We start from the raw sequence: 57,671 nt of genomic DNA, 5'->3' as shown, positions 1-57,671 counted from the left end.
GTCGCCGCCGGGCTGGAGGTGCGTGACGTCGTCGAGCCCGAGTGGCCGGCCGACAACACCGAGGTGTGGGGCGGCTGGGGTCCGGTGCGCGGCGCCTACCTGCCCGGGACCGTGATCTTCCGCACGCGCCTCCCGGGCTGACGCCGCGGGCTCAGTGACCCGCGTCGTGCCACGTCGCGCCGACGCCGACGGAGACGTCGAGCGGCACGTCGAGGTCCGCCGCCGCGCCCATCTGCGTGCGCAGCACCTCCTCGACCGCGTCGCGCTCGCCCGCTGCGACCTCGACCACGAGCTCGTCGTGCACCTGGAGGAGCAACCGGGACCGCAGCCCGCGCTCGTCGATCGCGCGCTGCACGTTGAGCATCGCGACCTTGATGATGTCGGCCGCGCTGCCCTGGATCGGCGCGTTGAGGGCCATGCGCTCCGCCATCTGGCGACGCTGACGGTTGTCGCTCGTGAGGTCGGGCAGGTACCGACGGCGCCCGAGGATGGTCGCCGTGTAGCCCGTGGCGCGCGCCTCGTCGACGACGCCCGTGAGGTAGTCACGCACGCCGCCGAAGCGCTCGAAGTAGTCGTCCATGAGCTTCTGCGCCTCGCCCACCTCGATGGTCAGCTGCTGCGACAGTCCGAACGCCGACAGCCCGTACGCCAGGCCGTACGACATCGCCTTGATCTTCGACCGCATCGCGGGCGTCACCTCGGCCGCCGGCACCTCGAAGACGCGCGACCCGACGTAGGAGTGCAGGTCCTCGCCCGAGCGGAACGCCTCGATGAGCCCCTCGTCACCGGAGAGGTGCGCCATGATGCGCATCTCGATCTGGCTGTAGTCGGCGGTCATGAGCGTCTCGTAGCCCTCGCCGACGACGAACGCGCGCCGGATGCGCCGGCCCGCCTCCGTGCGGATCGGGATGTTCTGCAGGTTCGGGTCGGTCGAGCTGAGCCGGCCCGTCGCCGCGATCGTCTGCTGGAACGTCGTGTGGATCCGCCCGTCGTCCGCGACGGACTTGAGCAGGCCCTCGACCGTCTGGCGCAGGCGCGAGGCGTCGCGGTGCGCGAGCAGGTGCTCGAGGAACGGGTGCTGCGTCTTGACGAACAGGTCCGCGAGCGCCGACGCGTCGGTCGTGTACCCGGTCTTGATCTTCTTCGTCTTGGGCATGCCGAGCTGGTCGAACAGGACCTCCTGGAGCTGCTTGGGCGAGCCCAGGTTCACCTCGCGCCCGATGACCGCGTAGGCCTCGGCCGCGGCCGTCGCGACGAGGTCGCCGAAGTGCTGCTCGAGCTCGCGCAGGTACTCGACGTCCGCCGCGATCCCGCGCTGCTCCATGCGGGCGAGCACCTGCGAGAGGGGCAGCTCGAGGTCGGTGAGGAGCGTGGCGGCCCCGCGGTCCTCGAGCTCGCCCACGAGGACGTCGCCGAGCTGGGCGACGGCGAGCGCGCGGACGGCGTCGCGCTCCTGCTCGCCGTTGCCGTCGAGCGAGAGGTCGAGCGCGCCCTGGGCGTCGTTGCCGGCCGCGGTGTCGGGACGCAGCTCGCGGTGCAGGTGCCGCACGACGAGGTCGCCGAGGTCGTAGCCGCGCTGGTCGGGGTGGCACAGGTAGGCCGCGAGCTCGGTGTCGAACGTGACGCCCGCGAGGTCGTAGCCGCGCGCCGCGAGCTCGTGCCACGCGGACTTGGCGCCGTGCACGACCTTGGGCCGCTCCGGGTCGGCGAGCCAGGCGGCCAGCGCCTCGTCGTCGGCGCCCGCCACGTCGGCGAGCTCGAGCGCGACGGCCGACCCGGCGTCGTCGGACACCGCGAGCGCCCAGGCGTCCCCGCCGCCCGGCACGGCCTTGCCGGCGACCTCGACGCCGAGCGGGCGCGCACCGTGCTCGGCCAGCCAGGCGCCAAGACCCCCCGGCAGGACGTCGGCGAGCTCGACGTCGAACCCCGCCTCGGTCTCGACCTCGCCCTCGGGGGCGATCGCGAAGAGCCGGTCGCGCAGGACGCGGAACTCGAGCGCGTCGAGGACGCGGTGCGCGGCCTCGCGGTCCCAGGGGCGCGTCACGAGGTCGTCCGGCCCGAGGGGCAGCTCGAGGTCGAGCAGGAGCGCGTTGAGCTGCCGGTTGAGGCGGACCTGGTCGAGGTGTGCGCGCAGGTTCTCCCCCGCCTTGCCCTTGATCTCGTCGGCGTGGTCCAGGAGGCCGTCGAGGTCGCCGTACGCCGTGATCCACTTGGCGGCGGTCTTGGGGCCGACACCCGGGATGCCCGGCAGGTTGTCCGACGTCTCGCCCACGAGCGCAGCGAGGTCCGGGTAGCGCTCGGGCGGCACGCCGTACTTCTCGACGACCGCGGCGCTGTCCATGCGTGCGAGCTCGGAGACGCCCTTCTTGGGGTAGAGCACCGTGACGTCGGGTCCGACGAGCTGGAAGGAGTCGCGGTCCCCCGAGCAGACGAGCACCTCCATCCCGGCGGCGGCGCCCTGCGTGGCGAGGGTCGCGAAGATGTCGTCCGCCTCGTACCCCTCGCGCTCGAGCGTCGGGATGTGCAGCGTCTCGAGGATCTCCTTGATGAGCGGGACCTGGCCGCGGAAGGGCTCGGGCGTCGACTCGCGCGTGCCCTTGTAGCTCGGGAGGATCTCGGTGCGGAACGACTGGCGACCCGCGTCGAACGCGACCGCGACGTGCGTCGGCTCCTCGTCGCGCAGGAGGTTGATGAGCATCGACGTGAACCCGTACACCGCGTTCGTGTGCTGCCCCGTGGTCGTCGAGAAGTTCTCCGCCGGGAGCGCGAAGAACGCGCGGTAGGCCATGGAGTGTCCGTCGATGAGCAGGAGGCGAGGTCGCGCGGAGGTCGTCACGGGTGCCAACCTACAGTCCATGACCGACACGCACGGCTCCGACCGGACGCCCGACGCCCCCCGCCACGCCTACGAGGCCATGGGCCTGCACACCGCCGGGACGCTCATCGAGCGCATGGGCATCGAGCTCGACGAGGTGAGCGCCGACCGCGTCACGGCGCGCATGCCGGTGGAGGGCAACACGCAGCCGGCCGGGCTGCTCCACGGGGGTGCGTCGGTCGTGCTCGCGGAGACGCTCGGGTCCATCGCCGCCCAGCTCCACGGCGGTCACGGCCGCGCGGCCGTGGGGATCGAGGTCAACGCGACGCACCACCGCGGGGTGCGTGACGGCTGGGTGCGCGGCGAGGCCGTCGCGGTGCACCGCGGGAGGACGACCGCGAGCTACGAGATCGTCGTGTCCGACGACGGGGGCCGGCGCGTGTGCACGGCGCGCCTCACGTGCATGATCCTCGACCTGGCCTGAGCGGGACGGGACCGCTCGGCCCGCCCGCCGGGAGCCTGCCCGGCTCAGCCGGGCAGGGTCTCGCGTGCCTCGAGCGGCGTCGTGACGACCCCGGTCCGGCTTCGGTACTCCGCCTGGAACTCGCGCAGGTCGACCGGACCGGACATCGTCTCGGTCCGGGCGCGACGGCGGCGCGCGATGAGGTCCTCGAGGGACCGGGTGCCCCGGCGGGTGGGCGTGAGATCGGCCGCGAGGCGGCGCTGGAGCACCGCCGTCGACACGACGCGGTGACCCGCGACCGGGCCGAAGCCGAGCCGCGCCAGGAAGCGCTGGACGCCGCGTGAGCCGGGGATCGGCACCGAGTAGACGTGCGTCGCACCCGAGGCGGCGGCGAGGTCGGCGGTGGCGCTGAGCAGCGCGTGGCCCACGCCGCGGCGGCGCGCCTCCTCGCCGACGTACACGGCCTCGACGTACAGGCTGGGCTCGTCGGCGAACAGGTGCGGGTCGAGCACGCGCGCCAGCACGAACCCGACGGGGCGACCGTCGTGCAGGGCGACGAGGACGTTGCCGCCGGGCAGCGTTAGCAGCACCGACAGGTGCCGGACCAGCCGGTCCTCGTCGGGCGCACAGATCTGGGCGCCGGACGCCGACTCGCGCCGGGCCTCCGAGCACAGCACAGCGATCCCCGGCAGGTCGTCACCGACCGCGGGCCTGACCTCCACTGCTGGGCGCACCGCGCTCCTCCTCGTTCGCACCATGGGACCGACGGCACCGAGGGACGTGGGGCGTGAGATGGTTCCACGTCGCTCGGACGGCGCCGTCGGCCGTCGACTGAGCACTACGTGGCGACCGCGTGTCCACCGCCCCGGGAACTACTGGACGCCAGTCCAAGACGATAGCCCGCCCGGGGCGCCGTGACAAAGGTCCTGCTCAGGAACCCGACCACGGCCGATCGGTCGCCGACAGGGCTCAGGCGCCGCCGACCTGCTCGATGACGGCGTCCGCGACCTCGCGCATGGTGAGGCGGCGGTCCATCGACGTCTTCTGGATCCAGCGGAACGACTCCGGCTCCGACAGACCCATCTTGGTCATGAGCAGACCCTTGGCGCGGTCCACGCGCTTGCGCGTCTCGAAGCGCTCCGCGAGGTCGGCCACCTCCGACTCGAGCGCCGTGATCTGCGAGTAGCGCGAGATCGCGATCTCGACCGCGGGCAGCAGGTCCGCCGGCGTGAACGGCTTGACGACGTAGGCCATGGCCCCCGCGTCACGCGCCCGCTCGACGAGCTCCGCCTGCGAGAACGCCGTCAGCAGGACGACGGGCGCGGCGTGCGCCTTGCCGATCTGCTCCGCGGCGGAGATGCCGTCGAGCTCGGGCATCTTCACGTCCATGACGACGACGTCGGGCTTGAGCTCGAGCGCCAGCTTCACCGCCGTGGCGCCGTCGCCGGCCTCGCCGACGACGTCGAACCCGGCGTCGCGCAGCGTCTCGACCACGTCGAGACGGATCAGGGCCTCGTCCTCGGCGACGACCGCGCGGCGCGCGGGGCGGCCCGACGGGGCGGGGGTCGCGGCGGGCTCGGGCTCGATCATCGGGGGCAGGTCGAGCGGCTGCTTGTCCTCGGGCTGCGCTGTCTGGTCACTCACGGGGTTCACTGTAGTGCGCCGTACCCCCTGCCGCCCCCGCGTTTCGCCCTCGGAGGAGTGTGATTCTCGTGAAGGCACGCACGTGTGGTTCGATGGTGCACGCGCTGCGGACCCGGTGACCGGCCCCGCCGCGCACCGCCCCGGTAGCCCAACCGGCAGAGGCGTTCGGCTCAAACCCGATCCAGTGTGGGTTCGAATCCCACCCGGGGCACCCTCTACCTCCTGACCTCGTCCCGGCGTCGTGACGCGCAGGAAACCGCAGGAAACACCCTCGACACACCTCGCTCGTACCGTCCCGAGCAGGGCACGTTCCTCGTGCCCGGGACGGAGGTGACGGTGCTCGAGCACGTGGACCCGTTCGTGGGGACGGGTGTGACCGATCTCCCGGCGCCGACCGGCCTCGCCGCGACGTGGTGGTCCCCCAAGCCGCTCGTCGGCAACACCCACCCCGGGGCCACCCATCCGCTCGGGATGGTCTCGGCGTGCGCCTACTCGGGCGCGTACCCGACGGGATACGGCCGGTACGACCTCGGCACCGAGGGCGTGCCTCCCATGCTGTTCGACCACCCGGTCGCGTCGGGCTTCACGCACTTCCAGCAGTCCGGCACGGGCGCGATCCGCAAGTACTACAACTACGTGCGCGTGACGCCCATGCTCGAGCCGCTCGACGCGCTCGGCCGGCGGTGGGACCTGCTCGACGAGGACGCCTCCCCCGGCTACTACGCCGCCACGCTCGGCAACGGGGTCCGGTGCGAGGTCACGGTCGGGCCCAAGAGCGCCGTCCACCGCTACACGTTCCCCGCGCACCCCGACGCGCGCATCGTCGTCGACCTCTCGCTCGGCGGCCTGGCGATCCCGTACGGCACGACCGTCCCGCTCCGCGCCCATCTCGCGACGCTCGGGCCGGGGACGGCCGCCGGCGAGATCGTCGTCGAGGGCGCGCCGCTCGCCGTCCACCTCGAGTGCGACGCGCACCCGTGGCGGCAGATGCTCTGGTACGACCGCCGCCTCATGCCGGGCAGCACCCGCCTGGACTTCGCGGACATCCGGCCGACGACGCTGCGCCCCTTCGGCCTCCTCTGGGCGGGCCCGACGACGGCCGGTCAGGTCGTCGAGGTCCGTCTCGGCTTCTCGCTGCGCGGGCCCGAGCAGGCGCGCGCGAACCTCCGCGCGGACTGCGGCCCCGGCACCGCGGCCTTCGCCGCCCGGCACGAGGGCACCACGACGACGTGGGCGCAGCACCTCGACCGGATCGAGGTCGGGTGCCCGGACCCGGCACGCCGCACGGTCCTCTCGACGGCCCTGTACCACGCGCTGCTCAAGCCCTGCCTCGCCCCGGACGAGAGCCCGTTCTGGCCCGGCGACACGCCGTTCGCCTTCGACGTGTCGACGATGTGGGACGTCTACAGGACCCAGCTCCCGCTCCTCACGACCTTCTGGCCCGACCGCGCCGTCGAGCTCGCCACCGCGCTCCTGCACGTCTGCGAGGAGGAAGGGAACTTCCCGATCGGGTACCGGATGGCCCGTGGGGCCGACCGGTTCTCACGCCAGGCGAGCGCGCTCGCGCACACGTTCCTCGCCGACCTGTGCGCCCTCGACGTCCCCGGCATCGACTGGGACTGGGCGCTCGTGCACCTGAACGCCGACCTGCGCCGGACCTACGGCGAGGACTACCTCCTGCACGGCGTCGCGCACCCGATCAGCCACACGCTCGACCTCGCGTTCGGCTACTGGTGCACCGCGCGCGTGGCGCGCCGCGTCGGAGACCGCGCGCTCGCCGAGGAGCTCGCGCTGCGCGCGCACGGCTGGACCGCGGCGTTCGACCCCGCCACCGGGCTCCTGCGCGACTCCACCTTCTACGAGGGCGGCCGGTGGAACTACTCCTTCCGCCTGGTGCACGACATGGCGGCCAGGATCGCGCTCGCAGGCGGCGACGACGCGTTCGTCGCGCTGCTCGACCGCTTCTTCGGGTTCGGCGCCCCGCCCGTCGCCCAGCCCGGGAAACGGCCGGGCGCCGCCGAGATGGCCGCCGGGTACGCGCTGAACCGGTTCGAGGGCCTCAACAACGAGCCCGACATGGAAGCCCCGTGGGCGTACCACTACGCGGGACGCCCGGACCGCACCGCCGAGGTGGTGCACGCCGCGGTCCACCAGCGCTTCGGCACGGGCCCCGGTGGCCTCCCGGGCAACGACGACTCGGGCGCGCTGAGCTCGTGGTACGTGTGGGCCTCGCTCGGACTCTTCCCCGTCGCCGGGCAGGGCATCTTCCTCGTGAACGCGCCGTCGTTCGCCGAGTCCCGCCTCCGCCTCCCGGGCGGCGTGCTGACCGTCGAGACGACCGGATTCGTCGAGCCCGGGCCGACCACCGAGCCGCAGTACGTGCGCGCAGCGTGGCTCGACGGGCAGCCGCTCGACCGCACCTGGCTCCCCGCGACGCGCGTGCGCCGCGGCGGGCGGCTCCTGCTCGAGCTCGGGCCCGCGCCCGCCGGGTGGGGCACCGCGCCCGAGCATCGACCGCCGTCGTACCCCGACGGCGTCCCCGCGACCCACCCGACCGACCAGACCCCGGAGACGTCATGACCAGCACACCGCGCCAGACGCCCACCCGCCGCCTCGTCGTCGTGGTGCGCGCCGACCCCGTGATCTGCGGCCACTCGGGCGAGGCCCGCAACCTCGCCGAGGCCGCCCTGCTCCGCGGGTTCACCGAGGTGCGCATCGTCACCTGGCCCGTCGAGCGCCTCGAGGCGGCCGGGCTCCCGCTCAAGCCGCTCGGCTCCGTCCTGCCGTACAGCGCGGGCATCACGGTCGAGCGACCGGAGCCCGTCGGGGACTACAAGGTGCCCGACGGCCGGTACCTCGCCGGGCTCACGGGGCGCCTCGTCGAGCTCTTCACCGACGGCGTCCCCACCGTCTGCCTGTCGCTCTACCTCAGCCCGCACACCACCGCCGTGACCGACGCCGTGCGCGTGGCGCGCAGCACCGGGCTCCCCGTCGAGGTCGCCACGATCGCCGAGGCGGTCGGCTCCGACGTGACGAACGTGGTCCGCTCGTGCGTCGAGGACGGCCGCTTCGGTGCCGCCGCGCACGTCCTGTCCGGGTACCTGGCGAGCGACCTCTGCGTCGCCGTCTCCCGGTACACGCGCGACCTCGTCGTGGCCTGCGCCCAGGAGATCGACGACCGGCACGGGACGTTCTTCGCCGAGCAGTGCGCCGAGCGCGTGCAGGTCTCCTACCCGGCCATCGCCACGAGCGCCTACACCGACCTCGACGCCACCGTCACCCGTGACGTGCTCGCGCACCGTGGCCTCGCCGACCGCCCGTACGTGCTCTTCCTGTCCCGCCTCGCGGCGGCGAAGGGCGTCGACGACCTGATCGACGGCTTCGCGCTGTCCGCCCGGGCATCGGGCGCGCGCCTCGTCGTCGCCGGACGCGGTCCGGCGGAGGCCGACCTGCGGGCCCGGGCCGCGCAGAGCACGGCCGCCGACCGGATCGTCTTCCTGGACGACGTCGACGACGCGACCAAGCCGCACCTCATGGCCGGCAGCGCCGCGTTCGTCCTGCCGAGCAAGCCGCGCCCCGAGTTCGTCGAGACGTTCGGCATCGCGCTCGCCGAGGCGATGCTCGCCGGCGGAGGGCCCGTCATCACCACGGACACGGGCGGCATCGGCGAGGCCGTCGGGCCGCACGCGACGATCGTCCCGACCCGCTCCCCCGTGTCGATCGCGGCGGCGCTCGACGACGCCCTCGCCCTCGACGCCGACGCCCGGCACGCCAGGGCCCAGGCTGCCCGGGCGTACGCGCTGCAGTTCGACCGGGCCACCGTGCTCGACGCGATGCTCGCCCGCCTCGCGACGTCGCCCACCGCCCCGCGCCGGGTCAGCGACCTGCGGCCGGTGCGGGTCTGAGAGCTCCAGGCCCAGGGGTGACAGGGGCGGCGTCCGACGGACCGTACCGCGCGACGAGGACCCGGAAGGACGCGGCGGCGACCGCTCGCGCCGTCGCACGGTCGCCGTCACGCCGGTCCGCCGCCGAGGACGCGAGGGCCAGCTCGTCGGACACGAACCGCACGAGCGGTGCGGGCACAGCGCCCGCGCCCATCTCGCGGGAGACCGCCTTGAGCGCGACGAGGTCCGACGCCGCACGCACCACGTCGTCCGGCGCCGCACCGTCCACGAGGAGGGTCGCGAGGTCCATCGGCGGCACGGCCGCGTCCGGTCGCACCCGCAGCCACCGGAGCGTCGCGGCGGGCCGGACGGTGTAGAACACCTTCTTCAGCGGCACCTCCGGGACAGCCCACCACCGGTCCCGCTGCCCGAGCGCGACGTGGAGGTAGTGCCGCCGCAGCGCGTCACGGTCGACGACGTGCGCCGCGAGCGCCAGCAGCTCCGCCCGGAACTCGGCGTCCCCCCGGTACACGATCGGCGACCGCAGCCACTCCAGCAGCGTCGCGTTCCCCCGCACGAGCAGACGCACGGCCTTGAGCAGGTCCCACCCGTTCACGTCGAGCACCGCGTCCAGCGGCGTCTCGACGACGTCGCGCCGCGGCCACGGGTCCAGGTAGTCCCCCTGCGACCGCACGTACACGAACCGGCAGTCGTAGTCCGAGTCCGGCGACGGGAACCCCCACGCCCGGCTCCCGCTCTCCACCGCGAGCGGGATCGCGACCCGCTCGTCGCGCACGACGGCGTCCAGCCGCGCGTCGACCCGACGCACGACCGCAGGGTCCAGGGAGTCCGGCACGGCACGCATCCGACGACGGTAGGGCCGCCACGACCTCGGTGTCGTGCGAATTCGGTGCCCGGCGACGCACCCGAGACGACGACCCGGGCCGTGCTCGTCGGAGCGCCCCACGAGGGCGACCACACGACGCGGCACGACCCAGCAGACGACCGACGGCGGCGCCCCCCGGGAAGGGGGACGCCGCCGTCGGGCTCTGCGCGACGACGCGCCCTCGTGGGCGCGATCGCGTCAGGCGCGCGTGTCGGAGTGGTCGCCGATCTTGTGCACGAGGATCGAGTTCGTCGTGCCCGGCTGGCCCACGGGGGCGCCGGAGACGACGACCACGAGGTCGCCGACCTCGGCGAGGCCGTTGGCCTGGAGGGTCGTGTCGACCTGGCCGACCATCGCGTCGGTGTTCTCCACCTCGGGCACCTGGTACGTCTGGGTGCCCCACGTGAGCGACAGGACGTTGCGCACGTGCTCGCGCGGCGTGAAGGCGAGCAGCGGGATGGACGAGCGCAGGCGCGACATGCGGCGCGCGGAGTCGCCCGACTGCGTGAACGTCGCGAGGTACTTCGCGCCGAGGATCTCGCCGATCTCGGCGGCGGCGCGCGTGATGGCGCCACCGCGCGTGTGCGGGGTCGAGCCCAGCGGCGCGATGCGCTCGCGGCCGGCCTCCTCCGTCGCCTCGATGATGCGGGCCATGGTCTGGACCGTGAGGATCGGGTACTCACCCACGCTGGTCTCGCCCGAGAGCATGACCGCGTCGGCGCCGTCGAGGACGGCGTTGGCGCAGTCGGACGCCTCGGCGCGCGTCGGGCGCGGCGAGTTCGTCATGGACTCGAGCACCTGCGTCGCGACGATGACGGGCTTGGCGTTGCGGCGCGCGAGCTCGACGATGCGCTTCTGGACGAGCGGGACCTGCTCGAGCGGGAGCTCGACCGCGAGGTCGCCGCGCGCGACCATGACGCCGTCGAACGCGTCGACGATCTCGGCGAGGTTGTCGACGGCCTGCGGCTTCTCGATCTTGGCGACGACGGGGACCGTACGGCCCTCCTCGTCCATGATCCGCTTGACGTCCTCGAAGTCCTTCGCGGACCGCACGAAGGACAGCGCGATGATGTCCGCACCGAGCTTGAGCGCCCAGCGCAGGTCGTCCTGGTCCTTCTCGGACAGCGCCGGCACGGAGACGGCGACGCCCGGGAGGTTCAGGCCCTTGTTGTTCGACACCGGGCCGGCGACCTCGACGCGCGTCACGACGCGCGGGCCCTCGACGGCGGTGACGCGGACGAGCACCTTGCCGTCGTCGATGAGGATCGGGTCGCCGACGCGCGCGTCGCCGGGCAGGCCCTTGTGCGTCGTGGAGACGAGCTCCTTGGTGCCGACGACGTCCTCGGTCGTGATCGTGAAGGTGTCACCCTCCTCGAGCCAGTGCTTCTCGTCGCCGCCGAAGCGGCCCAGACGGATCTTCGGCCCCTGGAGGTCGACGAGCACCGCCACGGACCGGCCCGACTCGGCGGCGGCCTCGCGCACGCCGTGGTAGACGGCCGCGTGCTCCTCGGCGCTGCCGTGGCTGCGGTTGATCCGCGCCACGTCCATCCCGGCGTCGACGAGCGCGCGGAGCTGCTCCTTCGACTCGGTCGCGGGTCCGATGGTGCAGACGATCTTTGCTCTGCGCATATCTCCAGCCTCTAGTCTTCCGACCGGCCGGGAGCCGGTCGTCGCGGGGTGCCCCTCCCTAGGATGCCCCGCTCATCGTCCCGGCGCCGGACACCCGACGTCGGGGTGCACGTCAAGCGCGCAAGGACACGGTGTTCGCGCGCACGGGCGCGGGCAGCTCGGTCCCTCCCTGAAGGTAGGCGTCGACGGAAGCCGCCGCCGCCCGACCCTCGGCGATCGCCCACACGATCAGCGACTGCCCACGACCCGCGTCGCCGGCCACGAAGACCCCCGGCAGCGACGACGCGAAGTCGTCGCCGCGCGCCACGAGGCCGCGGCTCGTGAGGTCCGTGCCGGCCTGGGTCGTGATGGTCGCCGTCTCCGGCCCGGTGAAGCCCATCGCGACGAGCACGAGGTCCGCGGGGATCTCGCGCTCGGTGCCCTCCTTGGGCACGCGACGGCCGTCGGGCAGGTACTCGGTCTCCGCGACGCGCAGCGCGCGCACGGCCCCGTTCTCGTCGCCCAGGAACTCGACGGTCGACGCGAGGAACTCGCGCTCGCCGCCCTCCTCGTGGGACGAGGACACCTCGAACAGGATCGGGTCCGTCGGCCACGGCTGGGTCGCGGACCGCTCGAGCGGCGGCTGCTTGCCGATCGCGAGCGTCGTCACGCTCGCCGCGCCCTGGCGCAGCGAGGTGCCGAGGCAGTCCGACCCGGTGTCGCCGCCACCGATGACGATGACGTGCTTGCCCGTGGCCGTGATCTGGTCGGGGACCTCACGACCGGCCACCACCGCGTTCGCCTGGTGCAGGAAGTCCATGGCGAAGTGGATGCCGTCGAGCTCGCGACCGGGGATCGACAGGTCGCGCGGGACGGTCGCGCCCGTGGCGACCACGACGGCGTCGTACCGCGCGCGCAGGTCGTCCCACGTGATGTCGACGCCGATCTCGACGCCCGGGCGGAAGCGCGTGCCCTCGGCCTCCATCTGCGCCACGCGGCGGTCGATGTGGAGCTTCTCGAGCTTGAAGTCGGGGATGCCGTAGCGCAGCAGCCCGCCGATCGCGTCGTCCCGCTCGTACACGGCGACCGTGTGACCGGCGCGCGTGAGCTGCTGCGCGGCCGCGAGGCCGGCAGGACCCGAACCCACGACGGCGACGGTCGAGCCCGTGAGGCGCTGCGGCACCTGCGGCGTGACGTAGCCGCGCGCGAACGCCTCGTCGATGATCGAGACCTCGACGTTCTTGATCGTCACGGCCGGCTGGTTGATGCCGAGCACGCAGCTCGACTCGCACGGCGCCGGGCACACGCGACCGGTGAACTCCGGGAAGTTGTTCGTCTCGTGCAGGCGGTCGATCGCGTCGGCCCACTGGTCACGGTAGACGAGGTCGTTCCACTCCGGGATGAGGTTGCCGAGCGGGCACCCCTGGTGGCAGAACGGGATGCCGCAGTCCATGCAGCGTCCCGCCTGCTCCTTGAGGAAGACCTGGCCCTCCTCGAGGTGCGCGTGCACGTCCTTCCAGTCCCGCAGGCGCACGGCCACCGGGCGGTTGGGCGGGAGCTCACGCTCCCGCACCTTCAGGAATCCGCGGGGGTCAGCCACGGGCCACCTCCAAGATCTGGTCCCACACACCCGGGGCCGCGGGGTCGAGCCCGGCCGACTCGGCCTTCTCGAGCGCCGAGCGCATGCGGGCGAAGTCGGTCGGCAGCACGCGCGTGAAGCGCTGGACGGCCGCGGAGAAGTCCTCGAGGAGCTCGGCCGCGAGCGGCGACCCGGTCTCCTCGTGGTGACGACGCACGAGCTGCTCGACGAGCGCGACCTCGGCGTCCTCGAGCGGGCTCAGGCCCAGCTCACCGGTCGCGAGGGCGCTCGTGTTGACGTTGCCCTCGCGGAGGTCGAGCACGTACGCGGTGCCGCCGGACATACCGGCGCCGAAGTTGCGGCCCGTCGGGCCGAGCACGAGGACGGTGCCGCCCGTCATGTACTCGCACCCGTGGTCGCCCACGCCCTCGACGACGAGCGTCGCACCCGAGTTGCGGACGCCGAAGCGCTCCCCGACACGACCGCGCAGGAAGATCTCGCCCGACGTCGCGCCGTAGCCGATGACGTTGCCCGCCACGACGTTGCTCGACCCGGTGAGGACCGCGTTGCGGTCCGGGCGCACGACGATCCGCCCGCCCGACAGGCCCTTGCCGACGTAGTCGTTCGCGTCGCCGAACAGGCGCAGCGTGACGCCGCGCGGGAGGAACGCGCCGAGCGACTGACCGGCGGACCCGGTGAGGGTCACGTCGATCGTGTCGTCGGGCAGGCCCTCGCCGCGGAACCGCTTGGTCACCTCGTGGCCGAGCATCGTGCCCACGGTCCGGTTCACGTTGCGCACCGACAGCGAGATCCGCACCGGCTCGCGACGCTCGAGCGCGTCCTCGGCCAGCGCGACGAGCTGGTTGTCGAGCGCCTTGTCGAGGCCGTGGTCCTGCGTCGTGGTGTTGCGCAGCGACGCACCCTCGACCGGCACGGGCCGCTCGAGCACGGGCCCGAGGTCGAGGCCCTGGGCCTTCCAGTGGTCGACCGCCTTGCGCGTGTCGAGCAGCTCGACGCGGCCGATGGCCTCCTCGACGGTCCGGAAGCCGAGGCGCGCCAGGTACTCGCGCACCTCCTCGGCGATGAACTCGAAGAAGTTCACGACGAACTCCGGCTTGCCCGTGAACCGGGCGCGCAGCTCGGGGTTCTGCGTCGCGACGCCGACCGGGCACGTGTCCAGGTGGCACACGCGCATCATGACGCAGCCCGAGACGACCATGGGCGCGGTGGCGAAACCGAACTCCTCGGCACCGAGCAGCGCCGCCACGACGACGTCGCGGCCCGTCTTCATCTGGCCGTCGACCTGGACGACGATGCGGTCGCGCAGGTTGTTGAGCACGAGGGTCTGCTGGGTCTCGGCGAGGCCGATCTCCCAGGGCGTGCCCGCGTGCTTGAGCGACGTCAGCGGGCTCGCGCCCGTGCCGCCGTCGTGCCCCGAGATGAGGACGACGTCCGCGTGCGCCTTGGACACGCCCGTCGCGACCGTCCCGACGCCGAACTCGGAGACGAGCTTGACGTGGATGCGCGCCGCCGGGTTCGCGTTCTTCGCGTCGTGGATGAGCTGCGCGAGGTCCTCGATCGAGTAGATGTCGTGGTGCGGCGGCGGCGAGATGAGCCCGACGCCCGGCGTCGAGTGCCGGGTCTTGGCGACCCACGGGTACACCTTGTGGCCCGGGAGCTGGCCGCCCTCGCCGGGCTTGGCACCCTGGGCGAGCTTGATCTGGATGTCGTCCGCATTCGTCAGGTACTCGCTCGTGACGCCGAAGCGCCCCGACGCGATCTGCTTGACCTTGGAGCGGCGCTCCGGGTCGTAGAGGCGCTCCGGGTCCTCGCCGCCCTCGCCGGTGTTCGACCGGCCGCCCAGGCGGTTCATCGCGACCGCGAGGGTCTCGTGCGCCTCCGCGGAGATCGACCCGTAGGACATGGCGCCGGTGTTGAAGCGCTTGACGATCTCGCTCACGGGCTCGACCTCGTCGAGCGGGACCGCGGGGCGCTCGCCTTCGCGCAGCGCGAGGAGGCCGCGCAGCGTCATGAGGCGCGAGGACTGCTCGTCCACGCGGTGCGTGTACTGGCGGAAGATGTCGAACCGGCGCTCGCGCGTGGCGTGCTGGAGGCGGAAGACCGTCTCCGGGTCGAACAGGTGCTCCTCGCTGTCGCGGCGCCACTGGTACTCGCCGCCCGTCGTGAGGCGCACGTGCGGGCGGTGGTTGCCGGACTTGGGGTACGCGTCGACGTGGCGCGCCGCGACCTCGGCCGCGACGACGTCGAGCCCGATGCCGCTGAGGCGCGACGTCGTTCCCGTGAAGAACGCCTGCACGAGGTCGTGGGACAGGCCGACCGCCTCGAACACCTGGGCGCCGCGGTACGAGGAGATGGTCGAGATGCCCATCTTGCTCATGACCTTGAGCACGCCCTTGCCGAGCCCCTTGATGAGGTTCGCGACGGCCTTCGCCGGGTCGACCGTGAGGTAGCCGCGGCGCGCGAGGTCCTCGACCGTCTCCATGGCGAGGTACGGGTTGACCGCGGCGGCGCCGTAGCCGATGAGCAGCGCGACGTGGTGCACCTCGCGCACGTCGCCGGCCTCGACGACGAGCGACACCTGGGTCCGCGTGTGCCGACGTAGCAGGTGGTGGTGCACGGCGCTCGACAGGAGCAGCGACGGGATCGGGGCGTGCTCGGCGTCCGAGTCGCGGTCCGACAGCACGATGAAGCTCGCGCCCGCGGCGACGTGCTCGTCGACCTCGGCGAAGATCTCCTCGAGCCGTGCGAGCAGCGACTCGCCGCCGCCCGCGACGCGGTACAGGCCCTTGATCGTCACCGCGCGGAAGATGCCGGCGAGCTTCGGGTCCTTGTCGACGCGGATGATCTTCGCGAGCTGGTCGTTGTCGAGCACGGGGAACGGCAGCATGAGCTTGCGCGCGTGCTCGGGCGTGTCCACGAGGAGGTTCGGCTCCGGGCCGATCGCGCCGCCGATGGACGTGACGAGCTCCTCGCGGATCGCGTCGAGCGGCGGGTTCGTCACCTGCGCGAACATCTGCGTGAAGTAGTCGAAGAGCAGGCGCGGGCGCTTCGCGAGGACGGCGATGGGGGTGTCCGTGCCCATCGCGCCCAGCGGCTCCGCCCCCGTGTTGGCCATCGGGGTGAGGATGACCTTGAGCTCCTCCTGCGTGTACCCGAAGGCGCGCTGGCGGCGCTCGACGGACGCGGGGCTGTGCGCGACGTGCTCGCGCTCGGGGAGCTGGTCGAGGTAGACCGCGTTCTCCGCGACCCACTGCGCGTACGGGCGCTGCGCGGCGAGCTGGGACTTGATCTCCTCGTCCTCGATGATCCGGCCCTGGCCGGTGTCGACGAGGAACATGCGACCCGGCTCGAGGCGGCCCTTGCGGACGATCGTCGCGGGGTCGAGGTCGAGCACGCCCGCCTCGCTCGCGAGCACGACGAGGCCGTCCTCGGTCACCCAGTAGCGCCCCGGGCGCAGGCCGTTGCGGTCCAGGACCGCGCCGATCAGCGTCCCGTCGGTGAAGTTCAGGCACGCCGGCCCGTCCCACGGCTCCATGAGCGTCGAGTGGTACTCGTAGAACGCGCGCAGGTCCGGGTCCATGTCGGCGTGGTTCTCCCACGCCTCCGGGATCATCATGAGCACGGCGTGCGGCAGCGAGCGGCCCGACAGGTGCAGGAGCTCGAGCACCTCGTCGAAGCTGGCGGAGTCGCTCGACCCCTCCGAGCACACCGGCAGGAGCGGCGCGAGGTCGCCGACGGCGTCGCTCGCGAGGGTGCCCTCGCGCGCCGCCATCCAGTTGCGGTTGCCGCGCACCGTGTTGATCTCGCCGTTGTGCGCGATCATCCGGAACGGCTGCGCGAGCGGCCACGACGGGAACGTGTTCGTCGAGAACCGCGAGTGCACGAGCGCGATCTCGCTCGCGTACCGCGGGTCGGACAGGTCGGGGAAGAACGGCTCGAGCTGCGCCGTCGTGAGCATGCCCTTGTACGTGAGGGTGCGTGCCGAGAGCGAGGCGAAGAACAGGCCGAGCTCGTTCTCCGCCCGCTTGCGCAGGCGGTACGTGCGACGGTCGAGCTCGACGCCGGACAGCTCGCGCGCGGGGTCCGCGACGACGACCTGGCGGAACAGCGGCATGGACGCGCGGGCGCTCGGGCCGACGAGGTCCGCGGTCACGGGCACGTCGCGCCACGCGAGGACCTCGAGCTTCTCCTCGGCCGCGATCGCCTCGACGCCGCGGGCCGCCTCCGCGGCCGCGCCGGCGTCCTGCGGGAGGAAGGCCATGCCGATGGCGTAGTGCCCGGCGGGCGGGAGCTCCGCGTCGACCACGTCGCGTACGAACGCGTCGGGGATCTGCGTGAGGATCCCGGCGCCGTCGCCGCTGTTCTCCTCGGCGCCGACGGCGCCGCGGTGGTCGAGGTTGAGCAGGGCCGTCAGGCCCGCGTCAACGATGTCGCGTCCGGGCGTGCCGCGGAGCGTCGCCACGAAGGCGACGCCGCACGCGTCGTGCTCGGCGGCGGGGTCGTACAGACCGGATGCCGTGGGAGGGGCGGACAGGGCAGGTGCCCGGTGCGCGTCCCGATACTGCGGCGTGGTCATCAACACCGTCCTCACAGGCGCCCGACCGAGACGGCCGGGCTGGTTCCAGCTGGGGGATTCGGGACGTCGTCGGCCCTATGGACATGACAGAACCCACCGGGCGGTCGCCCGGCGGATTCGCCTATGAATGACGGATGCTCAGCGACCGGGGTCTGGTCGCGCGGCATCTGCCTGCTCGGACTCCTCCGAGTCGTCGGAGTCCTCGGTCGTCGAGGGGTCCTCGTCGTCGGTCGACTCCTCGACCGGCTCCTCGGACCCCGTGGTGGGCGCCTCGTCCGGAGCGTCGAGGGACACCGTCTCCTCGCGCCCGGGGTGGCGACGCCCGACAACGATAAACGCAATCAACGCACCGACGCCGACCAGGATCGAGGTCCAGACGTTCAGCCGGAGGCCGAGGACGAGCTCGGCCTCGTCGATGCGCAGCATCTCGATCCACACCCGACCGAGCGTGTAGACGAAGACGTAGAGCCAGAATACCCGACCATGACCCAGCCGGAACCGACGGTCCAGGTAGATCAGGAGCAGGGCAGCACCGATGTTCCAGACCATCTCGTACAGGAACGTCGGGTGGAACAGGGTGCCCGGCGGATAGCCCGCCGCGGCGGCCACGGAGTCGTCGACGCGCAGCCCCCAGGGCAGCGTCGTGGGCCCGCCGAAGAGCTCCTGGTTGAACCAGTTGCCGAGGCGACCGACGGCCTGCGCGAGCAGCAGCCCGGGCGCGAGGGCGTCGGCGAACGCGGGGAAGCTCACGCGCTGGCGGCGGCACCCGATGTACGCGCCGACCGCGCCGAGCGCGACCGCGCCCCAGATGCCGAGGCCGCCCTCCCACACGTAGAGCGCGCGGACGGGGTCGCCGTTCGGGCCCCAGTACGGGTCCGGCGTCGAGAACACGTGGTACAGACGTCCGCCGATGATCCCGAACGGGACCGCCCAGAAGGCGATCTCCAGGACGTCGTCCGCCTCTCCCCCGCGCTCCACCCAGCGGCGCCGCGTGAGCCAGAGGGCCACGGCGATGCCCGCGAGGATCGCGAGCGCGTACGCCCGGATCGGGAACGGCCCGACGTACCACGTGTGCTGCGGGGGGCTCGGGATCGCGGCGGGCAGGGCACCCGCGGCCTCCACGAGCTGCCCGACGGCGAGCGCGGCGCTCATACGACCACCTCTCCGGACGTCGTCGCGGCGGCCGGGACGTCGTCGCCGGCCCCTTCCCTGCCCGTACGGACGCCCGCGGCGAGCGCGGCGGCGACCTGCTTGAGCGCGGCGATCCGCTCGTCCCACGGGGCGTCGGCCAGCAGGGGGCGCACGAAGGCGGAGCCGACGATGACGCCGTCGGCGTAGCGACCCACCTCGGCGGCCTGCTCGGCCGTGGAGACGCCCAGGCCGACGCAGACGAGGTCGGCGCCCGCTCCGCGCGTGTCGGCGACCAGGCGCGCCGCCTGCGGCCCGACCGCGGCGCGCACGCCCGTCACGCCCATCGTCGAGGCGGCGTAGACGAACCCGCGCGATGCCCGGGCGGTGAGCCGCAGGCGCTCGGCGGTCGAGCTGGGCGCGACGAGGAAGACGCGGTCGAGGCCGTACGCCTCCGACGCGTCCAGCCAGGTGCGGCCCTCGTCGGGGATGAGGTCCGGCGTGATGAGCCCGGCGCCCCCGGCGGCGGCGAGGTCGCGCGCGAACGCGTCGACGCCGTAGCGCAGGACCGGGTTCCAGTACGTCATGACGAGGACGGGGACCCGCCCGCCCGTGCGCTCCGTGACGGCCGCGACGACGCGGAACACGTCCGCGACGCGGACGCCCGCGTCGAGCGCGGTCTGCGCGGCGGCCTGGATGACCGGGCCGTCCATCACCGGGTCGGTGTACGGGATGCCGAGCTCCAGCACGTCCACGCCCGACTCGACGAGCGCTAGCGCCGCCTCGATCGAGCTGTCCACGGTCGGGAAACCGACCGGCAGGTAGCCCACGAGCCCTGCGCGGCCCTCCGCGCGGAGCTCGAGCAGGCGACGCGCCGTGACCGACGCCGTCCCCGTGGTCGGCGCCCCGGGGGCGTCCTTGGTCTGCGCCGCGCTCACAGCTGTCCCTCCGTGCCCGTCGCCGTCTCGGCGATCGCGTCGTCGTCCACGAGGTCGAACCACCGGGCGGCGGTCGCGACGTCCTTGTCCCCGCGCCCGGAGAGGTTCACCAGGATCACGTGGTCGGTGCGGCCGGCGGCGGCAGCCTCGCGGCCTATCCGCAGGGCCCCGGCGAGCGCGTGCGCCGACTCGATCGCGGGGATGATGCCCTCCGTGCGGCACAGCAGCCGGAACGCCTCCATCGCCTCGGAGTCGGTCACCGGCTGGTAGGTCGCGCGCCCGAGGTCGTGGAGCCACGAGTGCGCCGGGCCGACGCTCGGGTAGTCCAGCCCGGCGGAGACGGAGTGGCTCGGGAGCGTCTGGCCGTCGTCGTCCTGGAGCAGGTAGGAGCGTGCACCGTGCAGGACGCCCGGGGCGCCGCCGCTGAAGCGGGCCGCGTGCCGACCGGTCTCCACGCCCTCGCCCCCGGCCTCGAAGCCGTAGAGCTCGACCGCGTCGTCGTCGAGGAACGCGTTGAACAGGCCGAGCGCGTTGGACCCGCCGCCGACGCACGCCGCGAGCGCGTCCGGCAGCCGCCCGATGCGGTCGAGGATCTGCGTGCGCGCCTCCTCGCCGATGACGCGGTGGAACTCGCGCACCATCTCGGGGAAGGGGTGGGGGCCGGTCACGGTGCCCAGGAGGTAGTGGGTCGTGTCGACGTTCGCGACCCAGTCGCGCAGCGCCTCGTTGATCGCGTCCTTGAGCGTGCGTTGCCCGATCGTCACGGGGACGACCTCCGCACCGAGCAGGCGCATGCGGGCCACGTTGAGCGCCTGGCGCTGCGTGTCCTCCTCGCCCATGTACACGACGCACTCGAGGTCGAGCAGGGCCGCGGCCGTCGCCGTCGCGACCCCGTGCTGGCCCGCCCCGGTCTCGGCGATCACGCGGGTCTTGCCCATGCGCTTCACGAGCAGCGCCTGGCCGAGGACGTTGTTGATCTTGTGCGAGCCGGTGTGGTTGAGGTCCTCACGCTTGAGGAACACGCGCGAGCCGCCCGCGTGCTGGGCGAAGCGCGGCACCTCGGTGAGCGGGCTGGGGCGCCCGGTGTACTCGCGCTGGAGGCGCGCGAGCTCGTTCACGAACGCGGGGTCGTCGAGCGCCTTGCGGTACTCGGTCTCCAGCTCGTCGAGCGCGGCGATGAGCGCCTCGGGGACGAAGCGTCCGCCGAACTCGCCGAAGTAGGGACCCTCCTGGGTCGCGAGGGAGCGCGTCAGGTCGGCGCGCACGGAGTGCTCGGCACTCCGGGGGGTGGTCGAAGACGTCGAGTCGGGCACGGGGCCGGTCCTCCTGCGTGGTCGGGTGTGCTGGGCCGGGGCGCGGCGCCTGGGGCGTGACGGACGGGGCCGTCGTGCCTCAGGGCCGCACGGACCACAGCGACGGGTGCGACCCGGCCGCGACGAGGTCCGCGACGGACGCGCGCGGGGCGTCGTCGGTCACGAGCGCCTCGCCGACGAGCACCGCGTGCGCACCGGAACGGGCGTAGTCCATGACGTCGTGCGGACCGCGGACGCCGGACTCGGCGATGCGGACGACCTCGTCCGGGATGGCCGGTGCCAGGCGCGCGAAGGTCGTGCGGTCGACGTCGAGCGTCTTGAGGTCGCGCGAGTTCACGCCCACGACGCGTGCCCCTGCGTCGAGCGCGCGCGACACCTCGTCGATCGTGTGCACCTCGACGAGCGCGGTCATGCCGAGCGAGTGGACGCGCTCGACGAGCGACGTGAGCACGGTCTGCTCGAGCGCGGCGACGATGAGGAGCACGATGTCCGCACCGTGGGCGCGGGCCTCCCACACCTGGTACGGCGTCACGACGAAGTCCTTGCGGAGCACCGGGACGTCGACCCGGGCGCGCACCGCGTCGAGGTCGGCGAGGCTCCCGTTGAAGCGGCGCTGCTCGGTGAGCACGGAGATCGCGGCCGCGCCGCCCTTCTCGTACTCCCCCGCGAGCTCGGCCGGGTCGGAGATCGCCGCCAGCGCACCCTTGCTCGGGCTCGAGCGCTTCACCTCGGCGATGACCGCGACGGCGTCGTCCGCCTTGAGGCGGCTCACGACCTCGAGCGCCCCGGGGACACGGGCGGCACGTTCCTTCAGCTCGTCGAGCGAGGTCGTCGCCTGACGCGTCGCGAGGTCCTCGCGCACGCCCGCGACGATGTCGTCCAGAACCGTCATCGTCCCACCACTCCCCGTGTCGTCCCGCCCCCCGGCCGGGCCGGTCGGCCGTCGTGCACCCACAGGTTCGGCCGACCCGTTGACAGGGAGGTACCTGCCATCGTAGAGCCGACCCCGAGTGACGATGACCACGGCCCAGCCCCCGAGACGACAGTCGCGGGGCTGACGGACCGTCTCAGGCCGCCACCGGGCCGAGCCACGGGACGAGGGCGGGCACGTTCCGCAGGACGCCGAAGAGCACGAGGACACCCAGCGAGGCCCACGCGAGCCAGGCCGGGAGGCGGGGAGCCGGGCGCCGCCGCCAGGCCCGCACGAGCCACGTGGCCCACAGCACCACGAGCAACGGCGCGACGAGGACCCACAGGGGGTTCATCGACCAGGCGGCGGCGAGGTCGAGGTGCACGAGGTCGTGCGTGGCGCGCAGACCGCCGCACCCCGGGCATGCGAGGCCGGTCAGCGCGAGGAGGGGGCACGTGACGTAGTGCCCCGGTCGGTTCGGGTCGACGGCGCCGACGTAGGCCGTCGCCGCGGCGACCAGGACGCCCACCACGAGCGGGGCCTGCACCGCTCGCGGGACCCGTCGACGTCGGACGGCCTCGGACGTCACGTGCGCACCCGTCAGTACTGGTCCGGGATCGTGCCGACCCAGGCGAAGAAGGCAGGGAAGAAGAGGAGGGCGACGAGGACACCGACGACCGACAGCCCGATCGCGACCCAGCCGAGGATGATCCCCGCCGTCGCCATGCCGTCGTTGTCCGCCTGTCCCTCGGCGACCGCGCGCTTCGCGGCGTTGCCGACGATCACCGCCGGGATGCCCGTGACGAAGCCGCAGCTCAGCACGAACGCGGCGATCCCCAGCACGAGCGACCAGATGGCCAGACTGTTCTTGGGGTAGTACGGCGGCGCACCATAGGCGCCCGCCGGGTACTGCTGGCCGGGGTACTGCTGGCCGGGGTACGGCGCGGCGGGGTACTGCGGCTGCGCCGCATAGGGCGCCCCCGCGGGGTCGCCCGCCGGGGGCTGCGGGCCGCCGGGCGCCGACGAGCCGTACGGCGCCTGCGACCCGTCCTGCGGGCCTGCGGGGTCGTACGGGCCGGGTCCCGGCGGCTGCGTCACCGCGTGGCCTGCTTCTGGCCGTAGCCCGCGTTCCGCAGCACGAGCCCGCCGATCAGCGCGACGGCCACGACACCCATGCCGACCCAGAACAGCCAGACGGCGGCGATGACCACCCCGATCGCGGCCACGAGGGACCCGACCATGATGCCGATCATCGTGAACCACGCGGCGACGGTGTGGCCGTGGTTCGTGGGCGGTGCCGCGGGCGGCAGGTAGGCGATCTCGGTGGTCTGCTGGTTCTCGGCCATGAGGGTCGTGCCTTTCGTCAAGATGTGGTCAGAGCCTATCGGACCGGGCCGGTGCCCGTCCCCGCACGGCCGCCGCTCATGTCGGCGCGAGGGGGTGTCCGCGCTGCTCAGCGGTCCGTGGGGTCCTCGCCGCGGGACAGCGCGTCCCACGCGTCGTGGTCGGTGAGGTCGTCGGGCGAGGCTGGCTCCGTGGCCCCGGACGGGTCCGGCCGTCCTTCGGGCGCCGTCGTCGTCGTCCCCGCTGCCGCCGAGGGGGTGGGCGGCGTCGCACCGGCCGCACGCTCGTGCCGCGTCGACGCGCCGACCCACGACCGCGAGCCGACGGCGACCCACACCACGGCGAGCACCGTGAGGACGCCGAGCGCCGCCGCGAGCCAGGGCGCGACGGTCAGGTCGACCGGGGCCGTGAGCTCCGTGACCCCGGTCGCGTCCGCGACGGCCGAGCGCGCGCTCGGCTCCGGGTCGAGCGCGACACCGAGCGCGGAGACGGTCGTGACGACGCCGCTCGCCGCAGCGACGGCGAGCACGACCCATCGGCCCACGCGGCCCACGAGCCCCAGCGCGAGCGCGGCGGCGACGAGCACGAGCGCCGACGCGCTCACCCCGGGCGCGGCCGACGTCCCGGCGACGGTCACCTCGACCTCCGGGTCGAGCGCCGTCGCGCCGGTCGTGCTCAGCCAGGTCGGCACGGCCGTCGCGAGGGTCGCGCCCCCGAGCAGGAGCAGGACCCAGATCGCGGTGCGCCGGCTCGGCCCGGCCGGCCGGCTCACGCGAGCCCCCGCAGCCGCGCGGCGACCTGGACGGCCCGGACCGCGGCGGCCGCCTTGTTGCGCGACTCCGCGTACTCCAGCGCCGGCACCGAGTCGGCGACGATACCGCCGCCGGCCTGGACACTCGCCCGACCGTCGCGGATCAGCGCCGTCCGGATCGCGATGGCCATGTCCATGTTCCCGTCGAAGTCGAAGTACCCCGCGGTCCCACCGTAGATCCCGCGCGACGCGGGCTCGAGCTCGTCGATGAGGGCGATCGCACGGGGCTTGGGCGCGCCCGAGAGCGTGCCGGCCGGGAACGTCGCGCGGAACGCGTCGAGCGCGGTCGCGCCGTCGCGCAGCGTCCCGACGACCGTCGAGCACAGGTGCATGATGTGGCTGAACCGCTTGGTCGCCATGAACTCCACGACCTCGACCGACGTCGGCTCGCACACCTTCACGAGGTCGTTGCGCGACAGGTCCACGAGCATGATGTGCTCGGCGAGCTCCTTCGGGTCCTGGAGGAGCTCCTCCCCGAGCGCCACGTCCTCCTCCGGCGTCGCGCCGCGCGGCCGCGAGCCGGCGATCGGGAACGTCGTGACGCGGCCGTCCTCGACCTTCACGAGGGTCTCCGGGCTGGACCCGACGACCGCGAAGTCCCGCCCGTCCGCGTCCGTGAGCTGGAAGTAGTACATGTACGGGCTCGGGTTGATCGTCCGCAGCGCGCGGTAGACGTCGAGCGGGTCCGCCGGGCAGTCGAGGTCCAGGCGCTGGGACAGCACCACCTGGAACACCTCGCCCTCACGGATCGCGTCCTTGCCCGCGACGACCGACGCCTCGAACTCGTCGCGCGTCGAGCGGAACTCGAGCGCCGGCTCGGTGACGTCCCGCGCGACGACCGACGCGACGTGCGCGCCGCCGGCCATCAGGCGCGCCTGCATCGCGTCCAGGCGTGCGACGGCGTCCGCGTAGGCCTCGTCGACGCGCTCGTCCGTGTCGTCGAAGTTGATCGCGTTGGCGACGAGCCACACGCTGCCCTCCGCGTGGTCGACGACCGCGAGGTCCGTCGCGAGGCACAGCGTGAGCTCGGGCACGCCCAGCTCGTCGGGCGCGTCCGACGGCAGGGTCGGCTCCCAGTGCCTGATCACGTCCCAGCCGATCGCGCCCGCCAGGCCACCCGTGAGCGGCGGCAGCCCTTCGACGGCCGGCGTGCGCAGCACGTCGAGCGTCGCCTCGAGCACCTCCACGACGTCCCCCTCGAGCGGGACGCCCGCGGGCACGTCGCCGGACCAGACCGCCCGGCCGTCGCGCGCCGTGAGCGTCGCGCGGGACGCGACGCCGACGAACGAGTACCGGGCCCAGCGGCCGTCCGACTCCGCGGACTCCAGGACGAAGGTGCCCGGCCGGCCCTGCGCCAACGTGCGGTACAGCCCGACGGGCGTGACGTCGTCGGCCAGCAGGCGCCGCACGACGGGAACCACCCGGCGCGAGGTGGCCAGCGCGCGGAAGCCGTCGAGCACGGGCCACGTCGCGCCCCACGCGGGACCGCCCGCGGGGACGGTGGTGGTCTCGGCCGGGTCGACGGTCGCGCTCACTGGTTCTCCTCCTCAGGATCGGGGTCGGGCGTGGTCGAGGGGTCGCCGGCGGGCAGGTCGCCGACGACGGCGCCCAGGTCTCCGCCGGCCTCGAAGCACGTGCGGGTGCCGGTGTGGCACGCGGCCCCCACCTGGTGGACACGCACGAGCAGCGCGTCCCCGTCGCAGTCGAGGGCGACCGAGCGCACGACCTGCACGTGGCCGGACGTGTCGCCCTTGCGCCAGTACTCCTGCCGGGAGCGGCTCCAGAACGTCACGCGCCCGGTCGTCAGCGTCCGGTGCAACGCCTCGTCGTCCATCCAGCCGAGCATGAGCACGTCGCCCGTGTCGTGCTGCTGGACGATCGCGGCGACCAGGCCGTGCTCGTCGCGCTTGAGGCGCGCGGCGATCTCGGGGTCGAGCGCGGTGTCGGTCGTGGGTCCGGTCGTGGAGTCGGGCACCCGAGAATCCTGCCAGACGCCGGGGCGACCTCGGTCCCCGTCTCGCCCTCGTCCCGCCCCGTCGCGAGTCGTCGCACCAGGTCGGCACACGGCTCAGCGGGTCTGGGAGACCCAGGCGTCGTGCATGCGGGCGTAGACGCCGCCGGCGCGCGCGAGGTCGTCGTGGTGTCCGACCTCGACGACGTGGCCCGCGTCCACCACCACGACGAGGTCGGCCGCCTCGGCGGTGGAGAGGCGGTGCGCGATGGTCAGGGTGGAGCGACCCGCGGTGAGGGATGCGAGGGCGCGGGCGATGCGGACCTCGGTCGCGGGGTCGACGGCGGACGTCGCCTCGTCGAGGACGAGCAGGTCGGCCTCGGCGAGGTAGGCCCGCACCAGGGCGACGAGCTGCCGCTCCCCGGCGGAGAGCGACTCGCCGCGCTGCCCGACCGGCGAGTCGAGCCCGTCGGGCAGGTCCGCGACCCAGTCGGTGAGCCCGAGCCGCTCGACGGCGGCCTCGATCCGGACGCGACGAGCGGCGTCGGGCTCCTGCTCGGCGTCGCCGCGCAGGCCGTAGGCCACGTTGTCCGCGAGCGTGCCGTCGAACAGGAAGCCCTCCTGGGGCACGAGCACGACGCGCTCGCGCAGGGAGTCGACCGCGAGGTCGCGCAGGTCGGCGCCGTCGAGCAGCACGCGTCCGGCCGTCGGATCCATGAGCCGGGTGACGAGCTTGGCGATCGTCGTCTTGCCCGAGCCGGTCGCGCCGACGACGGCGACGGACGCGCGCGCCGGGAGGTCGAGGTCGACGCCGTGCAGCACCTCCGGGCCGTCGGGGTAGGCGAACCGGACGCCCTCGAGCCGCACGTGGGCGGGGCCACGCGGGCTGCGCTCCCCCGCGTCACCCTTGTCGACCACCTCGACGGGCGTCTCCAGGACCGCGAGGACCCGTCGCCACCCGGCGACGGCGTTCTGGAGCTCGTTGAGGATCTCGGTCGCCATCTGCACGGGGCCCGTGAAGAGCTGGACGAGGAAGAGGAACGCGAGGAGCTGACCGACCGAGATGTCACCGGCCACCCCGAGGTACGACCCGACCACGACGACCACGGCGAGCACGAGGTTCGCGACGAGCACGCCGCTCGAGAAGACGACGGCGACGAGCTTCTGCGCCCGGACCATGGCGCGCCGGGTCGCGTCGACCGCGGCGTCGATGCGCCGCGCGGTGCGGGCGCCCGCGCCGTACGCGCGGATGGTCTCGGCCCCGACGATCGACTCGGAGATCGCGCCGAGCATCCCCCCGACGCGCGCCCTGACCTGCGTGTACGCGTCGTTGACGCGCGCCTGCGCGGGCCGCAGGACGAGGAACAGCGGGACGAAGCACGCCCAGACCACGAGCGTGAGCTGCCACGAGTAGACGGCCATGAGGACCGTCGCGACGCCGATCTGGAGCACCGAGACGAGCAGCATGATGCCGCCCCACTGGACGAAGAGCGAGATGGTGTCGACGTCGCTCGTGACGCGCGAGACGAGCGACCCGCGCCGCTCGGTGTTCTGCGTGAGCACGGACAGGTCGTGCACGTGCCGGAACGCCCGCACGCGCAGGCCGGCGAGGCCCGCCTCGGTCGAACGGAACAGGCGGACGTTGACGAATGCCGAGCAGAGGCCCGCGAGGACGATGACGACCGCGGCCACGCCGACGAGCACCGCGACGCGAGTCGTGTCCGGCCCGCCGTCGGCGAGCACGCCGGTGTCGACGGTCTGCTGGACGGTCACCGGGACGACGACGCGACCCAGCGCGGCCGCGACCGCGAGCCCGAGCGTGATCCAGATCCCGTCGAGTATCTGCGGCGACACCTGGACGCCTCGGCGCAGGGTGGCGAGGACGCCCAGCGAGCTCGCCGAGGCGATGCGGGCGTCGGCGGCGCGGCCGGGTGCGTCGGGAGCGGGCGCCGCGCTCCGGGCGTCGGTGCGCTCGCTCTGCGTGGTGGTCCGGCTCATTCCTCCAGCGCCCCCGTCTCGACGTGCCGCACGACGTCGTCCTCCTCGGTCTCTTCCTGCCGCTCGAGGTCGTCGCTCCGGCGGTCCCCGTCCTGTCCGTCCCGGCCGTCCTCGGCCGCCTCGCGCGCCGTGTCGTCCGTGGCGTCGGCACGTTCCTGCTCGCGCCGTTCCGCCTCGCGCGCGTACGCGGTCGCGAGCTCGCGGTACCCGGCGTCGCGCGCGAGCAGCTCGTCGTGCGTCCCGACGTCGACCACGCGGCCGGACTCCACGTGCACGACGACGTCCGCGAGCGCGACGCTCGACATGCGGTACGCCACCATGACGACGGTCGGCCGGTCGGCCCCCTCGCGCGCGAGGCCCGCGAGGATCTGCTGCTCGACGCGCGGGTCCACGGCGGACGTCGCGTCGTCGAGCACGAGCAGGCGCGGGCGACGCACGAGGGCCCGGGCGATCGCGAGCCGTTGCCGCTGGCCGCCCGACAGGTTCGCCCCGCGCTCCCCCAGCGGCGCGTCGAGACCCTCCGGGAGCTGGTCGACGACGTCGTCGACCCGCGCGAGGCGCAACGCCTCCCAGACCTGGTCGTCGTCGGGACCCGGGTCGCCGTCGTCCACGAGCGTGACGTTGGCGCGGACGGTGTCCTCGAAGACGAACGCCTGCTGCGCGACGAGCGCGACCTGGGCGGTGAGGTCGGCCTCGCGCACGTCGCGCACGTCGGTGCCGTCGAGCAGCACGCGGCCGCGCGTCGGGTCCGAGAGCCGAGCGAGGAGCGACACGAGCGTCGTCTTGCCCGCACCCGTCGGGCCGACGACGGCGACCGTGGTGCCCGGCGCGACGGTGAGGTCGATGCCGTCGAGCAGCGTGATCTCGCGGCCGCCCGCCCGGACGTCGACGCCGACGCCGTCGAGGCGCACCCGCATCCCGGACCCGGCTCCGGGGAGCCCGCCCGTGCCCGGACGCAGGACCCCGCCCGAGTCGACGACGCGGCTGATGCGCTCGTACCCGACGAGGGCGCGCGGGAGCTCGCCGAGCACCCACCCGAACGCCCGGACGGGGACGGCCATGACGGTGAGGAGGTAGGCGGCGGTGACGATGTCGCCCGCCGCGACGCCGCCCGAGGTGAGCCGGACGGTCCCGACGGCCAGGACGAGGAGGGTGCCGAGCGACGGCAGGAGCTCGATGACCGGGTCGAAGAACGCCCGGACGACGCCGACGCGCACGTTCGCGGCGCGCAGCTCGTCGGTGCGCTCGGCGAAGCGCCGCTCCTCGCGGTCCGCGGTGCCGAGCGACGTGACGAGCAGGGCGGCCTCGAAGCTCTCGTGCGCGACGTCCGAGACCTCGGCCCGGAGCTGCTGCGCGCGTGTGATCGCGGGCGACATGTAGCGCTGGAAGACGATGTTCACCGCGATCGCGACCGGGATCACGACGAGCGCGGCGCACGCGAGCCAGACGTCCACGCGGAAGAGCATCACCGCGGCGACGCCGATCATGACGACGACACCGAGCGCGAACGGGAGCGGGTTGAACACTCCCGTCGCTGCCTCGACGTCGGAGTTCGCGTTCGACAGCAGCTGGCCCGCCGGGTGCGAGCGGTGCCACGACATGGGGAGGCGCAGGTACTGGCGCGTCACCGCCGTGCGGTGCCGTGCCTGGAGCGCGGCGTACCCGTTGCCCGCGAAGATGCGGCGCGCGGCCACGCTCGCCGCGAGCGAGACCGCGATGCCTGCGAGGACGAGTCCCGCTACCCAGATACGGCCGCGCGCGGCCTCGTCGCCGGCGAGCGCGGGGACGACGACCTCGTCCGTCGCGGTGCCGATCGCGCTGCTCACGGCGACGGTGAGCGCCCCGAAGAGCGCGGAGGACCCGATGGCCAGCGCGTACGTGCGCGGCTCGTCGCGGATGCCGCGGCCCATGAGGGCGAGCGACCGGCGCACGCGCGACCCGGTCAGGGCGTGCGGCCGCCGGACGGTCGGCTCGTCGAGGAGCTGGTCCGGGGGCGGGTCGGGCCGGTCCGTCGGGGCCGGCAGATCGGTCGGGGCGGGCTGGGCGTCGGCGCCGGTGGGGCGCGTCCTGCTGCCGGGCACGGGACGGTCCTCGTCTTTCGTTCAGGGGGTTGCACGATCTTCTCATGCACCCCTGACGGGCCCCGACGGAATTCGACGGCGCACCTCGTCGACCCCGCAGGGTCGGGCGCGCTCAGCGCACCTCGACGCCCTGCGCGCGCATCGAGTCCTTGACCTGGGCGACCGTCAGGGCGCCGAAGTGGAAGACGCTCGCCGCGAGCACGGCGTCGGCCCCGGCGCGGGCAGCGGCCACGAAGTGCTCGGGCGTCCCGGCGCCCCCGCTCGCGACGAGCGGGACCCGGACCTCGGCGCGCACCGCGGCGAGCATCTCGAGGTCGAAGCCAGCCGTCGTGCCGTCGGCGTCCATGGAGTTGAGGAGGATCTCGCCCGCCCCGAGCTCCGCGGCACGCGCCGCCCACTCCACCGCGTCGATGCCCGTCCCGCGGCGGCCGCCGTGGGTCGTGACCTCGTACCCGGACTGCGTGCGCACGTCGCCCGTCGTACGCCGCGCGTCGACCGACAGGACGAGCACCTGGCTGCCGAAGCGGTCGGCGATCTCGGCGATGAGCTCGGGGCGGGCGATCGCCGCCGTGTTCACCCCGACCTTGTCCGCGCCGGCGCGCAGGAGGCGGTCCACGTCCTGGGCCGAGCGCACTCCGCCGCCGACGGTGAGCGGCACGAAGACCTGCTCGGCCGTGCGCCGCACGACGTCGTACGTCGTCTCCCGGTTGCCCGAGGACGCCGAGACGTCGAGGAACGTCAGCTCGTCCGCACCCTCGGCGTCGTAGCGGGAGGCGAGCTCGACGGGGTCGCCCGCGTCGCGCAGGTTCTCGAAGTTCACGCCCTTGACGACGCGACCCGCGTCGACGTCGAGGCACGGGATCACGCGGATCGCGACGGTCATGAGGACTCTCCTTGGTCGGCCGGCGCGTCGCCGGTCGTGTCGGTGCCGGTGCCGTCGGCGCCGTCCTCGGCGGCCTCCTCCGCGGTCACCGGGAACTGGGCGTCGAGGATGTCCACGACGTAGACGAGGGTCTCGCCCGCGAGCGGGTTGGCCGTCTCGCCGTACGCGAGGTCGGGCGGGACGACGAGCAGCACCTGGCTGCCGACCGACTGCTCGAGGAGGCCCTGCTCCCAGCCGTCGATGACCTCGCCGATGCCGATCATGATCGAGAGGGGCGCGGCGTCCTTGCCCCAGGTCGAGTCGAAGACCTCACCGTCGGACCAGCGCACGCCCGTGTACCGGACCGTGACGACCTGGCCCACCTCGACCTGGCGTCCGTCGCCCCGGATCAGCGGCTGCACCACGAGCCCCGCGGGCGCGGCCGTCTCGGGCGGCACCGTGATGCTCGGGGCCCCGTCCTCGGCGAGCGTCACCGTCGGCAGGCCCTCCACGGGGGCGACCGCCTCGCCCGACGCTCGCGTCGGCAGCACGTCCACGACCAGCGCGACCGGGACGCCGTCGTCCTCCTCGAGCCGCAGGAGGCGGGCGCCCACGCGCTGGCCGCGCAGGAGGTCGCGCAGGTCGCGCCCGATCGACTCGTCCGTCAACGCGCGCCAGCGCGGCGCGTCGGTGTACGTGTTCTGCAGGACCGTCCCGTCGCGCACGTCCTCGGCGTAGATGTTGAGCAGGAGCGGCCCGCCGTCGACGAGCTCGGCGCCGGCGCCGGGCCACACGACCTCCGAGGTCGCCTCGGGGACGTCGAGCGGGGCGCGGTACTGCAGCTCGGGCGGCGCGCCCGACGAGCCGATCACCGTGAGGTCGGTGTTCAGCGGTGTCGGGGTCGCGTCCTCCGGCTCGGTGCACGCGGCGAGGACCAGGGTCGCGACGAGCGCCACGAGCAGCGCGAACGCCGCGCGGACCGCGGGCGCACGACGACGGACAGACCGGGCGCCCCGCACGGGACGCCCGGCCGCGAAGGCCAGGTTCGTCACATCACGTCCTGCGTCACATCGACTCGATGAGGCGTTCCACGCGCTCGTCGACGTTCCGGAACGGGTCCTTGCACAGGACCGTGCGCTGCGCCTGGTCGTTGAGCTTCAGGTGCACCCAGTCGACCGTGTAGTCCCGGCGCGCCTCCTGCGCGGCGCGCACGAAGTCGCCGCGGAGCTTCGCACGCGTCGTCTGCGGCGGGACCGCCGTCGACTCGAACACCTCGAGGTCCGTCGTGACGCGCTCGACCATCCCGCGTGCGGCGAGGAGGTTGTACAGCCCTTCGGTGCGCGAGATGTCGTGGTAGGCGAGGTCGAGGCGCGCGATCCGGGGGTCGTCGAGCTCGAGGCCGTGCTTGGCCTGGTACCGCTGGATCAGCCGGTACTTGATGACCCAGTCGAGCTCGCGGTCGACGAGCGAGAGGTCGCCCGTCTCGAGCGCGCGCAGCCCCCGCTCCCACAGGTCGAGGACCTGCTTGACGACCGGCGTCGGCGAGACGTCCTGCTCGACGAACTCCTTGACGCGCTGGAGATACTCGCCCTGGAGGTCGATCGCGGTGACCGTGCGCCCGCTCGCGAGCTGGACGGGCTGCTTGCCGGTCATGTCGTGGCTGATCTCGCGGATCGACCGGATCGGGTTCTCGAGCGCCAGGTCGCGCATGGGGACGCCCGCCTCGACCATGCGCAGGATGAGATCGGTCGAGCCGACCTTGAGCATCGTCGTCGTCTCCGCCATGGACGAGTCGCCGACGATGACGTGCAGGCGTCGGTAGCTCTCCGCGTCGGCGTGCGGCTCGTCGCGCGTGTTGATGATCGGGCGGGACCGCGTCGTCGCGCTGGAGACGGCCTCCCAGATGTGGTCGGCGCGCTGCGACAGGCAGTACACGGCGCCGCGCGGCGTCGCGAGGACCTTCCCCGCGCCCGTGAGCACCTGCCGCGTGATGAGGAACGGCACGAGCACGTCGGACAGCCGCGCGAAGTCGCCCTGGCGCCGTACGAGGTAGTTCTCGTGGCAGCCGTACGAGTTGCCCGCCGAGTCGGTGTTGTTCTTGAAGAGGTGGATCCTCCCGGGCAGGCCCTCGTGCTCGAGGCGCTGCTGCGCGTCCGCGACGAGGCCCTCGAGGATCCGTTCACCGCCGCGGTCGTACGCCACGAGCTGGTGCACGTCGTCGCACTCGGCCGTCGCGTACTCGGGGTGCGAGCCGACGTCGAGGTACAGGCGCGACCCGTTGCGCAGGAACACGTTGGACGAGCGCCCCCACGCGACCACCTTGCGGAACAGGTAGCGCGCGACCTCGTCCGCCGAGAGCCCACGACCGTCGTCGGACGCGCACGTCACGCCGTACTCGGTCTCCAGCCCGAAGATCCTGCGGTCCATCGCGGTCCTACCCCTCGTCCGTCGCGGGGCCGGAGCCCGTCGCGTCGCCCGCTTCGTCGGTCGCGGCGTCGTCGGTCGCCGTCGGGACGTCGCCGTCCGCGAGGAGGTCCTCGAGGGAGCTCCCCGAGATCCGGCGGAACGCACGCCGCGGGCGGGTGCGGTCCAGGACGGCGACCTCGAGCTGTGCGGCCGGGATGGTCCGTGCCTCCTCCCCGTCGCCGCCTGCACCGAGCGCGCGCACGGCGAGACGCAGCACCTCGGCCAGGCCGAGCCCGGGCTGCCAGGCGTCCTGGAGCACGCGACCGAGCTGGTCGGCTCGCCCGCCCATGACGACGACGCCCTGCTCGTCGGCGACGGAGCCGTCGTAGGAGATCCGGTAGAGCTGGTCCTGCGCCGAGGTGAGCCCGACCTCCGCGACGACGAGCTCGACCTCGAGCGGCTTGGACTCCGTGGTGAACACCGTGCCGAGCGTCTGGGCGTACGCGTTCGCGAGCCCGCGCGCGTTGACGTCGGTGCGGTCGTAGGAGTACCCGCGCAGGTCCGCGTAGCGCACGCCCGCGACCCGCAGGTTCTCGAACTCGTTGTACTTACCCACCGCGGCGAACGCGATGCGGTCGTAGATCTCCGAGATCTTGTGCAGCGCGCGCGAGGGGTTCTCCGTCGCGAACGCGATCCCGTCCTCGTACGCGAGGACCACGACGGACCGGCCGCGGGCGATGCCCTTGCGCGCGAAGTCCGCCCGGTCCTTCATGAGCTGCTCGGGCGAGACGTAGAAGGGCATGTTCACTCGGCGTCACCTCCCGACGCGGGACCCTGCGACAGGTCGTGCGGCTGGTCGTGCGGGACCGCCTCGGCGTTCGTCGCGGCGGGCCGGCGACGCGGGACGCCCGTCCCGGAGCGCTCGGCCACGATCTGCTCGACGACGGCGGCGAGCTCGTCGTCGGGGACGCGCTCGTACCCGGCCTGCGTCACGACCGCGACGACGGGCCAGATACGACGCACCGGGTCCGGACCGCCCGTGGCGGAGTCGTCGTCGGCGGCGTCGTACAAGGCCTCGACCGCGACGCGCACGGACGTGTCCCGGTCGAGCCCGGTGCGCCACAGCTTCTTCAGCGAGCTCCGCGCGAACACCGACCCGGAACCCACCGAGTGGTAGGCCCGCTCCTCGTACCGGCCGCCGGTCACGTCGTAGGAGAAGATGCGGCCGCCGCCGCGGTCGAGGTCGAACCCGGCGAACAGCGGGACCACCGCGAGCCCCTGCATCGCGAGGCCGAGGTTCTGCCGGATCATCGTCGACAGGCGGTTCGCCTTGCCGTCCAGCGAGAGCAGCGAGCCCTCGATCTTCTCGTAGTGCTCGAGCTCGAGCTGGAACAGGCGCACGAGCTCGACCGCGATGCCCGCAGTCCCCGCGATCCCGACCGCCGAGAACTCGTCGGCCGGGAAGACCTTCTCGATCTCGCGGTTCGCGATCATCGAACCCATCGTCGCGCGGCGGTCCCCCGCCATGACGACACCGCCCGCGACGCCCTCGGCGCCGAACGTCAGCGCCACGATCGTCGTCGCGTGCGGCGCGTCGGGCGCGACGCCCGCGGACGTGTGCCCGACGGCGCGGTGCGACGGCAGCAGGTCCGGGGCGTGCCCGGACAGGAAGTCCAGGAAGGACGACGACCCGGGGGTCGTGAACGCGTCGGGCAGGCGCCCTGGCTGGTCCGTGCTCATCGGGTTGCCGTCACCCTTCCTACTCGCCGCCCTTCTGGACGAAGCCCCGGACGAAGGACTCCGCGTTCGTCTCGAGCACCTCGTCGATCTCCTCGAGGAGCGCGTCGACCTCCGCGTCGCGCGACTGCGCCTGCGGCGCGACCGGGACCTCGGGGCCCTCGGGCTCGTCGTCGGGACGCCGGTCCTCGTGCGACGCGTGGGTGCGTTCGGTACCCGCCATGGCTGCCTCCTCGTCCGTCGGCACGGTGCTGCGCCGACGCTCTGTCCGTTCCAACCCGGTCGGGGCTCGCGCCCTTCCCGGCCCTGCTCGCACGCGGCGCCCGTTCCGCGAGGGGCGGGGCGCCGTCGTACGTCCAGCCTAGTCGCCGCGACTCACGACGGGCCCGCCAGACCCGCCAGGAGCGCCGCCGCGTCCGGGCTCGCGTCGAGCAGCGCACCGATGTGCGCCCGCGTCCCCCGCAGCGGGTCCATCATCGGGACCCGCTGGAGCGACGGCGCGCCCGGCACGTCGAAGATCACGGAGTCCCAGCTCGCCGCCGAGACCTGGTCGCCGTAGCGCGCCATCACCTCGCCGCGGAAGAACGCGCGCGTGTCCTCCGGGGCATGGTGGACGGCGGCGCCCACCTCGCGCTCGGTGACGACGCGGTCGACCGCGCCCGCCGCGAGGAGCCGGTGGTAGATGCCGCGCTCCGGGCGGACGTCGGACCACTGGAGGTCCATGGCCGCGAGCCGCGGGTGGCCCCACTCGAGGCCGTCGCGCTCGCGCAGCCGGTCGAGGAGCCGCAGCTTCGCGACCCACTCGACGTCGCGCGCGCACGCGTCGCGGTCCGTCCCGAGGCGTTCGAGCACGGAGGCCCACCGGGCGAGGACGTCGCGCGTGGGCGCGTCGACGCCGTCGGTGCCGGCGAGCAGCTCCGACGCCTCCGCGGCCACCGCGAGGTACTCGCGCTGGACCTCCAGCGCGGTCAGCTCGCGCCCGTCGGCGAGGGTGAGCCGACGCGTGAGGTCCAGGTCGCGGCTGACCCGCTGCACGTCCGTGACCGGGTCCGCCAGCCGCAGGGCGGCCAGGCGCGCCCGCGCCTGCGGCCCCAGCTCCTCGAGGTGCTCGACGACGAACAGCACGAGCGACGTCGTGCCCGTCTTGAGGTACGTCGCGGTCTCGAGCATGTTCGCGTCGCCGATGATGAGGTGCAGCCGGCGCCAGCGCTGCCGGTCGGCGTGGGGCTCGTCCCGCGTGTTGACGATCGGTCGGCGCAGCGTGGTCTCCAGCCCCACCTCGGCCTCCACGTAGTCCGCCCGCTGCGAGATCTGGAAGCCGTGCTCCTCGCCCGTCGGGCCGAGGCCGACGCGCCCCGAGCCGGCGAACACCTGCCGGGTCACGAGGAACGGCGTGAGCATCTCCACGAGCACCCCGAACGGGACGTCCCGGTCCACGAGGAAGTTCTCGTGCGTGCCGTAGCTCGCGCCCTTGCCGTCGACGTTGTTCTTGTAGAGCACGACGGACCCGCCCGGCACCTGGTCCAGCTCGCGCGACGCCGCGAGCATCACGCGCTCCCCCGCCACGTCCCAGCACACGACGTCGTGCGGCACCGTGACCTCGGGCGACGAGTACTCCGGGTGCGCGTGGTCGACGTACAGCCGGGCACCGTTCGTGAGGATCACGTTCGCCGCGCTCGGGTCGTCGTACTCCTCGGTCGTCGGGCGCGCGACCTCCTGGAGCGAGCCCTCGGACGTCGCTCCCCCGGAGGGCTCCGCCACCGGCCCCGACGGCGCGGGCCGGGTCGGGTCGTCGGTGAGCAGCGACGGGTGGGCCGACGCCCGCGGGACGTGGAAGCCTCGCGCGTCCTGGAGCGGGTCCTCGTCGTCGTAGTCCCAGCGCGCCCGGCCCCGGGCACCGTCGCTGCGCGCGGCGAGCGCCCGGTAGGTGGTGACGACCTGGCTCGACATGAGCATCGGGTTCGCCATCGGCTTCCCCGGCTGCAGGACGCCGTACTCGGTCTCGATCCCCATGACCCGTCGAACGCTCACGCGCTCACCCTATGTCGGTCCGCCGACGGCGCGCGGTCCGTGTCCACCGACGACGGCACACCCTCCCACGGAGCGACGAGACCCCGCCGGTGCGGCGCCCCGCGAGTGCGGGTCGCCGTCCGGACGGGGTCTCGGGGCGCCGGTCGGATGGTCCTACAGGTACTGACCGGTGTTGGTGACGGTGTCGATGGTGCGCGGGGAGCCGCCCTCGCCCTTCTTCTGGACGATCGTGCGGATGAAGACGATGCGCTCGCCCTTCTTGCCGCTGATGCGCGCCCAGTCGTCCGGGTTGGTGGTGTTGGGCAGGTCCTCGTTCTCCTTGAACTCGTCCACGCACGCCGAGAGGAGGTGGTCGACCCGGATGCCGCGCTGGCCGGTGGCGAGGAAGTCCTTGATCGCGGACTTCTTGGCCCGGTCGACGACGTTCTGGATCATCGCGCCCGAGTTGAAGTCCTTGAAGTACAGGACCTCCTTGTCACCGCTCGCGTAGGTGACCTCGAGGAACTGGTTCTCGTCCTCCTCGGAGTACATGCGCTCGACCACGGACCGGATCATCGCGTCGAGGGCCTCGCGCTGGTTGCCGCCGTGCTCGGCGAGGTCGGCGGCGTGGATGGGCAGGTCCTCGGTGAGGTACTTGGCGAAGATCTCCTTGGCGCCCTCGGCGTCAGGCCGCTCGATCTTGATCTTCACGTCGAGGCGGCCGGGTCGCAGGATCGCGGGGTCGATCATGTCCTCGCGGTTGGACGCCCCGATGACGATGACGTTGTCGAGGCGCTCCACGCCGTCGATCTCGGCGAGGAGCTGGGGCACGATCGTCGTCTCGACGTCGGACGACAGGCCGGTGCCGCGCGTGCGGAACAGCGACTCCATCTCGTCGAAGAACACGACGACCGGGGTGCCCTGGGACGCCTTCTCCCGCGCGCGGGCGAAGATCAGGCGGATGTGCCGCTCGGTCTCGCCCACGTACTTGTTGAGCAGCTCGGGACCCTTGACGTTGAGGAAGTAGCTGCGCGCCGCGCCCGACCCGTCCTCGACCTGCTCGCCGCGCGCCCGCGCGACGGTGTGCGCGAGCGAGTTCGCGACGGCCTTGGCGATGAGCGTCTTGCCGCACCCGGGTGGCCCGTACAAGAGGACGCCCTTGGGCGGGTGCAGGCCGTGCTCGCGGAAGAGGTCGGGGTGCGTGAACGGCAGCTCGACGGCGTCGCGGATCTGCTCGATCTGCGGACCGAGGCCACCGATGTCCTCGTACTCGATGTCCGGGACCTCCTCGAGGACGAGCTCCTCGACCTCGGACTTGGGGATCACCTCGAACACGAACCCGCTGCGCGTGTCGATCGTCAGCGAGTCCCCGACGCGCAGCGACGTGTGCGCGACCGAGCCCGCGAGGCGCACGACGCGCTCCTCGTCGGCGCGACCCACGACGAGCACGCGGTCGGCGTCGAGGATCTCCTTGGCCGTGACGATCTCGCCCGTGCGCTCGTACCCGCCCGCCGCGACGACGGTCATCGCCTCGTTGAGCTTGACCTCCTGGCCGGGGCGCAGCCGCTCCACGTCCAGGCTCGGGCTGGCTCCGACGTGCATCTTGCGCCCGGCGGCGGACACGTCGACCGACCCGTCCGGGTGCGCGGCGAGGAACACCGCGTACGTGCCGGGAGGCTTGGCGAGGTCGTCGATCTGCCGCTTGAGGTCGAGGATCTGGTCCCGCGCAGCTCTCAGCGCCTCGGCGAGCCTCTCGTTCTTCGCGGAGAGCAGCGCGAGCTCTCGCGCGCTGCTCTGCGGGGCCTCGTCGCTACGGCCGAATGTCTCGCTCATCGGGTGTTCCCCTCTCGCCGGCGGCTCGCCCGACCGCGTGCTGGACGGCGGACGGAGGACCCGTGAGGGCACCCGTGCCGACCACCGCCCGGCGGTCGGGTGTAGACCTTAGGCACAATCCTCGCCCGAGCACACGGACGACACCCAGCGTGAGACGACCGGGTCCCGATCGTTACCGGACCGTCATGCCTCCGACACGTCGGACGCGTGCCCGTCCTGCGAGGAGCCGGGGGTGGCGGCCTGCTCCGGGCCCTGGCCGACGTCGCGCCGCACGCGCCGGATCTTCTTCTCCGAGACCGGACGCTCGCCGAGCTCCTCAGGCGACCACTGCTCGGCGTCGGTGGGGTATGCGCCCTTGGCGGGGCGGCGCTTGCGCTCCGGCGGCGCGACGCCGTCGGCCAGACGGCGCGCGGTGAGCAGGAACCCCGTGTGGCCGATCATGCGGTGCTGCGGGCGCACGGCCAGGCCCTCGAGGTGCCAGCCCCGCACCATGGACTCCCACGCGACCGGCTCGGCGTAGCGCCCGTCGGCGCGCAGGTCCTCCGCGAGGCGCGAGAGCTGCGTCGTCGTGGCGACGTAGCAGACGAGCACGCCGCCGGGGACGAGCGCGCGGGCGACGACGTCGAGGTTCTCCCACGGCGCGAGCATGTCGAGGACGACGCGGTCGACCGTGCCGTCCCCGGCGACGGTGGGCAGCACGTCGGCGAGGTCGCCGACGGACAGCGTCCAGGCGGGGTGCGCGCCCCCGAAGAACGTCTCCACGTTGCCGCGCGCGATGGCCGCGAAGTCGTCGCGGCGCTCGATCGAGTGCAGCTCGCCCGCGTCGCCGACGGCGCGCAGGAGCGACATCGTCAGCGCGCCCGAGCCGACGCCCGCCTCGACGACGCGTGCGCCGGGGAAGATGTCCGCCATCGCGACGATCTGCCCCGCGTCCTTGGGGTAGACGACCGCGGCACCGCGCGGCATCGACAGCACGTAGTCCGCGAGCAGCGGGCGCAGCGCGAGGTACTCGATCTCGGCCGTGTTGCGGATCACACTCCCCTCGGGCTGCCCGATGAGGTCGTCGTGGCGCAGGTAGCCCTTGTGCGTGTGGAACGTCGCGCCCGGCGCGAGCGTGATGGTGTGCAGGCGTCCCCGGGGGTCCGTGAGCTGCACCTTGTCGCCCACGCGCAGCGGGCCGCGGCGCTCGTCCGCGCCGGTCGCCACCGGGCGGTCCGTGGTGGTGCCCGCGGGCACGGGAGCGCCGTCCGGTCCGGAGGGCGTCGTCTGGGGGCCGGGCGTGGCGGCGGGCTCGGAGGTCACGGGCGACCATCCTACGGGCCGGTCCGCGGCGCACCGCGGCGAGCCGCCGGACCCGTTCCTCCGCCGGCGCCGTCGCACCGGGTCAGCGACCGCGCTGCGCGTCCCGCAGCGCGGTCACGACGCGGGCGACCTCGAGCGCCCCGACGACCCGGCCGCCGTCGGTCACGACGACGACGGCGCCGTCGCGCCCGACCCGCGCCAGCACGGCGAGCATGTCCTGGCCCTGGAGGTGGGCGTCGATCGTCGCGCCCACGGGCAGCGGGACGGCGACGGCACCGACGGGCGTGGTCTCGGCGGCGTCGGGCGGCACGGCGGCGGCGGCTCCGGGGTCCGCGTACCCCACGGGTCGGCCCGTCCCGTCGACGAGCACGGCGAGCACGTGCGGGCCGCCCGCGAGCGCCACCGACCGGCCCACGGCCGCGACCGTCGCCGTGGACGGCACGGCGACGGCGGGCCGCGCGAGGCCGCGCACGGAGAGCCCGGAGACCGCCTCGCGCGAACGCCCCACCGTGATCGCCTGCCCGGCGCCGCTCCAGAGGAAGGCGCCGATGAGCGCCGCCCACGCGACCGTCCACAGGTCGGGCTGTCGCCCCAGGGTCAGCGGCCACACCAGTGCCCACGCGACGACGCCGACGGCGACCGCGCGCCCGACCCAGCCCGCCGCGACCGTGCCCTTGGTGCGCGAGCCCGTCGCGGCCCACACGGCCGACTCGAGGATCTGCCCACCGTCGAGCGGCAGCCCGGGCAGCAGGTTGAAGAACCCGACGAAGGCGTTGGAGAACGCCCCGGCGTACAGGAGCAGCGCGGGCACGGAGAACGTCGGCTGCGCCTGGAAGGTCACCCAGAACACGACCGCGAGCGCCAGGTTGGTCAGCGGGCCGACCACGGAGATGAGGAAGCCGTCGAGCGGGCGCGCGGACGTCCCCGAGTAGGCGGTGTGCCCGCCCCACAGCGTGACGGCGAGCTCGGTGACGTGCTGCCCGCGCGCCCGCGCGACGAGCGCGTGCGCCACCTCGTGCAGGAACACGGAGGCGAACAGCAGGAGCACGAACGCGAACGAGACGAGGTACACCTCGTTGCCCAGGTGCGGCGCGAGCCGCCGCACCGTGGGGACGAACAGCACCGTGAGGATCGCCGCGGCCAGGAACCACGACGGCGTGAGGATCACCGGTGCGCCGACGATGCGGCCGATGACCCAGCCCTTCGTGCGCGGGCCGGCCGGGGCGGGCGTGCGGGGGGTTCGGGGCTCGGGTCCGTCCACCCCGGAAGCCTATGCGGTCGCGGGCTCCCCCTGGCGACGGCGCACGAGCGGGCCGGCGGTCAACCGGTCCCTCGGAGGACGACGGCGAGCTCGTCGCGCGAGTGGATGCCGAGCCTCGTGTACACCTTGCGCAGGTGGTACTCGACCGTCTTGGGGCTGAGGAAGAGCGCGGCCGCGGCTTCCCGGGTGGTCCGGCCGTCGACGAGCAGGAGGCAGACCTGGAGCTCCTGCGGCGTGAGGGCGTCGCGCCCGACGTCCCCGCGGGGCGGGACCTTCTCTCCAGTCGCCTCGAGCTCGGTCCGGGCGTTGGCCGCCCACCGGCCCGCGCCGAGGTCGTCGAAGGTGGTCAGCGCGGTCCGGAGGTGCGCCCGGGCGTCCACACGCCGGCCGGCCCTGCGCAGCCGCATCCCGTACGCGAGCTGCGTCCTGGCGCGCTCGAAGAGGTCGCGGGTCTGACCGTGGCGTCCCAGAGCGGACTCGAAGTGGACGTCGAACACGTCCTCGGGCGCGACGAGGCCGAGCGCCCGGTCGGCGCGTCCCCGGGTCCAGGGTCGGCCGCTCGCCTCGGCGGCGACCGCGAACCGGTCGGCGACCTCGCGGGCCGTGGCGACGCGACCCGTCCGCAGGAGCGCGTCGACCAGCTCCGGTCCGGGGTGCAGGTCCGGGTCGCGGACGCCGAGCTGCTCGAGCCGGGCGGTGAGTTCGAGGAACCGTGTCGCCGCCTCGTCCGAGCCTCCCTCCGACAGTGCCAGGTCGCCCAGCGCCAGCTCGCACCAGATCTCGCCGAAGTGCATCGACCGGTCGCGGCAGAGCACCGACGCGTCCGCCGCGTGCGCGCGGCACGCGGCGCTCCGGCCCTCTCGGGACTCGAGCCAGGCCAGGCCCGCGAGCGCCATGGCGAGCGCCCCGCCCTGGCCGGTCTCGCGCGCCAGCCGGGCGCTCTCGTCGTAGTTGGCCGCAGCCCGGTCCCACGCGCTCGTCGTCGCCTGGTCCCGTGCCACGTGGAAGAGCACGTCGGGCAGGGCACCCACGCCGACCCGCGAGCGGACCTGGTCCACGAGCGCGCGCAGCTCCGCGCCGGAGCGGGCGTCGCGCAGGAACAGCGGCGCGAGCATGAGCCAGGGAAGGGCGGCGGGGTGCACGAGCGGGTCGACGTCGGCCAGCAGGGCGACGGCGTCGCGGAGCCGGGAGGTGCTGTCGCGCCCGAGCAGCACGCCCGTCGTCCCGGACGCGGCGAGCCCGACCGCGCGGCTCACCGGGTCGGCCACGTGGGGCAGGACGGCGGCGACCCGCGCCTCGACGCGGCGCAGCGCGGTCGTGTCGACCAGGTACATGCAGGCGCGCGTGGCCTCGGCGAGGAGGAGGACGCGTTCGTCGGCCGGCGCGAGGTCGGCGGCCTGTTCGAGCAGGTCGAGGCCGTCGCGCACGGAGCCCGAGCGCACGGCGATCGTGGCGCGCAGCTCGGCGCCTGACGCGGAGGGTGGCGTTCCCGGGGGCTCGGCCTCGTCCAGCAGCGCGAGGGCGCGGGCCGGCAAGCCCCCGGACCACGCGGCGCGCGCGGACGCGACGAGCCGCGACCGGGCCGCCTCGGGGGCCGGGCTCAGCCGGGCGGCGCGCTCGAGCGCCGTCGCCGCGACCGTGTACGCCGTCCGTTCCGCCGCTCGCGCCGCGAGCGCGTCGAGGAGTTCCGCGACGTCCGCGTCGAGTCGTGTCGTCGCTGCCGCGAGGTGCCACGCGTGCCGGTCCGCGTCGACGTCGTGGAGCTCGGCCGCGAGCGCCCGGTGCACCGCGCGCCGCAGCCCTTCGTCGCAGGCCCCGTAGACCACCGGGCGCAGCAGCGGGTGCCGGAACGCGATCCGTCCCTGCCGGACCGTGAGCACCCCCGCCCGGGTCGGGCCGTCCAGCCCGGCCGGGTCGAGACCGAGGCGTCGGCAGGCGGCGCGGGTCAGGCGGAGGTCGCCGCCCGACAACGCCGCGACGAGGGCGACGGCGCGCTCGGTCGCCGTGAGGGCGTCCAGGCGTCGCGCGAAGGCGCCCTGGACCCTGGCGGGGAGCGTGTGCGGAAGCTCCGCGACGGCGTCGCCCACGGCCGACCCGTCCTCGGGCTCGCCGGCCAGCTCCAGCAGGGCGAGCGGGTTCCCGCGCGTCTCGCGGTAGAGCGCGTCGAGCCCGCGCGCGGCGCGGTCCGGGTAGGTCGCGGCCAGCAGCTCTGCCGCGGCGTCGGGCGCGAGGCCCGCGAGCTCGAGCACCGGCAGGCCGTGCACGGGCTCCGGGAGCTCGCCGCTGCGGCCGGCGACCAGCACCGCGACGGGGTCGTCGCGCACGCGCCGGGCGGCGAACGCGAGCGCGTCGACCGACGGCCTGTCGGCCCACTGCACGTCGTCCAGGACGACGACGACCGGGCCGTCCTCGGCGTACCGGCTGAGCAGGCTCAGGGTCGCGGCCCCGATCGCGAACCGGTCCCGCCCGCCGCCCCGACGCACGCTCAGCGCGGCCCCGAGCTCGGCGGCCTGCGGGGCGGGGATGTCGTCGAGCAGGGGGAGGGCCGGGAGCAGCAGGGCGTGCAGGGCGGCGAACGGCAGGTCCTGCTCGACCTCCGCCGGGGTCACGCTGAGCACGCGCACGGCATCACCGGCCGTGGAGGCCTCGAGCGCGTCGGTCAGCAGCGACGTCTTGCCGACCCCGGGATCGCCCGCGACGACCAGTGCGCCGCCGCGGCCGAGACGCGCCGAGGCGAGGAGGCGTCCGACCGTCTCCTGCTCGGCGGCCCTGCCGACGAGTGCCACGACCATGATTCTAGGGAGGGGACGACCGCCCCGGGCGGGACGCTCCCGCGGGGGCCGCACGACCAGGGGGGCCACCTGACGCGGGCGGCCGGCGCCGCGACCTACGTTCGCCGGGTCCGGCAGCTCCGCCGGGCAGGACAGCACAGGAGCATCCGATGAGCCATCCGACGAACACCGAGACGATCCCCGGGACGGGCGCGGGGCCCGGCGCACGGCCGAGCACCGACACGACCACGGAGATCAGCGACACGCGACCGGGCGACGGCGACTCCCCAGCGGCCACGCCGACCGAGGCGTCCCCCGCCCTCGACACGGACGCGCTCATGCGCTTCGTGTTCCGCGCCGTCGACGAGGTCGGCGCGACCCTCAACGCCGCGCTCGTCGTCCTCGGCGACAAGCTCGGCTACTACCGCGACCTCGCGGCCCACGGCCCGACGACGCCGTCCGAGCTGGCCGACCGCACCGGGACGGCCGAGCCCTACGCCCGGGAGTGGCTCAACGCCCAGGCCGCGGGCGGCTACGTGACCTACGACCCGCCGTCGGGCCGCTACACCCTGCCGCCCGAGCAGGCCGTCGCGCTGACGGTCGAGGACAGCCCGGCGTTCCTGCCCGGCTTCTTCCAGATCGCCCTGGGCACGGTGCACGACGTCGACCACGTGCTCGACGCCGCGCGCAGCGGTGCCGGGTACGGCTGGCACGAGCACGTCTCCGACGTGCACGTCGGGTGCGAGCGGTTCTTCCGCCCGAGCTATCACGCCCACCTCGTCGCCGAGTGGCTGCCCGCGCTCGACGGCGTGGTGGACAAGCTCGAGGGCGGCGCGCTCGTCGCGGACGTCGGGTGCGGGCACGGCGCCTCGACCGTGCTCATGGCCCAGGCCTTCCCGAGGTCGCGCTTCGTGGGCTCGGACTACCACCCGGAGTCGGTCGCGGTCGCGCGGCAGCGGGCGGAGGAGGCCGGGGTCGCGGACCGGGTGCGGTTCGAGGTGGCGTCGGCCCAGGACCTCGGCGGGTCGGGCTTCGACCTCGTCACGATGTTCGACTGCCTGCACGACATGGGCGACCCCGTCGGCGCGGCCGAGCAGGTCCGGCGCGCGCTGGCGCCGGACGGCACGTGGATGGTCGTGGAGCCGATGGCCGGGGACCACGTCGAGGACAACCTCAACCCCGTCGGCCGGGCCTACTACGGCTTCTCGACGCTCCTGTGCACGCCGGCGTCGCTGTCCCAGGACGTGGGCCTCGCGCTCGGCACGCAGGCGGGCCCGGCACGGATCCGGGACGTCGCGACGGCGGGCGGGTTCAGCCGGTTCGCGTCCGTCGCCGAGACGCCGTTCAACCGCGTGCTCGAGATCCGGCCCTGAGGACCGGGCGACGAGGGAACGGGGAGGGGTGGGCATGCGCACCGCACCGGAGGACACTGCGGAGATGACGGGTCGACCCGTGCCGCGCCCCGACCCGACCCCCGTCCGGCCGCCCGACCGGACCGGGGTCGTCGTCCGCGACGGCGTACCGCTCCCCTGGGCCGTCCACGGCACGACGGGTCCGACGGTCCTGCTCCTGCCGACCTGGTCGCTCGTGCCGTCCCGCTTCTGGAAGGCGCAGGTGCCGTTCCTCTCGCGACGCTTCCGCGTCGTGACCTTCGACGGTCGCGGGAGCGGGGACGCCGGGCGGCCCGAGGGCGCCGCCGCGTACACCGACGAGCAGTACGCGGCGGACGCCGCCGCCGTGCTGGACGACACGGGGACACGGGCCGCCGTCGTCGTCGGGTACTCGTGCGGGGCCGCCTGGGCGGTCCACCTCGCGGCGGCCCACCCGGGACGCGTGCAGGGGCTCGTCGCGATCGCTCCCTCGTGCGGCCTCGCCGTCGCGGCACCGGAACGCGAGCGGTACGCCTGGGACGCACGGCACGACACGACGGAGGGCTGGGCCAAGTACAACAAGGCGTACTGGCTCGGCGGGGGCTACGACGACTACGTCGACTTCTTCGCCCGGAAGATGTTCACCGAGCCGCACTCGTCGAAGCAGGTCGAGGACGTCGTGCGCTGGGCGCACGAGATCGCCCCGCAGACGCTCGCCGACACCACCGCCGGCCGGTTGGGGCTCGAGGGAGCCTTGCGCACCCCGCTCGAACCGCTGTGCGCGCAGGTGTCCTGCCCCGTCCTCGTCGTGCACGGGACGCACGACGCCGTCCGCCCGGCCGCGATCGGCGAGCGCCTCGCCGCGCTCACCGGCGGGGAGCTCGTCCTCGTCGACGACGGTGGGCACGGCCTGCCGGCCCGGGACCCGGTCCGGACGAACCTCCTCCTCCAGGACTTCGTCGAGCGGACCGTCCCCGACGAGGTCGTCCCGCGGCCCCGCCGCCGCACGTGGACGCGCGCGCCGAACCGTCACCGCCGCGCGCTCTACCTCTCGTCCCCGATCGGGCTCGGGCACGCGCGCCGCGACCTCGCCGTCGCCCGCGCGCTGCGCGCGCACCACCCGGACCTCGAGGTCGACTGGCTCACCCAGCACCCGGTGACCCGCCTGCTCGACGACGCCGGGGAGCGGGTGCACCCCGCCTCGGCCTGGCTCGCGAACGAGTCCGCCCACGTCGAGGACGAGTCCGCCGACCACGACCTGCACGCCTTCCAGGCGATCCGGCGGATGGACGCGATCATGGTGAACAACTTCATGGTCTTCGCCGACGTCGTGGACGAGGGCCGCTACGACCTCGTCGTCGGCGACGAGGCCTGGGACGTCGACCACTTCCTGCACGAGAACCCCGAGCTCAAGCGCTTCTCGTTCGCGTGGATGACCGACTTCGTCGGCTGGGTCCCGATGCCCGACGGAGGCACCGCGGAGGCGGCCCTCACCGCCGACTACAACGCCGAGATGATCGAGCAGCGGGCGCGCTACCGCCGCGTCCGGGACCGCTCGGTCTTCGTCGGGAACCCGGCCGACGTCGTCGACCTCCCGTTCGGCCCCGGCCTCCCGGGGATCCGGGAGTGGACGGAGGCCAACTTCGACTTCGCCGGCTACGTCACGGGTTTCGTGCCTCCGTCAGAGACGGAGCGCGAGGCGCTGCGGCGCGACCTCGGCTACGGCCCGGACGACGTGCTGTGCGTGGTCACCGTCGGTGGCTCCGCCGTGGGCGCGTCCCTGCTGCGGCACGTGCTCGACGCCGTCCCGGCCGCACGGCGCCTCGTCGACGGGCTGCGCGTCCTCGTCGTGACCGGCCCGAGGATCGACCCCGCGAGCCTGCCCCGACGACGGGGCGTCGCGTACCGCGGCTACGTGCCCGACCTGTACCGGCACCTGGCCGCGTGCGACCTCGCGGTCGTGCAGGGCGGCCTGACGACGTGCATGGAGCTCGCCGCCGCCGGTCGCCCGTTCCTCTACGTCCCCCTGCGGCACCACTTCGAGCAGAACGTCCACGTACGGCACCGGCTCGAGCGCTACGGCGCGGGACGGTGCGTGGAGTACGCCGAGGCGTCCGACCCGGACGCGCTCGCCGCGGCGATGGTCGCCGAGCTCGCCGCCACGCACGACGGCGGAGCCGGACGAGCACGCGGCGCGACGAGGCTGCCGGTCGAGACGGACGGGGCGGCGCGCGCCGCCGCCATGCTCGCCGAGCTGCTCTGAGCTCGTCGACGGCGCGTCCGCGCGCTCCTCGCCCTAGGCCGCGTCGTCGGCCATGAGGTCGACGACCTCGCCGGAGACGAGCCGGGCGAGCAGGTCGAGGTCGACGAGCTCGAGCGACGGCGTCCGGCTCAGCCCGGGAGCGGGCAGGACGGGGACCACGGCCTCCACGCCGAGCGTGGCCGCGCCGGACGCGCGCGCGGACGCGATGCCCGCGGGCGAGTCCTCGATCGCGACGCAGCGCGCGATGTCGACGCCGAGCCGCTCGGCCGCGAGCAGGTAGGGCTCAGGGTCGGGCTTGCCGCGCTCGACTTCGTCCCCGCACACGAGCACCTGGAACGCGTCGTCCGGCGCGAGCTCGGCGACCGGCGCGGCGAGCTCGCGGTACGACATCGTGACGAGCGCGCACGGCACGCCCGCCTCGCGCAGCGCCGTGAGCAGCTCGCGCGCGCCGGGCTGCCACGGGACCTCGGCCCGCACCTGCTCGATGACCCGCCCCATGAGGAACGCGACGATCTCGTCGATCGGCAGGTCGACTCCCCCGCGGTCCCGGATGATCCGCGCGGACTCGCGCAGCGGGTTGCCGACGAGGGACATGGCGTCCTCGTGCGTCCACGTGCCTCCGTGCGCGTCGACGAGCTCGTGCTCCGCCGCGATCCAGTAGGGCTCGGTGTCCACGAGCGTCCCGTCCATGTCCCACAGGACGGCCTGCGGGAGGGCGGGATCGGTGGCGGGGCGCGGGGACGTCACGGCATGGCTCCAAGGACGAGGGGCGGGGTCCGGGCGGGGCACGACACGGTGCACCCGGCCGCTCCACCCTACGTGGGGCTACGCCACGCGCGAACCCGCTCCGCCGTCGTCGGGCCCGGCCGCATAGGCTGGGGCGATGACCGAGAACGCGACCGAGGGCACCCGGCAGACCGTGATGATCGCGGCGTTCGAGGGCTGGAACGACGCGGGGAGCGCCGCCACGGCCGCCCTCCAGCACCTGCACGAGGTGTGGGGCGCGGAGGACGTGGACGAGCTCGACCCCGAGGAGTACCACGACTTCCAGGTGAACCGCCCCGTCGTCACGACCGACGACGACGGGCTCCGCGAGATCACGTGGCCGACGACGACGATCGCGTCCGCGGTCCTGTCGCCCGGCGGGCGCCGGGTCGTGCTCGTGCACGGCATCGAGCCGTCGATGCGGTGGCGCCGGTACTGCCGCGAGCTGCTCGACATCGCGGAGGAGCACGACGTGCGCACGGTCGTCACGCTCGGCGCGCTGCTCGCGGACGTCCCGCACACGCGGCCCATCCCGATGACGGCGACGTCGGAGAGCGTCGGGCTCCAGGCGGTGCTCGACGTCGAGCCGAGCACGTACGAGGGCCCGACCGGCATCGTGGGCGTGCTCCAGCACGCCGCCGCCGAGCGCGGGCTCCAGTCGGTGTCGCTGTGGGCGGCGGTGCCGCACTACGTGGCGCACCCGCCGTCGCCGAAGGCGACGCTCGCGATCCTCGCGCGCATCGAGGAGCTCCTCTCGGAGCCGATCCCGCTCGGGGACCTGCCGGAGGACGCCGAGGCGTGGCAGCACGGCGTCGACGAGCTCGCGGCGGAGGACGCCGAGATCGCGGAGTACGTCCAGCAGCTCGAGGAGGCGAAGGACACCGCGGAGCTGCCCGAGGCGAGCGGCGAGGCGATCGCGCGCGAGTTCGAGCGCTACCTGCGCCGCCGCGACCGCGGCAACCCGGGCAAGGGGCCGACGGTCTGACGCGTCCGCGCCGCCGCGGGCGTGCGGCGGTGCGTCAGAGGCGCACGCCGAGCAGCGCGTTGACCGCGCGGGCGACCACGCCGGGCGCGCCCTCGTCGTCGCCGGACGTGTCGCGCCCGGGACGCAGCGACTCCGCGGCCCAGGCGTCGACGGCCGCGAGGGCCGCGGGCGCGTCGAGGTCGTCGGCGAGGGCGGCGCGCACGGCGGCGAGCGTCGCGGTGGCGTCGGGACCGCCGTTGCCGGAGACGGCGTCGCGCCAGGTTTCCAGGCGGCGCACGCCGGCGGGCAGGTCGTCGTCGGTCCACTCCCACTCGCCGCGGTAGTGGTGCGCGAGGAGCGCGAGGCGGATCGCCATGGGGTCGACGCCCGTGGCCCGCAGCTTCGAGACGAGCACGAGGTTGCCGCGCGACTTGCTCATCTTCTCGCCGTCGTACGCGACGAGGCCGGCGTGGACGTGGGCGCGGGGCGCGCCGCCGCCCGAGAGCATGCGGTCGTGCGAGGACGACATCTCGTGGTGCGGGAACAGCAGGTCCGCTCCCCCGCCCTGCACGTCGAACGGCAGGCCGAGCCCGTCGCGCGAGATCACGGCGCACTCGACGTGCCAGCCGGGCCGCCCGGTGCCGAGCGCGCCGCCGTCCCACGCGGGCTCGCCCGGGCGCTCGCGGCGCCACAGGAGCGGGTCCAGCGCGTCCTTCTTGCCCTCGCGGTCGGGGTCGCCCCCGCGCTCGGCGAAGAGGTGCTGCATGACGTCGCGCGCGAGGCACGAGACCGACCCGAACGCGGGGTCGGCCGAGAGGTCGGCGTAGACGTCGCCGAGCCCCGGGTCGGTGCCGCCCGCGCCGGGCTCGACCGGCACGCGGTAGGCGAGCCCGGCGTCGAGGAGCTGGGTGACGGCCTCCACGACGGCGGGGATCGTCTCGACCGCGCCCTCGTAGACGTCGGGCGGGACGACGCCGAGCGCCGTCATGTCCTCGGCGAAGAGCGCCGTCTGGTCGACGGCGAGCGCGCGCCAGTCGACGCCGGTCGCGGCGGCGCGCTCGAGCAGCGGGTCGTCCACGTCGGTGACGTTCGACGCGTACCGCACGCGGTGCCCCGCGTCCGTCCACGCGCGCACGAGCAGGTCGAACGTGACGTAGGTGGCCGCGTGGCCGATGTGGGTCGCGTCGTACGGCGTGATGCCGCACACGTAGAGGGTCGCGTCCTCGCCCGAGGCCGCGACGACGAGCTCACGGGTCGTCGAGTCGTGCACCCGGACCGGGAGGCCTCGTCCGGGGAGCTCGGGGATCTGCGGGGCGGGCCAGCTGTGCACGCGTCAACCTTAACCGTCGGGACGTGCCCGGCCGATCGCCGTCCGGGACGCGGGCGGCGCGTGCGAGGCGGACGGACGGCCGTCGCCCGCGCCCGGGCAGGTGGGTGCCGGGCGCGGGACAATGCGGACGTGACCAAGCCCACGGACCCCCGCGTCGGCACGCCGCCCCCCGAAGCGCCCGGCGCCCCCGGCACCCGTCCCGCGGACCGGGCGCTCGGGGCGTGGACGGTCGACCCGGGCGCGGGCGGCGTCCGGCCGACCGACCGGGTCACCCTCCCGGACCTGCTCTGTCGCGACGACACGCCGGACGGCGACGCACCCCACGGCGCCGACCGGCCCGACGTCCGCGGTCCGGCGACGTGGGCGCGGCTGGCGGACCTCGACGCGGTGCTCGACGCCGCCTGCCTGGTCGCGACGAGCCCCGGGACCACGCGGCACGACCTGTCCCGCCGCACGCACCGCCCGCTCGCCCACGTGCGGCGGGTCGCCGCCGACTGGCTCCTGCTCGTCACCCCGACGGCCTGGTACACCGAGAGCGACCGCCAGGTGCACACGGGCCAGTTCGCCGCGCTCCTCGGTCCCGGTGTCGTCCTCACCGCCGAGGAGGGGGACGCGGACGTCCACGCGATCATGCTCGACAAGCTCGGGGCCCCCGGCGACCCGCGCGGCACACCGGTCCAGCGCATCGTCTCGGCCGCGGTGCTGGCCATCGTGGGCGGCGCGTCGGAGGTGGAGCTCGGCCTCGGGGACGCCGTCGCCGACACCGAGCGGGTCGTGTTCGACCAGGAGCGCGAGGACCCCGTCGAGCGCATCTACGACCTCAAGCGCGAGATCACCGAGGCGCGGCGGGCTCTCATGCCCGTCTCGGCGGAGCTGCCCGAGCTCCTCGACCCCGACGTGCCGGACCACCTCGGCGTGAACCGGCGCATGCTCGAGCGCGTGGTGACGACCGTCGAGCGGATCGACCGCCACCTCGACGCGCACGACGACCTGCTCTCCGACATGCTCCAGGTCCACATGTCGCAGGTCTCGGTGCGCCAGAACGAGGACATGCGCAAGATCTCGGCCTGGGCCGCGATCCTCGTCTACCCGACGATCGTCGCGGGGGTCTACGGCATGAACTTCCGGAACATGCCCGAGCTGCACTGGGCGTTCGGCTACCCCTTCGCGCTCGGGCTCATGGCCGCCGGCTGCCTGGTGCTCTACCGCGTGTTCAAGCGCGTCGGCTGGCTCTGAGCGCGGGTCACGGGGTGGACGCGGCCGTCCCGCCGGGCTCGAGCACCCCGGTGAGCAGGAGCAGCACGACGAGCGCGGCGAGCACCAGGCGGTAGACCACGAACGGCGTGTAGCTGAACGTCGAGACGATCTTCAGGAACGCGATGATGACGAAGTAGCCGACGACGAACGCGACGAGCGTGGCGATGAGCGTCGCGCCCGCGCCGGGCGCGCCGGGCGCCGGCTCGTCCGCGGACTTGAAGAGCTGGTAGAACCCCGAGCCCATGACGGCGGGGATCGCGAGCAGGAACGAGTAGCGCGCCGCGGCCTCACGGGTGAAGCCCATGAGGAGGCCCGCCGTGATCGTGCCGCCGGACCGGGAGACGCCCGGGACGAGCGCGAGCGCCTGCGCGAACCCGAAGGCGACGGCCTGACCGGGCGAGAGCTCGCGCAGCGTGCGCCGCTTGGCGCCGATCCGGTCCGCCCAGCCGAGCAGGAGCGCGAAGACCGCGAGCATGAGCGCGGTGAGGTAGAGGTTGCGGAACGTGTTCTCGATCGCGTCCTGGAAGAGCAGGCCGAGCACGACGATCGGGATCGAGCCGAGGGCGATGTACCAGGCCATCGCGGCGTCGTGGTCGTGCCGACCGAGGCGCGCCTTCCAGTCCGTCCCGTGGTCGCCGCGCACCGAGCGCCACCACGCCGCGCAGATCCGCGCGATGTCGCGACGGAAGTACAGGAGGACCGCCGTCTCGGTCCCGATCTGGGTGATCGCCGTGAAGGCGGCCCCCGGGTCCTGCGAGCCGATGAGCTCGCCCACGATGCGCAGGTGCGCGCTCGAGGAGATCGGGAGGAACTCGGTCAGGCCCTGGACGAGGCCGAGGAGGACGGCTTCCCACGCGTTCACGAGCGGCCACGATACCCGCTCGGGAGGGCCGCTCCGGTACCTCGGGGGCCGGTCGTGCGCACCGGGTGAACGCCGCGCGACGCGCGCGTGAACACCCGTCGCCGCGACCCCGGTCCCCGCGCTCGCGGCCGGGTGAACCTCGCCGCAGCGGACGTCGGCCGCGCGCCTCGACGGTCGCTCGCCGGGGTCCGCCGGTACCCTCGGCTCCCATGGAACACCGCCACCTCGGCAGCACCGGACTGCGCGTGTCCGAGCTCGGCCTCGGCACCATGACGTGGGCCCGGGACACGGACGAGCTCGACGCCGCCGAGCAGCTGCGCGACTTCGTCGACGCGGGCGGGACCCTCGTCGACACCGCCGCCTCGTACGCCGACGGGGACGCCGAGTCGCTGCTCGGTTCGCTGCTGGGGGCGAAGGTCGACCGGCGCGACGTGCTCCTGTGCACCAAGGCGGGCGTGCGCCGCACGCCGCAGGGTCCGGTCGTCGACGCGTCCCGCGGGGCGCTCCTCGACTCGCTGGACGACTCGCTGTCCCGCCTGGGCACCGACCACGTCGACCTGTTCCTCGTGCACGCGCCCGACCCGAGCACCCCGTTCACCGAGACGCTCTCCGCGCTGCGGCACGCCGTGACGTCCGGGCGCGCGCGCTACGTCGGCCTGTCCAACCACCCCGCGTGGGCGACCGCGCGTGCCGCGACCCTGCTCGGCGGTGCGGACGACGTCGGTCTCGCCGCGGTCGAGCTCGAGTACTCGCTGCTCCAGCGCGGCGCGGAGCGGGAGGTCGTGCCGGCGGCCGAGGCGCTCGGCCTCGGGCTGCTCGCCTGGTCGCCGCTGGGGCGGGGCGTGCTCACGGGCAAGTACCGCCGCTCGCTCCCCGCGGACTCGCGCGGCGCGTCGCCGCACCTGTCCGCGTTCGTCGAGCCCTACCTGGACCAGTCCTCGTCGGGGATCGTCGAGGCCGTCGTCACCGCGGCCGACGGGCTGGGCCGCGCCCCGCTCGACGTCGCGCTGTCGTGGCTCCTCGGCCGCCCCACCGTGGCGAGCGCGATCGTCGGAGCGCGAACCCCCGCCCAGCTCCGGACGTCGCTCGCCGCGACCGACCTCGAGCTCCCCGACGCGGTCCGTGCGGCGCTCGACGACGTGAGCGACCTGGAGGTCGGCTACCCCGAGCGGTGGTGACGCCGGCGCGTCAGCGCGCGCCGTCGGTCTCCAGCTCTCCGGTCAGGACGTCGTCGTCGAGGGTGTCGTCGAGGTCGTCGACCTCGTCCTCCTCCTCGTCGTCGTCCTCGTCGTCCTCGTCGTCGTCCTCCTCCGCGAGGTAGAACGGCGTCGCCTCCCCGTGGACCTGACCGAGGGCCTCGTCATAGACCTCGAAGGCGTCCGCGAGCACGTAGTAGGCGTCGTCGACGGAGGGGTCGTCCTCCCCGCGGCGTGCGGCGACGGCGTTGTAGTGGGCCTCGAGCGCGGCGATGAACCGGTCGAGCGCGGCACGCGGGTCAGCGGTCATACCCTGACGGTAGCGCCGAGAGGGGCACAATGGCACTCGTTAGTCGGGCAGGTTCGTCCCGCCCGACCGACGACCGAGACAGGCGAGAGAGGACGGTGGCACGTGGAGGAGAGGCCGACGTCACGTCGGCGGTCCGGATGGGCCGCGCACGGCGGGCAGTACGAGTACCGCGTCCTGACGATCGACCGCTCCACGAGCCGGTCGGACGCGAGCAGGCTGCTCACCGACGAGGCCGAGTACGGGCGCTGGGAGCTCGCCCGCACGCGGCTCTACGTCGGGGGCGAGCGCCGCGTCTGGCTCCGCCGCAAGATCATCCGGGTCAGCTCCACCCTGTGAGGGCGACCCGGTGGGTCCGACCCTCGTGAGCCCGACCTCGTGAGCGGTCCCGTGCGCGGCGACGACGCCGGGCCCGAGGGCGCGTCGTCGTCGGGGGTCTTCACGAAGTCGCGCGCCGACGCACCCCCGGGCTTCTTCGACTGCGAGGCGGCGGGGCTCGCCTGGCTCCGCGTCGCGGGAGGGCCGCGCGTCGCCCAGGTCCTCGACGTGGGCACGACGCACCTCGACCTCGAGCGCGTCGTGCCCGCTGCGCCCACACCCGAGGCGGCGCACGCGTTCGGCCGGGCGCTCGCCGTCGTGCACGACGCGCGCGCCCCCGCCTGGGGCGCGCCGGCGCCCGGCTGGCAGGGCGACGCGTTCTTCGGACCGCTCGACGACCCGCTGCCGATGCCGACGGGCGCGTGGCCCGACTGGCCCTCGTTCTACGCGGAAGCGCGCCTGCTGCCCGTCGCGCGCCAGGGACGCGCCCGAGGGGCTCTCGACGCCGGCGACGCGGAGCTCCTCGAACGGCTGGGACAGCGCCTCCCGGACCTCGCCCGCCCCGCGCTCGACGACTCCCCCGCGCGCGTGCACGGCGACCTCTGGTCGGGCAACGTGCTCTGGGCCCGGCGCGAGCACCGCACGGACGGTGGGCGGGACGCCGTCGAGGCCGTCCTGATCGACCCCGCCGCTCACGGCGGGCACCGCGAGGCCGACCTGGCGATGCTCGCCCTGTTCGGCGCCCCGTACCTCGACGAGATCGTCTCGGGGTACCAGGCCGCGTACCCGCTCGCGCGCGGGTGGCGCCACCGCGTCGCGCTCCACCAGGTGTACCCGGTCGCCGTGCACGCGGTGCTGTTCGGCGGCGGCTACCGCGCGCAGCTGCGTTCGACGGTCCGGACGCTGCTCGGCGACGACTGAGCCGTCGGCCGGCCGGGCGTCAGCAGGTGCGCAGCAGGCGGTCCAGCACGCGTACCCCGAACCGGAGCGAGTCGACCGGCACACGCTCGTCGACCCCGTGGAACATGCCGGAGAAGTCGAGGTCCGCTGGCAGGCGCAGCGGCACGAAGCCGTAGCCCGTGATGCCGAGCCGGGCGAGCGACTTGTTGTCCGTGCCGCCGGAGAGCGTGTACGGCAGCACGGTCGCCTCGGGGTCCTCCGCGAGGAGCGAGTCGACCATGGCGTCGACCAGGTCGCCCTCGAACGGCACCTCGAGCGCGATGTCCCGGTGGATCTCCTCGACCCGCACGTGGTCGCCCGCGAGCGCGCGCAAGGTCGCGAAACCCTCCTTCTCGTGCCCGGGGAGCAGGCGCGCGTCGATCGCCGCCTCCGCCCGGCCGGGGATGACGTTCGCCTTGTAGCCGGCGGTGAGCTGGGTCGGGTTGGAGGTGTGGCGCACGGTCGCGCCGACGAACCGTGAGGCCGGGCCGAGCGCGGCGACGAGCGCCTCGATCGACGACGGGTCCTCCGGGTCGTACCGGAGCCCGGTGAGGTCCGCGACGCCGCGCAGCAGCCTGTCGACCGTCGGCGTCAGGGTGTTCGGCCAGTGGTGGGCGCCGATGCGCGCGACCGCCTCCGCGAGCCGCGTCACCGCGTTGTCGTCGTTCACCTGCGACCCGTGGCCCGCGCGGCCCTCCGCGACGAGGCGCAGCCACGCGATGCCCTTCTCCGCCGTCTGGAGCAGGTAGGCCCGCCGCCCTCCGACCTCGACCGAGAACCCACCGACCTCGCTGATCGCCTCGGTCGCGCCCTCGAACAGCTCGGGTCGGTGGTCGACGGCGTAGCGCGCCCCGTACACGCCCCCCGCCTCCTCGTCGGCGAAGAACGCGACGACGACGTCGCGCGCGGGCTTGCGCCCCTCGCGCGCCATCTGCCGCACGACCGCGAGGATCATCGCGTCCATGTCCTTCATGTCGACGGCGCCGCGACCCCACAGCAGGCCGTCGATCTCCTCGCCCGCGAACGGGTCGACCGACCAGTCCGCCGCCTGCGCGGGCACCACGTCGAGGTGCCCGTGGAGCACGAGCGCCGGCCGCGTCGGGTCCGCGCCGTCCAGACGGACGACGACGCTCGCCCGGCCGGGCTCCGACTCGAACAGCTCCGGCTCGAGCCCGACCTCGTGCAGCAGCCCCATGACGTACTCCGCCGCGCGCCGCTCCCCCGGCCCGGTCCCGTCGCCGAAGTTCGACGTGTCGATCCGCAGCAGCTCCCGGCAGATCCGCACCACCTCGTCCTCCGCTCGCGGCACCGTGCCGGAAGGGACGTCGACGGTCGCCGGGGTGCGGGCGCTGGCCAGGGAGTCCGGGTGCGGAGCGGTCATGGCGACACGCTACCCGTCGCCGTCGGCACGGCCGACCGCCCCGGCCGCCCGCTCACATCCCGGACATCACCGAGCGAGAACCCCGGTGGGCCGAGGTAGAACCGTGGTCACGCGAGATAGAGCCTTGGTCACGCGAGGTAGAACCGTGGTCCACCGAGGAAGAACGCTGCCCGGTCGGGGTAGAACCGTGGTCGTGTCCGACGGCGGCCGGTCGCCCGTCGCGGTCGGGCCACCGTTGCGGCTGGGTCACCGTCCGAGGTGGTCGGACCCGCCGAGGGCAGTCGGGTCGCCCGGGGCTGGACCCGAGCGGCGCGGATCGGGCAGGCACCAGACGCACGGGACGCGTCAAGATCACCTGCTCGCCGCCGGGCCACGGCACCAAGGTGCAGCCGTGCGCGCCGCCGGTGCGACGCGAGAGACATGGGCCGCGAAGCGTGAGTCGCAAGACCGAGGGCCCCGCGGGCAGTCACCCGGGGCGGGCACAGACCGAGGCGAGACGACGCCGGGGCGGGGTGGGTGGTGGTGCCGCGTCGTGGCGGGCCTGGCGGGAGCCGCGAGGAACGGGCGGCGGATGGTAGACGCGGCAC

46 protein-coding genes and 1 tRNA gene (1 of these 47 running past the window's edge) are annotated in these 57,671 nt (G+C 74.0%); 12 read left to right on the top strand and 35 right to left on the bottom strand.

The window, feature by feature from the left end:
• Positions 1-141 carry the 3' end of a class I SAM-dependent methyltransferase gene (locus ACFWH7_RS08520; protein ID WP_378216064.1) on the top strand. 723 nt of this gene lie to the left of the window's left edge, so only the last 141 of its 864 coding nucleotides appear in the window; its start codon lies off the left edge, out of view; it ends in the stop codon at positions 139-141.
• Between the two features lie 10 nt (positions 142-151).
• Here the strand turns inward: ACFWH7_RS08520 and polA are convergent, their stop codons facing one another.
• Positions 152-2,857 carry a DNA polymerase I gene (gene polA, locus ACFWH7_RS08515; RefSeq protein ID WP_378216063.1) on the bottom strand — a complete coding sequence of 902 codons (2,706 nt, stop codon included), beginning with the start codon at positions 2,855-2,857 and terminating at the stop codon, positions 152-154.
• Positions 2,858-2,915: 58 nt separating this feature from the next.
• Between polA and ACFWH7_RS08510 the strand changes: the two genes are divergently transcribed.
• A complete protein-coding gene (locus ACFWH7_RS08510; RefSeq protein WP_378216069.1) occupies positions 2,916-3,299 on the top strand; it encodes a hotdog fold thioesterase in 384 nt (127 codons plus the stop codon).
• A gap of 44 nt (positions 3,300-3,343) precedes the next feature.
• Here the strand turns inward: ACFWH7_RS08510 and ACFWH7_RS08505 are convergent, their stop codons facing one another.
• Together ACFWH7_RS08505 and ACFWH7_RS08500 are read right to left on the bottom strand one after the other, a co-directional pair.
• Positions 3,344-4,012 carry a GNAT family N-acetyltransferase gene (locus tag ACFWH7_RS08505; protein WP_378216062.1) on the bottom strand — a complete coding sequence of 223 codons (669 nt, stop codon included), beginning with the start codon at positions 4,010-4,012 and terminating at the stop codon, positions 3,344-3,346.
• A 235-nt stretch (positions 4,013-4,247) separates the two neighbouring features.
• Positions 4,248-4,868 carry an ANTAR domain-containing response regulator gene (locus ACFWH7_RS08500; protein WP_053370758.1) on the bottom strand — a complete coding sequence of 207 codons (621 nt, stop codon included), beginning with the start codon at positions 4,866-4,868 and terminating at the stop codon, positions 4,248-4,250.
• A gap of 191 nt (positions 4,869-5,059) precedes the next feature.
• Here ACFWH7_RS08500 and ACFWH7_RS08495 point away from each other — a divergent pair.
• From ACFWH7_RS08495 to ACFWH7_RS08485, 3 genes are all read left to right on the top strand, one after another.
• Positions 5,060-5,133: transfer RNA gene (locus ACFWH7_RS08495), tRNA-Leu, on the top strand.
• A 125-nt stretch (positions 5,134-5,258) separates the two neighbouring features.
• Complete coding sequence (locus ACFWH7_RS08490) at positions 5,259-7,502, top strand: glycoside hydrolase domain-containing protein (RefSeq protein WP_378216061.1); 2,244 nt, start codon at positions 5,259-5,261, stop codon at positions 7,500-7,502.
• The gene (locus ACFWH7_RS08485; RefSeq protein ID WP_378216060.1) at positions 7,499-8,827 is read left to right on the top strand and encodes a glycosyltransferase; all 1,329 of its coding nucleotides are present in this window, start codon (positions 7,499-7,501) and stop codon (positions 8,825-8,827) included. The genes ACFWH7_RS08490 and ACFWH7_RS08485 overlap by 4 nt, the downstream gene beginning before the upstream one ends.
• Here the strand turns inward: ACFWH7_RS08485 and ACFWH7_RS08480 are convergent.
• The 27 genes from ACFWH7_RS08480 to ACFWH7_RS08350 form a co-directional block, all read right to left on the bottom strand.
• The gene (locus ACFWH7_RS08480; RefSeq protein ID WP_378216059.1) at positions 8,799-9,671 is read right to left on the bottom strand and encodes a nucleotidyltransferase domain-containing protein; all 873 of its coding nucleotides are present in this window, start codon (positions 9,669-9,671) and stop codon (positions 8,799-8,801) included. The genes ACFWH7_RS08485 and ACFWH7_RS08480 overlap by 29 nt on opposite strands.
• 219 nt (positions 9,672-9,890) lie before the next feature.
• Positions 9,891-11,321: a pyruvate kinase gene (gene pyk, locus ACFWH7_RS08475; RefSeq protein ID WP_047232839.1), complete on the bottom strand. Its 1,431-nt coding sequence runs from the start codon at positions 11,319-11,321 to the stop codon at positions 9,891-9,893.
• 112 nt (positions 11,322-11,433) lie between these two features.
• Positions 11,434-12,900 carry a glutamate synthase subunit beta gene (locus ACFWH7_RS08470; RefSeq protein ID WP_378216058.1) on the bottom strand — a complete coding sequence of 489 codons (1,467 nt, stop codon included), beginning with the start codon at positions 12,898-12,900 and terminating at the stop codon, positions 11,434-11,436.
• The gene (gltB, locus tag ACFWH7_RS08465) at positions 12,893-17,476 is read right to left on the bottom strand and encodes a glutamate synthase large subunit (protein WP_378216057.1); all 4,584 of its coding nucleotides are present in this window, start codon (positions 17,474-17,476) and stop codon (positions 12,893-12,895) included. The genes ACFWH7_RS08470 and gltB overlap by 8 nt, the downstream gene beginning before the upstream one ends.
• A gap of 138 nt (positions 17,477-17,614) precedes the next feature.
• The gene (gene lgt, locus ACFWH7_RS08460) at positions 17,615-18,628 is read right to left on the bottom strand and encodes a prolipoprotein diacylglyceryl transferase (protein ID WP_237842862.1); all 1,014 of its coding nucleotides are present in this window, start codon (positions 18,626-18,628) and stop codon (positions 17,615-17,617) included.
• Positions 18,625-19,542 (bottom strand): tryptophan synthase subunit alpha, encoded by a 918-nt coding sequence (trpA, locus tag ACFWH7_RS08455; RefSeq protein WP_378216056.1) that lies wholly within the window; start codon positions 19,540-19,542, stop codon positions 18,625-18,627. The genes lgt and trpA overlap by 4 nt, the downstream gene beginning before the upstream one ends.
• The gene (trpB, locus tag ACFWH7_RS08450; RefSeq protein WP_378216055.1) at positions 19,539-20,807 is read right to left on the bottom strand and encodes a tryptophan synthase subunit beta; all 1,269 of its coding nucleotides are present in this window, start codon (positions 20,805-20,807) and stop codon (positions 19,539-19,541) included. Before trpB ends, trpA begins: the two co-directional genes overlap by 4 nt.
• 127 nt (positions 20,808-20,934) lie before the next feature.
• Positions 20,935-21,747: an indole-3-glycerol phosphate synthase TrpC gene (gene trpC / locus ACFWH7_RS08445; RefSeq protein ID WP_378216054.1), complete on the bottom strand. Its 813-nt coding sequence runs from the start codon at positions 21,745-21,747 to the stop codon at positions 20,935-20,937.
• Between the two features lie 175 nt (positions 21,748-21,922).
• On the bottom strand, positions 21,923-22,354 hold the full coding sequence (locus tag ACFWH7_RS08440) for a DUF2752 domain-containing protein (protein ID WP_378216053.1): 432 nt from the start codon (positions 22,352-22,354) through the stop codon (positions 21,923-21,925).
• Positions 22,355-22,365: 11 nt separating this feature from the next.
• Complete coding sequence (locus ACFWH7_RS08435) at positions 22,366-22,863, bottom strand: DUF4190 domain-containing protein (RefSeq protein WP_378216052.1); 498 nt, start codon at positions 22,861-22,863, stop codon at positions 22,366-22,368.
• Positions 22,860-23,111 carry an HGxxPAAW family protein gene (locus ACFWH7_RS08430; RefSeq protein WP_047232845.1) on the bottom strand — a complete coding sequence of 84 codons (252 nt, stop codon included), beginning with the start codon at positions 23,109-23,111 and terminating at the stop codon, positions 22,860-22,862. Before ACFWH7_RS08430 ends, ACFWH7_RS08435 begins: the two co-directional genes overlap by 4 nt.
• A 107-nt stretch (positions 23,112-23,218) precedes the next feature.
• On the bottom strand, positions 23,219-23,881 hold the full coding sequence (locus tag ACFWH7_RS08425) for a Trp biosynthesis-associated membrane protein (protein WP_378216051.1): 663 nt from the start codon (positions 23,879-23,881) through the stop codon (positions 23,219-23,221).
• Positions 23,878-25,455 carry an anthranilate synthase component I gene (locus tag ACFWH7_RS08420; protein ID WP_378216049.1) on the bottom strand — a complete coding sequence of 526 codons (1,578 nt, stop codon included), beginning with the start codon at positions 25,453-25,455 and terminating at the stop codon, positions 23,878-23,880. Before ACFWH7_RS08420 ends, ACFWH7_RS08425 begins: the two co-directional genes overlap by 4 nt.
• Positions 25,452-25,895, bottom strand: a complete 444-nt coding sequence (gene hisI, locus ACFWH7_RS08415; RefSeq protein WP_378216048.1) for a phosphoribosyl-AMP cyclohydrolase — start codon at positions 25,893-25,895, stop codon at positions 25,452-25,454. The genes ACFWH7_RS08420 and hisI overlap by 4 nt, the downstream gene beginning before the upstream one ends.
• A gap of 93 nt (positions 25,896-25,988) precedes the next feature.
• The gene (locus tag ACFWH7_RS08410; protein WP_378216047.1) at positions 25,989-27,869 is read right to left on the bottom strand and encodes an ABC transporter ATP-binding protein; all 1,881 of its coding nucleotides are present in this window, start codon (positions 27,867-27,869) and stop codon (positions 25,989-25,991) included.
• Positions 27,866-29,779 carry an ABC transporter ATP-binding protein gene (locus tag ACFWH7_RS08405; RefSeq protein ID WP_378216068.1) on the bottom strand — a complete coding sequence of 638 codons (1,914 nt, stop codon included), beginning with the start codon at positions 29,777-29,779 and terminating at the stop codon, positions 27,866-27,868. Before ACFWH7_RS08405 ends, ACFWH7_RS08410 begins: the two co-directional genes overlap by 4 nt.
• Positions 29,780-30,062: 283 nt before the next feature.
• The gene (hisF, locus tag ACFWH7_RS08400; RefSeq protein ID WP_378216046.1) at positions 30,063-30,833 is read right to left on the bottom strand and encodes an imidazole glycerol phosphate synthase subunit HisF; all 771 of its coding nucleotides are present in this window, start codon (positions 30,831-30,833) and stop codon (positions 30,063-30,065) included.
• A complete protein-coding gene (locus tag ACFWH7_RS08395; protein WP_378216045.1) occupies positions 30,830-31,864 on the bottom strand; it encodes an FKBP-type peptidyl-prolyl cis-trans isomerase in 1,035 nt (344 codons plus the stop codon). Before ACFWH7_RS08395 ends, hisF begins: the two co-directional genes overlap by 4 nt.
• Positions 31,865-31,877: 13 nt before the next feature.
• Complete coding sequence (gene pafA, locus ACFWH7_RS08390; protein WP_378216044.1) at positions 31,878-33,239, bottom strand: Pup--protein ligase; 1,362 nt, start codon at positions 33,237-33,239, stop codon at positions 31,878-31,880.
• A gap of 7 nt (positions 33,240-33,246) precedes the next feature.
• A complete protein-coding gene (prcA, locus tag ACFWH7_RS08385) occupies positions 33,247-34,026 on the bottom strand; it encodes a proteasome subunit alpha (protein ID WP_378216043.1) in 780 nt (259 codons plus the stop codon).
• Positions 34,023-34,958 carry a proteasome subunit beta gene (prcB, locus tag ACFWH7_RS08380; protein WP_378216042.1) on the bottom strand — a complete coding sequence of 312 codons (936 nt, stop codon included), beginning with the start codon at positions 34,956-34,958 and terminating at the stop codon, positions 34,023-34,025. The genes prcA and prcB overlap by 4 nt, the downstream gene beginning before the upstream one ends.
• 19 nt (positions 34,959-34,977) lie before the next feature.
• Positions 34,978-35,178: a ubiquitin-like protein Pup gene (locus ACFWH7_RS08375; RefSeq protein ID WP_047232853.1), complete on the bottom strand. Its 201-nt coding sequence runs from the start codon at positions 35,176-35,178 to the stop codon at positions 34,978-34,980.
• A 152-nt stretch (positions 35,179-35,330) separates the two neighbouring features.
• Positions 35,331-36,968, bottom strand: coding sequence for a depupylase/deamidase Dop (gene dop, locus ACFWH7_RS08370; RefSeq protein WP_378216067.1), 1,638 nt, complete (start codon positions 36,966-36,968; stop codon positions 35,331-35,333).
• A gap of 171 nt (positions 36,969-37,139) precedes the next feature.
• The gene (arc, locus tag ACFWH7_RS08365; RefSeq protein ID WP_047232855.1) at positions 37,140-38,798 is read right to left on the bottom strand and encodes a proteasome ATPase; all 1,659 of its coding nucleotides are present in this window, start codon (positions 38,796-38,798) and stop codon (positions 37,140-37,142) included.
• A 183-nt stretch (positions 38,799-38,981) separates the two neighbouring features.
• A complete protein-coding gene (locus ACFWH7_RS08360; protein ID WP_378216041.1) occupies positions 38,982-40,100 on the bottom strand; it encodes a tRNA (adenine-N1)-methyltransferase in 1,119 nt (372 codons plus the stop codon).
• 82 nt (positions 40,101-40,182) lie between these two features.
• Entirely contained in the window at positions 40,183-41,361 is a 1,179-nt protein-coding gene (locus ACFWH7_RS08355; RefSeq protein ID WP_378216040.1) for a site-2 protease family protein, read from the bottom strand.
• A gap of 59 nt (positions 41,362-41,420) precedes the next feature.
• Entirely contained in the window at positions 41,421-44,147 is a 2,727-nt protein-coding gene (locus tag ACFWH7_RS08350) for an ATP-binding protein (RefSeq protein WP_378216039.1), read from the bottom strand.
• A 155-nt stretch (positions 44,148-44,302) separates the two neighbouring features.
• Between ACFWH7_RS08350 and ACFWH7_RS08345 the strand changes: the two genes are divergently transcribed.
• Complete coding sequence (locus ACFWH7_RS08345; RefSeq protein ID WP_378216038.1) at positions 44,303-45,505, top strand: class I SAM-dependent methyltransferase; 1,203 nt, start codon at positions 44,303-44,305, stop codon at positions 45,503-45,505.
• 64 nt (positions 45,506-45,569) lie between these two features.
• Positions 45,570-47,765: an alpha/beta fold hydrolase gene (locus ACFWH7_RS08340; RefSeq protein WP_378216037.1), complete on the top strand. Its 2,196-nt coding sequence runs from the start codon at positions 45,570-45,572 to the stop codon at positions 47,763-47,765.
• A 33-nt stretch (positions 47,766-47,798) separates the two neighbouring features.
• On the opposite strand, the gene ACFWH7_RS08335 is transcribed toward ACFWH7_RS08340, so the two are convergent.
• On the bottom strand, positions 47,799-48,512 hold the full coding sequence (locus tag ACFWH7_RS08335) for an HAD family hydrolase (protein ID WP_378216036.1): 714 nt from the start codon (positions 48,510-48,512) through the stop codon (positions 47,799-47,801).
• Positions 48,513-48,648: 136 nt separating this feature from the next.
• On the opposite strand from ACFWH7_RS08335, the gene ACFWH7_RS08330 reads away from it, so the two are divergent.
• Positions 48,649-49,515, top strand: coding sequence for a PAC2 family protein (locus ACFWH7_RS08330; protein ID WP_047232858.1), 867 nt, complete (start codon positions 48,649-48,651; stop codon positions 49,513-49,515).
• 34 nt (positions 49,516-49,549) lie between these two features.
• Here the strand turns inward: ACFWH7_RS08330 and mshC are convergent, their stop codons facing one another.
• Positions 49,550-50,824, bottom strand: coding sequence for a cysteine--1-D-myo-inosityl 2-amino-2-deoxy-alpha-D-glucopyranoside ligase (gene mshC, locus ACFWH7_RS08325; RefSeq protein WP_378216035.1), 1,275 nt, complete (start codon positions 50,822-50,824; stop codon positions 49,550-49,552).
• A gap of 129 nt (positions 50,825-50,953) precedes the next feature.
• On the opposite strand from mshC, the gene ACFWH7_RS08320 reads away from it, so the two are divergent.
• A complete protein-coding gene (locus ACFWH7_RS08320) occupies positions 50,954-52,060 on the top strand; it encodes a magnesium and cobalt transport protein CorA (RefSeq protein ID WP_378216034.1) in 1,107 nt (368 codons plus the stop codon).
• A 7-nt stretch (positions 52,061-52,067) separates the two neighbouring features.
• Here the strand turns inward: ACFWH7_RS08320 and ACFWH7_RS08315 are convergent, their stop codons facing one another.
• Positions 52,068-52,943 carry an undecaprenyl-diphosphate phosphatase gene (locus ACFWH7_RS08315; protein WP_053370741.1) on the bottom strand — a complete coding sequence of 292 codons (876 nt, stop codon included), beginning with the start codon at positions 52,941-52,943 and terminating at the stop codon, positions 52,068-52,070.
• Positions 52,944-53,152: 209 nt separating this feature from the next.
• Between ACFWH7_RS08315 and ACFWH7_RS08310 the strand changes: the two genes are divergently transcribed.
• Entirely contained in the window at positions 53,153-54,121 is a 969-nt protein-coding gene (locus tag ACFWH7_RS08310; RefSeq protein ID WP_378216033.1) for an aldo/keto reductase, read from the top strand.
• 10 nt (positions 54,122-54,131) lie between these two features.
• On the opposite strand, the gene ACFWH7_RS08305 is transcribed toward ACFWH7_RS08310, so the two are convergent.
• Positions 54,132-54,449, bottom strand: a complete 318-nt coding sequence (locus ACFWH7_RS08305; protein ID WP_053370739.1) for a hypothetical protein — start codon at positions 54,447-54,449, stop codon at positions 54,132-54,134.
• 102 nt (positions 54,450-54,551) lie between these two features.
• Here ACFWH7_RS08305 and ACFWH7_RS08300 point away from each other — a divergent pair, with 102 nt between their 5' ends.
• Positions 54,552-54,785 carry a DUF5703 family protein gene (locus ACFWH7_RS08300; protein ID WP_009861400.1) on the top strand — a complete coding sequence of 78 codons (234 nt, stop codon included), beginning with the start codon at positions 54,552-54,554 and terminating at the stop codon, positions 54,783-54,785.
• 39 nt (positions 54,786-54,824) lie between these two features.
• Positions 54,825-55,685: a fructosamine kinase family protein gene (locus ACFWH7_RS08295; protein WP_378216032.1), complete on the top strand. Its 861-nt coding sequence runs from the start codon at positions 54,825-54,827 to the stop codon at positions 55,683-55,685.
• Positions 55,686-55,704: 19 nt separating this feature from the next.
• On the opposite strand, the gene ACFWH7_RS08290 is transcribed toward ACFWH7_RS08295, so the two are convergent.
• Positions 55,705-57,084 (bottom strand): M20/M25/M40 family metallo-hydrolase, encoded by a 1,380-nt coding sequence (locus ACFWH7_RS08290; protein WP_378216031.1) that lies wholly within the window; start codon positions 57,082-57,084, stop codon positions 55,705-55,707.
• Between the last annotated feature and the right edge of the window lie 587 nt (positions 57,085-57,671).

Source organism: Cellulosimicrobium cellulans (assembly GCF_042723955.1).
Classification (GTDB): domain Bacteria; phylum Actinomycetota; class Actinomycetes; order Actinomycetales; family Cellulomonadaceae; genus Cellulosimicrobium; species Cellulosimicrobium cellulans_H.
Note: the sequence above shows the minus strand (reverse complement) of the source record. Positions and strands in the feature narration are given on the sequence as shown.

Excerpts from the sequence above, each read along its gene's own strand:
- ACFWH7_RS08485 (WP_378216060.1), top strand. The coding sequence starts at position 7,499 with ATGACCAGCACACCGCGCCAGACGCCCACCCGCCGCCTCGTCGTCGTG.
- ACFWH7_RS08290 (WP_378216031.1), bottom strand. The coding sequence starts at position 57,084 with ATGACCGCTCCGCACCCGGACTCCCTGGCCAGCGCCCGCACCCCGGCG.
- trpC (WP_378216054.1), bottom strand. The coding sequence starts at position 21,747 with ATGACGGTTCTGGACGACATCGTCGCGGGCGTGCGCGAGGACCTCGCG.
- ACFWH7_RS08405 (WP_378216068.1), bottom strand. The coding sequence starts at position 29,779 with ATGGGCCGCGGCATCCGCGACGAGCCGCGCACGTACGCGCTGGCCATC.
- ACFWH7_RS08305 (WP_053370739.1), bottom strand. The coding sequence starts at position 54,449 with ATGACCGCTGACCCGCGTGCCGCGCTCGACCGGTTCATCGCCGCGCTC.
- hisF (WP_378216046.1), bottom strand. The coding sequence starts at position 30,833 with ATGACCGTCGCGATCCGCGTGATCCCGTGCCTCGACGTCGACGCGGGT.
- ACFWH7_RS08330 (WP_047232858.1), top strand. The coding sequence starts at position 48,649 with ATGACCGAGAACGCGACCGAGGGCACCCGGCAGACCGTGATGATCGCG.
- ACFWH7_RS08500 (WP_053370758.1), bottom strand. The coding sequence starts at position 4,868 with ATGATCGAGCCCGAGCCCGCCGCGACCCCCGCCCCGTCGGGCCGCCCC.
- lgt (WP_237842862.1), bottom strand. The coding sequence starts at position 18,628 with ATGAGCGCCGCGCTCGCCGTCGGGCAGCTCGTGGAGGCCGCGGGTGCC.
- ACFWH7_RS08410 (WP_378216047.1), bottom strand. The coding sequence starts at position 27,869 with ATGAGCCGGACCACCACGCAGAGCGAGCGCACCGACGCCCGGAGCGCG.
- polA (WP_378216063.1), bottom strand. The coding sequence starts at position 2,857 with ATGGACTGTAGGTTGGCACCCGTGACGACCTCCGCGCGACCTCGCCTC.
- ACFWH7_RS08430 (WP_047232845.1), bottom strand. The coding sequence starts at position 23,111 with ATGGCCGAGAACCAGCAGACCACCGAGATCGCCTACCTGCCGCCCGCG.
- gltB (WP_378216057.1), bottom strand. The coding sequence starts at position 17,476 with ATGACCACGCCGCAGTATCGGGACGCGCACCGGGCACCTGCCCTGTCC.
- dop (WP_378216067.1), bottom strand. The coding sequence starts at position 36,968 with ATGGGGATCGAGACCGAGTACGGCGTCCTGCAGCCGGGGAAGCCGATG.
- ACFWH7_RS08310 (WP_378216033.1), top strand. The coding sequence starts at position 53,153 with ATGGAACACCGCCACCTCGGCAGCACCGGACTGCGCGTGTCCGAGCTC.
- ACFWH7_RS08345 (WP_378216038.1), top strand. The coding sequence starts at position 44,303 with ATGAGCCATCCGACGAACACCGAGACGATCCCCGGGACGGGCGCGGGG.
- pyk (WP_047232839.1), bottom strand. The coding sequence starts at position 11,321 with ATGCGCAGAGCAAAGATCGTCTGCACCATCGGACCCGCGACCGAGTCG.
- ACFWH7_RS08375 (WP_047232853.1), bottom strand. The coding sequence starts at position 35,178 with ATGGCGGGTACCGAACGCACCCACGCGTCGCACGAGGACCGGCGTCCC.
- ACFWH7_RS08480 (WP_378216059.1), bottom strand. The coding sequence starts at position 9,671 with ATGCGTGCCGTGCCGGACTCCCTGGACCCTGCGGTCGTGCGTCGGGTC.
- arc (WP_047232855.1), bottom strand. The coding sequence starts at position 38,798 with ATGAGCGAGACATTCGGCCGTAGCGACGAGGCCCCGCAGAGCAGCGCG.
- pafA (WP_378216044.1), bottom strand. The coding sequence starts at position 33,239 with ATGGACCGCAGGATCTTCGGGCTGGAGACCGAGTACGGCGTGACGTGC.
- ACFWH7_RS08340 (WP_378216037.1), top strand. The coding sequence starts at position 45,570 with ATGACGGGTCGACCCGTGCCGCGCCCCGACCCGACCCCCGTCCGGCCG.
- prcB (WP_378216042.1), bottom strand. The coding sequence starts at position 34,958 with ATGAGCACGGACCAGCCAGGGCGCCTGCCCGACGCGTTCACGACCCCC.
- ACFWH7_RS08510 (WP_378216069.1), top strand. The coding sequence starts at position 2,916 with ATGGGCCTGCACACCGCCGGGACGCTCATCGAGCGCATGGGCATCGAG.